A 57,671-nucleotide genomic window follows, 5' to 3' on the forward strand; every position below is an offset into this window, starting at 1 on the left:
TTCCAAATTAGCGGTATTAGTGGTGGTAAAACCAATGAGTTTTTTGGCCAAAGACGCGACTCTGAAGATGAAACTAGTCGTGAGGGTAACTAACAATCATTGGCGATGGATGAAAATAACTATGAAAAATGTTGATTTAAAATGAATGCGTGAAGCCACTGTCGACCTGGTCCTAGTTATAACGTCAGGATCGACAACCCGTTGCCAACGGCAAATCCCCCTTTTAAATCTGAAAACATTTTCACTGTATATTTCTTTGGTGTAAAACTATTTTGCCCTTTAGTGTACACCTTTTTTTCTGCATAATAAACACTATGTTTTTGTAACCTGGTTTAGTAAATAATTATCATGAAAAAAGTCGTTAAAAGACTGATAGAACAATAGGCAGCGCCTGATGTGTATCGAAAACTCATTTATGAAAATGGTCATAGTTGGGTGGGATGAAAGGGCTACCAATGAGTCAATGCTTTTCGGTTGTCTGACGGTGGGACGAGGTGAATTAGGACCGAACATTTACCCCATTTTTGGTCAATCGTGAAGGCGTGAACGACGGGACTTAACGGATTATTAAACGACTACCTAAAAATTAACACCTTTGAAACGTTGATACACCATGGAATCCCGCCCTAATCGGCTAAATTTCCCGCCAACGAGTTTCGCCAGATTTAGGTTTGCGATAAGTCCGCTTTGCCATAATCGATCACATGTTTAGAAATGGAGGCGACCCAAGTGAACTTTATCAAACGGGCCTGGTTAAACGTGTGGGCCAAGAAGGGCCGGTCAGTCTTACTGATTCTGGTCTCGTCGGCGATTCTCATGTTTGTCTTGGCAGGATTATTGATTCGCAGTGCCGCCGTTAAGGCGACCAATCAAGCAAAGGCTGATGTGGGGGCGACGGTGACCCTATCGGCTAATCGGCAGGCAGCGTTCAAAAAGATGCAGAGCAGTAGCTCTAGCAGCAAGAGCAGTCGGCCAAAATTGTCGTTAACGCCGGTTAAGTTGAGCGATGCCAGCAAGATTGCTAAGCTGAGCAACGTCAAGAGTACCAACGTGACGAGCAGTACTGCCGTCAACGCCAGCTCCTACGACGTGGTGTCGACCAGCAGTAGCCTGGGCGGCAACAGTGGTGGGCCGGGTGGCATGAAGTCCAGCACGAGTTCCGGCGACACTCAGATAGATGGGGTCACGGCGACGAGTCTGGCCACTGATTTCAGTAGTAAGCAGAGCAAGATCACTAAGGGTCGTGGGATCACCGCGGCAGATAAAAATACCAACCATGTGGTGATCGAGAAGGAATTGGCGAGTCAGAACGACTTGACGGTGGGCGATACGGTCACCGTCAAGGAGTCCAGCGGTGATAAGGCAAAGGTCAAGATGACCATCGTTGGGATCTACAAGGCCAGCTCGACCAGCTCCAGTAGCGCGGGGCCAATGAGTACCGATCCTTCAAATACGATGTACACGTCCTACACCTTGGCGAATACGTTCAAGGGGAGTAAGTATGCGGGAACCGCAGACTCCGTGACCTTTAATGTTAGGAATCCGGCCAAGGTCGGCAGCCTGAAGACCGCCGGTAAAAAGCTGATTAATACCAGCAAGTATTCCCTGAGCACGGACGATTCCAGTTACCAAACGGTGAAGGCCTCCATGAACAGTGTCGAGGGTTTTGCCAACAAGATCGTCTGGCTGGTGGCAATTGCCGGAACGATTATCCTAGCACTGATTGTCATCCTGATGATTCGCGAGCGCCGCTTTGAAATCGGCGTCCTGCTGTCATTAGGCGAGGCGCGGTGGAAGATTATCGCCCAATTCTTTACGGAAATGCTCATGGTGATTGTGGTGGCGGTTGCCATCGCGGGAGCCGGCGGTAAATTCGTTGGGGATCAACTGGGATCACAACTGGTTGCGCAAAGCACGACAACCCAGACCACCAGCACGAGTGCGAGTGGTCAACCAGGCGGCGGTGGCCAACCGGGTGGTAACGGTACTCGTGGTGGTGGGCCCGGTAATACCGGCTCAACTAGTAAGCAGGCTACTAAGAAGACCGATCTCGATATCAGTGTGAGCGCCGTCAACTTAGCCGAGCTCGGCGGATTTGGCCTGGCAATCACGTTCCTGTCGATCATGATTGCCTCGGGCGGCATCCTGCGTCTGGAACCGAAGAAGGTTTTGATTTCCTAAGGAGGACTTGCGAATGTTAAAGACAACGGACCTGGGTTATTGGTATCAGGACAAGCAACAACCCTTATTTGAAGGGATCAATCTCGAATTCGAGGCCGGTCAATCCTATGCCATCATTGGCCATAGCGGGACGGGTAAGACGACTTTTCTTTCATTAATTGCGGGACTGGATCGGCCCAAGGCCGGCGAGATTAGTTTGGACGGGAAGTCGTTGTCTAAGATCGGCTTAACAACCTATCGACGCCACGATGTTTCCATCGTCTTTCAGGCCTACAACCTGTTTACCTACATGTCGCCGCTGAACAATCTCATGACGGCGATGGCGATCACAGCGGCCGAGCATGCCGGCGACCGGGACTATGCACAGAAGATTCTAGAAGACTTGGGAATCGGCGCGGATCTCATCAATCGAAATGTTCAGCGCCTCTCGGGTGGGCAACAACAGCGAGTGGCCATTGCGAGAACGATGGCCTGCGATGCCAACCTGGTGGTGGCCGATGAGCCGACCGGGAACCTGGATGAAGACAACACCAAAGAGGTGATTGCTCAATTCCAACGGATTGCCCACGACCAGCATAAATGCGTGATCATTGTCACGCATGAACCCAATGTGGCCGACCAGTGTGACCATCAGTATCGTTTGGAAAATAAGCAGTTTACCGCCGTCAGTTAATGACAAGTGGCATTAAAGAAAGCCCCGCACAACTTAGGTTGTGCGGGACTTTTTGTGATTAGTTTAAATGGTGGTGACCGGTTGACAATTGGACCTAAAATGATGGGATCATGAGCGGTTTATTCATGGACAGCGGCTCCCTTTAATTTTGTTACCCACAGTTTACCCACAAATTAAGTTGAGAGGTTCAGACGTCCCATCGAAAGAAATAATCGTTAAAGGTAAAAACTAGTGGTAAGATGACCAATGACTTAAAAATAACTAACAAAAAGAAGGGTGTTAGGATGACAGTATTCAGTGCATATTCGGATGAAGAAATCTTGGCGGATTTAAAGAGTCAAGTTGTCGATGGAACGGTCGCAACCGATACCGCAACATTGCAGGAACAATCATTTAATTCTCGGGCAACCGGTGGCGACAACAGTGGCTTAGCGCGAGCGTTTGTTGAGGTTGCCAGCGTGACGGATATTCAAGGGGTACTGCACGTGGCCCGAAAGTATCACATTGCCATTATTCCGCAAACCACGGCAACCAGTACTGTGATTGGTTCCGATGGGATTGCCGGCGCCATCATTCTTTCCACTCGTAAAATGAATGAAATCCTAGAAATCAGTAAGGAAGACTCCGTGGCCGTCGTTCAACCCGGTGTGGTTAACGGCAATCTGGATAAGGCAGCCCGTAAGCAAGGCCTGTTCTATGCGCCAGATCCTGGCTCTAAGCCCATCTCGTCCATTGGAGGGAATGTCTCCACGAATGCCGGTGGGATGAGTACGGTGCGTTTCGGTGCGACCAAGGATAACGTCCTAGGCGTTAAGGCCGTCTTGGCCGATGGCCGGGTCGTTAAGTTAGGTGGTCGGACCTTGAAACAAGCCTTTGGTTATGACCTGACGCAACTCTTTGTGGGGTCTGAAGGAACCCTGGGCATTATCTATGAAATTACGGTTAAGTTGATGCCAATTCCGTTAGGCAAATCAGTCATGGGGGTGGCCTTCTTCGATGATATGGGCGCCTTAGCCAAGGCCGTCACCGCAGTGCGGATGTCAGGCGTCTACCCAAGTATGCTGGAAGCTTTGGATGGCAACACGGTGGTTGCGTTGGATCGGTTTGAAGATACGCACTATGCTGATAACAGCGGCTCCATGCTGATCTTCCGTCTGGACGGGAGTAGCGATGAAAGTGTTCAGGTCTTAAATGACCTGCTGGCCGAATATGGTGGTCAACACGTTCAGGTCACCACCGATCCCGAAGAACAAGCCGGACTGTCCAAGTTGCGGCAAGATATGCTACCAGCCGTCTTCGCCGGTCAGAATCATCTGATGGAAGATATGGCCATGCCACTCTCCCAATTAGCCCCAATGATGGATTACCTGCAAGACCTTGGCAAAGAGATGGGTATTAAGATTTATACCGCCGGTCATGCCGGGGATGGGAACGTTCATCCAACCTTTGTGTGGTCGAAGGACGAACCAGAAACGCCCGAGGTCATCATCGAAGCCCTCCGGAAGACCTTCTGGAAGACCCTCGAATTGGGTGGAACCATCTCTGGTGAACACGCTGTGGGGATGTTGAAAAACCAATGGAACAATCCTGAACTTGGTGAGACGGTTGACCTATTACAGCATCAAATCAAGGACCTGTTTGATCCAATGAATCTGTTGAACCCTAAGCGGAAGATCGATTAGGTCAACCGATTGGTTGGTTATTGAGATCGTTATAATCATGACAGGTGTTAGTTAATAATCCGGTTAGCCGGATTACCCTAAAAAGGTTCATTCGGTAATCAGTCGATAAAAGGCCCGTACATCGCGATTTCTCGCGAGTCCGGGCCTTTTCGATTCTAAAATTTTGCAAAAGAGCCGACAAAAGGAAATTTTATTGTTACAATTGAGCCATAAATATTAGGTAACCTTACAAACCGTTGTCAGGAAGTTTGGTACACAGACCAATCAAAACGATTTTATTCGTTCCGGTCTGACGCCCGTCTGTAAAGGGATTGTATCCCACATGTCCATTTTATATGGTAAACTTTTTCACATTTCGGCGAGTAATGCTTGCAATTTATGGAGTTCTTCTTTACTATTAAATGTATAGATATTTCTATGGGGTCAACCATTTTGCATATTGCTAATCATGTTAATTATATCGACGGTTAGTGAGTGAAGATAAGGATATGATGAATATTATGTCAAAGAGTAAGGTCGTTCATGCGGAAAGTTTCTTTGAATCTTACATGGGGTTGAAACGGGAGTTAGAAAAGTCTGCAACTCGGTTCCAGCGGACTATGGGGATCTCAGTGGATCAATATGCGATTTTACACCATATTTTAGAGAACCCGGGGAAACTGACGTCAGCCACAGTCGCGGATAGTCGGGGGATTTCGCGGGCGGAAGTTTCACGAGGGATTTCTCAGTTAATTCGCCGAGGATACGTCGTTCAGAGCTATCAAAGCACCGACCGGCGTGTTCGGCCATTGTCGTTGACGGCGGCGGGGGAACAATTAGAAATTGACTGTCATGATGCGTTAAAGAACGCTGCGAACACCATGAGTCGAGTCGATCTGGTCGACCAGGGTAGTGAATTTACAGTGGGTCAGTTGACACAAATGTTGGCGGCCATCACCACGAAAGATGATGCTGATTCAGTAGAGAAGTAAAAGGATTTATAGTCCGGTGAAGAATTGACGGGTAATCGTCAATTCTTTTTTTATGGCCTGATTTAGCCACACATTTAGCGATGTGGACAAATCGACCTAGCCGATAAAAGTTGTTTCACAGGGCGCCCAGCCTAAATGAAAACGGTTAAGTTACCCTGGTTTTCCATGAAACAAATCTGAATTTTACGGCCAATTCGCGTAAGTTCCATGCTATAATCAATCCTGTTGTTCAAAAACGACACCACAATATATTGTGCTCATAGCCAAATCTCACCGGTGAGTAACACTAGATATGACAATTATTTTATAAGGGAGCGCAAGCATATGACGCATTATTTTCAGTTTCTATCGCATCAATTAAAAGGGTGGCCCCAACAGAATTATTACTTATTCTTCTTTAGCTTGGGTTGTCAGGTCATGACTTTGGTTAGTTCACCAATCACTTGGCTGACGGTCTTAACCTTTATTGGGACCACGCTGGGTGTGCTCTGCGTCCTGGCGATCAACGCCGCCAAGTCGGTTAATGGTTTCCTAGGCGTTGTCTCGGCCTTTTGTTTCATCGTGACCGGGTACGCCGCTAAGAATTACCTGAGCATTTTTGAACAGGTGGCCTACGTGGCGACGTTAGATATCCCCGTCCTCTTGAGTGCGAGCTGGAACGTCAATATGGCCTCAAAGATTCGGCGCTTTACGGGTAAGTCATGGGCCATCGCCGTGGCTTCAACGGTCGTGGTCTACCTGGTTGCCGGTTGGGGCATTGGCACATTTACCGATGATCCACGGCCTTGGGTCGATGCGATTAGCTTTGCCATCAGCTTGTCGGCGGGCGTAATTTGCTTCCTGCGCTTCAATAATCAATACGTCTGGTGGATTGCCTCAGGGTTGGCACAAATGGTTCTTTGGTTTATTTCCTTCCGCCAAGGTTCGGCGACACTGGCCATGTTTATCAATAGCTCAATCTACCTGTTGAATGACGTCTTGGCCTTCACGATTTCACCGTGGTATAACCAGAAGGAACGGCAACGCGTGATGAAGCAAGAGGCCGCCTATGCCGCCAGCTTAGAGCAGGCGGACTAGCTCGTCATTTGTATTTAGAAGGCAAAATTTTGGCGGTCGTGGTACACTTAAACCAATGTTTTTTAGAGGAGTGAGCGGCCGTGATTGTCGAAAGAAAAATCGGAACGAGTGACCAAAACCTAGTCTGGGTGATGGCAATGATGGAAGACGATAGTGACCGTGAAGCCTTACAGGTCAAGTATGGCCTGACGGATGAAATCATTACTTATGTGACCGACGTTAACGAACGGTCGCACTATGACCGTGATGAATACTTGAATACACAACTGATCGTTTTTCACGTGCCCGTCGTCGTTGACCAGATCTCGCAGCGCTACATTACGCGACCGGTCACGTTTCTGTTGAAGGGTAATCAGATCTTTACCATTACCACGAAGCGTACGCAATGGGTTAACCAGACCCTGACGGAACGGTTGAAGCTCGAGACGATTGCCGATACTAATGAATTCATGTTAATTGGGCTGTTTATTCTGTTTGACCAATTTATCCCCCCAATTCGCAAGATTAATGCGGAACAAAACCGGCTGGATAAACAACTGAATCAGTCCCCAGATAATAAGGATCTAATTGCCCTATCTAACCTGCAACAGAGTCTGGCCTACTTCGTGAGTGCCACGCGTAACAACGCCATGATGGTATCAAACCTGAGTAGCACACCATTTGGCAAGCAGCTCTCTGACCGCAACAATGAGCATCTGGCGGATGCGGTCATCGAAGCCCGGCAAACCTCTGAAATGACGGCCATTGAAGCCGACGTTGTCGATCGGATATCGCGAACTTTCAATAACGTCTTAAATAATAACTTGAACGATACCATGAAATTCCTGACTATTTGGTCATTGGTCTTAACCATTCCAACGATTGTCACGGGATTCTATGGCATGAACGTTAAACTCCCCTTTGCTAACCAGGGACTCTCCTGGGTCATCACCGTCCTCATTATGGTAGGAATCATGATTTGGGTGGCCATCGCATTACGGCATCGCCACTTCTGGTAAGGGAACGATTAAGCTCACAGCTGAATGGCTGTGGGCTTTTTTTGCCGAAATTAATCCTTGTATTTTCGGCGACAGTGTTTTAACATTGTTAGCTGACTAACAAAAAGGAGGCGGTCGTATGACGACCCGACGATTAGGTGCTTGGCTTCGAGATGCCGAGCATCAGATGAATCTTGAAATGAATGAATTTGCTCGGCCCTTTGGCCTGACGGGCATGCAACTCTCCGTGATTGATTATCTCAATCACCAGGGTGACGCGGTGACCTATCAGGTCGATGTTGAACGGGAATTTCACGTTCAACGGTCGACCGCATCGCTCTTGATTAAACGAATGGTGGAACGCGACCTGGTGACCCGCGTCGTGGCCGCTAGTGATAGTCGGAAGCGGCAGTTGCAGCTGACGGCCAAGGGCCAACAGTTGGTGCCTGTGGTGACGCAACATTTGAGTCAACAGGATGCCAAGATGGTGGCGGCGTTGTCGCAGGAGGAAGCGGCAGCGTTCCGAACCGCGTTGCAGACCATTGCCCGCTGGGAATTTTCAACCGAACAGGAGGATGAGCATGGCAACAGAAAAGATTAGTCCACGAGTAGTCGGAGCGGTCCTAGCGACTGGGTTGATGTCACTAAGTGGCGTGATCGTGGAGACGGCCATGAACATTACCTTTCCAACCCTGATGCGACAGTTCCATGTGACCACGGGGACGGTGCAGTGGATGACGACCCTGTACCTGTTGATTGTGGCCTGCATCGTGCCGGTGTCATCTTACCTAAAGCGGCGGTTTCGTTTGCGGCAATTGTTTGTGGTCGCCAACCTGTTATTCATTGTGGGCCTGGCGGTAGATGCCTGTGCGACGAGCTTCCCTTGGTTACTTGCCGGGCGAGCCATCCAGGGATTTGGGACCGGGATTGCATTGCCTTTGATGTTTAATATTATTCTGGAACAGGTCCCACTGAGTCGGATTGGGATGATGACGGGAATTGGCACGCTAATCACCGCCGTGGGACCGGCAATCGGACCAACCTATGGCGGTATCCTGGTGACGCATCTGAACTGGCGCTATATCTTCTGGATCCTCTTGCCATTTCTGGTTATTTCCTTCTTCGTTGGGGTGCTGACCATTAAGCAGGTGGCGCCAACGACTAAGGAACGATTTGATTGGTTGAGTATGCTGGAAGTTGTCGTGACTTTTACCGGGCTCATCTTTGGATTTAGCTCGCTCAGTGACCAACCCTTGCTAAGTTGGTCGGTTGGTGGGTCGATTATCATTGGACTCTTAGGACTGCTGGCCTTTGTCCACCGTTCCCAGCATGAGAGTCAGCCGCTAATTCACTTGGCGGCCGTCAAGAATCGGCCATTCGCCTGGCATCTCAGTGCCTTCTTCCTCATGCAGATCACGGCGCTGGGACTCTCGTTTGTCCTGCCAAATTACCTGCAGTTGGTCAACCAACAGACGGCCTTCACCGCGGGATTAGTGGTGCTGCCGGGTGCCTTAATTGGCGCCGCGTTTTCACCAATTGGTGGGCAAATTCTTGACCGATTTGGCGCGAAGAAGCCGATTGCCTTGGGCCTTTCGCTGGTTGTCGTGATGTTACTGATCATGGCCACATTCGCCCGTAGTCTATCGGTCGTTGCCATCCTGGGCCTGTATCTTGGTTACATGGTGGGCGTGGGCTTAGCCTTTGGGAACATTATGACGGCGGGGTTGAAATACCTGAGTGCTGACTTGAAGGCGGATGGCAATGCCTTGATGAATGCAATGCAACAATTTGCCGGTGCGATGGGGACGGCCATTGTTTCCGCGATTGTCGCCACCAGTCAGGCTGGCCATGTCGGGAGCACCATGACGAAGACGGCTGTCGGCTCGCAGTGGGCCCTGGTGGTCTTGCTGATAGCCGGTACCTTCTCGCTGCTGGCCATGTTGTCGGCTTGGCACAGCGACCGGCGTTAATCAAAATTTAAATGACGCGATGTGACCGCGTTGGTAGCGCTACTATCCTAACTATGGGAGGTGGCGTTATTTTTATTTAAGGTTAAACATGGTAAACTTCAGCTCCAAATAAGGCGACAGGCCGATGAAAGCGAGGCGATTCGCATGAAATTTGACTGGCGGTATGCATTTCATTCATTTTGGCTTTTAATGGCGGCAACGGTACTCTTGAGTACGGTTGCCGTGACCGAACATCATGCGCTCCGAGTGGCACTCTGCATCGTGCTCGCTTTCGGCGTAATCGATCTGCTGTGGACCTGGGAATATCCTTACTTTAGTCGTTTTAGCCGGCAAGGGTCCTCGGCACTCATTAACCTAGCATTATTCGTTATGGTGGCCTTCGTGGCGGTTAAGATTGGTCGTGGTTGGACTCCTAAGGAATGGGGCTTATTGAGTTTCAGTTTGGCTAGCATTGCCGGCACCATTGATGGTTACCTGGCGCGACCAACGAAGATTCAACTGATGCAAACTCGGCAACAACTTCGTAAGAAGGCCGAAATTTTACGGAACTCATTACGATGAGGCTGATCACGGTGATCCAACGACCGTGAATTCAGGACTTATCGGGAAGCCAGGGATATGTCCCTGGCTTCTTTTTTGTGCAACCGACAAGGCTACTCGACCTGGAATCACAAGATCTCAATCTCTTAGAAATGCTGAATCAGCTGGTAAATTAAGTCGTAGAAGCAAGCCATTTGGCAACCGTGAGTCTGTTCACAGTTGCTGTTTTTTTTGTTGCCAGAGCCGTAGGGGGTCAGGGACAGAGCCTGTGAAGGTGGTCTTAGAAGGGTGGGTTGACCGTTCTTAGACCACGGGCCGAGCTTGGGGACTCGGGTTGTGAGGCGCCAAGTCGCCATCGCAGACCGCACTTTGGCTGGGATGGTTGCCCCACAGGCTCTGTCCCTGACCACCGTAGGCGGTCTTTCTCAAATAAAAAGGTACCGCGGCACGAGGCCAGCGGTACCGGATTAATGGTTTAGTTAAACGGCCGAGTAGGTCCAGTCATAGGAGAGTAGTTGGTGAAACTTCTCTCCTATGGGGATCCACAGCTTGGCCTTAGCAATGTTAGCGATGGATTCCCAGAACAGGGGGTCCTGACGTTCCTGGTCGCTCAGGTTAATGTTGACGTAACTCCCTGCTTCCGTTTTGGCGATTACGTAGGGATAGAACACCTTGGTAATTTGGGCGGGAGTGATACTTGTAATTTGCGGGTTGTCATCAATCAGCATACGAACGCTTCCTTTCAATTTATAAACCCAGTATACCGGGGAAAGGTCGCGTGCGTCCTTGATTTCAGTTAAGGATTTCCTGAGAATTTCTTATTTTTCCGTAGCGTCGGTCACGACCCGATTGAGGGTCAAGGTGAACTGACTCCCTTGGGGATCGTTACCGCTAACCGTCACTTGACCGTGGTTCAGGCGGGCCAGTTGCGACACGATGGCTAACCCGAGGCCACTGCCTTCGATCTGATTAGACCGTGAGGCATCGACCCGATAGAAGCGATCGAAGATGTGTGCCCGATCGGCTTCGGCGATGCCTTCACCCTGGTCGGCAACGGTGAGCGTCACCGTCTGTGGGGCCACGTGAACACGGACAATGATGGGCGCGGTTGTTGGCGAATACTTGTGGGCATTATCCAATAAGGCGGTTAGAATTTGGTGGATCATATCCTGATTGCCCTGGACCATGGCGACAGATGTGGGCGCCACGAACGTGATGGGTTGCTTAACCAGTGGTTGATAGTGTTCAACGACACCTTGAGCCAGGAGACCTAGGTCTAAGGGCTCCAGGGTGACCTCGGCCCGATCGGCACGCGACAGGTGGAGGAGATTCTCGATAAGGTGCTGCATCCGTAGGGACTCCTGGTCGATAAAACCAAGCGATTCGGGGATGATCTCTGGATGTTGGTCGCCCCGCCGTTCAATCAACTTGATATTGCCACGAATCGTGGCGATGGGCGTTCGTAACTCATGTGAGGCATCGGAAATAAATTGACGTTCCCGTTGTAACCGACCATTTTGGGCCGCCAAAAGTTGGTTAAAGTCCTTGGCCAACTGAGAAATTTCGACCGGCTCCGTGGGCTCGGGCAATTCCGTTTGGGTGCTTTCGGGATTCGCTGCCGCCTGCTGCGCTGCCCTGGCTAATTGTAGTGTGGGGTCGCTGAGCCGGCGGGCGAGTCGGCGAACGAAGAACAAGCCAATCAAGAGACTCAGGCCGATCGCAATAATGAGAACGGACACGAGGACGTGGAGATTGCCGACCAGGACCTTCATCCCAATGAAAAGAAAGTAGGTTCGCGACCCCGTATGAATCGTTTCGGAGAAGTAGAGGCCCCAGTGTTTGATGTAGACTAAGTGGGTGAAGGGCACGGACCAGGTGTTGGCGGCGGTGAATTTTCCCGCGTGAGGTAATAGGGAGGTGATGGTACCGTCGCTGTTCTTAATCATGGCGAAGGTGTTGTGTGAGTTCAGGCCACTACTCTGGTTCACCGTCAGCCATTCCTTGAAGTTACTGACCTGAGTCGTTTCCAGACTGGCGCTCAGGCGCTGGGCTTGATCCTGCGCCCGAAGGATCTGATCGACCGTCAGCGTTATCGTGACGGTTAAGACAATGATGAGGCCAATCGCGACCAGGAGACTGGTGAACGATTGGCGAATAATGGTCGCATAGGACCGTGGGGCTTTAGTGTTCATCCGCATCAGCTTCCTTTAGGCTATAGCCGACCCCCCGAATGGTGTGGAAGAGGTGGGGGGCATCGTCAGTGTCAATTTTGTTTCGTAAGTAACCAATATAGACGTCGACCACGTTTTGTTGGCCTAAGAAGTCGACGCCCCAGACGTTATCGAGCAATTCATCGCGGGTGAAGACCTGTCCGGGATGTTGCATTAAGAATAGAAGCAGATCGTATTCTCGTTGGGTGAGTTGGAGACTGCGTTCACCGCGGGTCACCTGACGCGTTTTGGTAATGAGGGTGAGATCACTAATCCGGTAGGTCTGGTCCAGCCCACTCTGATGGGCGGTCCGCCGTTGGATGACCCGGATACGGGCGAGCAGTTCCTCAATTTCGAAGGGCTTCGTGATGTAGTCATCGGCCCCGTTGTCGAGGCCGGTGACCTTGTCGCCCAGATAGTCGCGGGCGGTCATCATGATGACGGGCAGGTCGTCGTGCTTACGAATTCGCCGGAGAACCTCCATGCCATCCATCTTAGGCAACATCCAGTCTAAGAGAACCAATAGGAGGTCATCTTGATTGGCCTGATAGGTTTCCCAGGCCGTCTCACCATCGGCAGCGGTGAGAACGTTGAAATCTTCAAAGGTTAATTCCTTGGCAACGTAGCTAGCCAGACCAGTCTCATCTTCGACTAGTAATATGGTGTTTTTCATCGTTAATTATGGCTCCTTATCTATGCGTGACGGGGTTTATAGGCATCATACCATATCGCTTCTCTTCAAAACTAAGAAATTCACAGACGAAGTTTATTTTAGTTTCAAGATGGTTAAGGGTGGGGAATGGTATAACTAGACTATCGAAAGCGAAGAGCTAAAACAGATAAACGTTGAGGAGCGATTAAAATGATGAAAATTAAAAAAATGATGAGCAAATTGGTCTTAGGGGCCATGACGGTGACCACCTTATTAGCAACGTCCGCAGGGGCCTCCGCGGCAACGACGGCCACGGTGACGGCCACACCCGTCAACCCGGCGGTGACCGCAACAGTTAAGCTAAAGGCCCAGCCGGTTGGCGAACTTCAACCAACGAAGATTCACTTGAAGCGGGTCACGACCAAACAAATTTCTAGTGAAGTTCAAACCAACATTGACGCCAGCGCATTAAGCCTGGATCAGAAGCACCAGACGAGCCAACTCACCAGTCAACTGAAGTAATCTGCTTCAGGACAACCAACCAGAATAGAAGCTAACTGACCAGCAGCGGCGGGACCGTTGCTGATTTTTTAGTTGGCCGACTTTTTAATGAGCTATTGCCGATCGTTGGTCTATACTGGATGAGTAGTGTTACCAGAAATAGCCAAGCCTTGGCGAAAGGAGTTTGTTATGAAAGTAGGAATCGACCGTTTGAACGACCCCTTCTTAAATAAAGGGACGGCATTTACCACTGCCGAACGTGAGCAATTTAAATTGACGGGGCTTTTACCCCCGCGAATGCAGACGCTGACACAACAGATTCATCGGATGTATGACCAGGTAGAACGTCAGAGTGACGACCTGGCTAAACGCCAATTTCTCATGAATTTGTTTAACACCAATCGCGTTTTGTTTTTTGCCCTCTTTGCGGACCACGTTGAGGAGTTCATGCCCATCGTCTATGATCCCACGATTGCGGAGTCTATCGAACACTATAGTGACCTGTATCTGAATCCACAGAACGCGGCCTTCCTGTCGATTGACGATGATCCGAAGACCTTCCAGTCGACCCTGGAACGAGCCGCCGACGGTCGAGAGATTAAGTTGGTCGTGGTTACCGACGCCGAAGGAATCCTAGGCATCGGTGATTGGGGCACCAACGGGGTTGATATCGCCATTGGTAAATTGATGGTTTATACGGCCGCAGCGGGAATCGATCCACGCCAGGTGCTTCCCGTCATGTTAGATGCCGGGACCAACAATGCCGCCCTCCTGAAGGATGCCCATTACTTGGGCAATCAACACGCTCGGGTTGAGGGCGATCGGTATGCAAAGTTTGTAGATGACTTTGTGACGGCGGCCACAACGGCCTTTCCCGACTTGTATTTACACTGGGAAGACTTTGGTCGGGGCCACGCGGCTAAGATTCTCCAACGGTATCAGGGCCGTTTGGCAACGTTTAATGATGATATTCAAGGAACGGGGATTATTTCTTTGGCGGCCATCCTCGGGGCGCTGAACATATCTGGTCAAAAGCTGACCGAACAGACCTATCTGACCTTTGGTGCAGGGAGCGCTGGGGCCGGTATTGCTCATCAGATCTTTGCGGCAATGGTGACCGCCGGACTATCGCCGGATGAGGCGCGGCAACACTTTTACATGGTTGATAAGCAGGGGTTATTGTTCGATGACATGCCCGACCTGACGCCGGAACAGCGGCCATTTGCCCGGAGACGTGCCGAGTTTGCTAACGCAGCAGCCTTAACGTCATTGGCGGCAGTCGTGGCAACGATTCATCCGACCATTATGGTGGGAACCTCCACGCAACCCGGCACCTTTACGGAGGCCATCGTTCGGGACATGGCGGCGCATACCCCCCGGCCCATTATTTTACCGTTGTCGAATCCAACCAAGCTGGCGGAAGCGACGGCGGAGGACCTCTTGAAATGGACGGACGGTCGGGCATTGGTGGCAACCGGGGTGCCATCCGCACCGATCAAGGTGAATGGGGTGACCTACCAGATTGGTCAAGCTAACAATGCGTTGGTGTACCCAGGATTAGGTCTGGGCGTGCTGGCCGTGGCCGCCAATCGGCTAGATGAACCCATGATTTCCGCGGCCGCCCATTCCTTAGGTGGTTTAGTGGATGTTCATCAGGCGGGTGCGGCGGTGCTGCCTCCCGTTGACCAGTTGAGTCACTTCAGTCGGACGGTGGCAACTGCCGTGGCTCAGAGTGCCCTGGATCGCGGGCTGGCGACCAAAGCCGTTAGTGATGCCAAGGCGGCCGTGCGCGCTGCGCAGTGGCAACCGGTTTACGATGATTAAGATCAAAAAAGCCTCTGCTGACCAATGGTCGGCGGAGGCTTTTGTCATGATGGGCTTAGTTAAGGTCGACAGCCGTCTTAATTGGCGTGTCGCCGTTAACAATTGAGATAACCTTAGGTAACTTTGCGGCGGGGTCAAGAACGGCCACGACCGTGGCCGCAACATCGGCACGGGTAATTTCCTTGGATGAACTCTCGGATGGATCGAGGGTAATCTTGCCGGTGGCGTCGGCGTCGGTTAGAATGCCTGGCCGAACAATCGTGTAGTCCAAGTTGGTTCGGTGTTGTAACCATTGGTCGGCATAGTATTTAGCGACATAGTAAGGCCGAATACCAGATTTTTGCCAGAATGACCGATCGTCGGTGCCAATGGCACTCACCAGAACGAATCGCTTAATCCCAACCTTTTCGGCGGCAATCATGGTCTTGATGGCCCCGTCGAGGTCGATATTTAAGGTCATGTCATCACCAGTGTTGCCACCAGATCCGGCAGTGAAGATGATGCGGTCGATACCAGCCATGTCGGCCGCTAGTTCCTCGACAGAGCCCATGAGATCGACGGTGCGGGCTTCACCACCGAGTGACTTCATGGTGGCTGCTTGAGCGTCGTTACGAACACTCCCATAGACCGTTTCACCCGTTGCTGCCAAGTCCTTAACGATGAATTGACCCACACGACCGTGGGCGCCGATAACTAATGTCGTCATTAAAAATCCTCCTATTCATAACTCAATTTACTATCTCTTACCATAATCTTTTTAATAAGAAAAATCAGTGATCACGACTTGACGGTGACTGTCCGGATGAGCGTGAAAACCTGATTAAACTCCTGAGACGATCAGTTAAAAAAGCGGTTTCTTAAAACTGGCTTTTCGGGTGATAAGCTTTATAATGAAGATAAATCTTCCCTACGGTTAGTTCTTTAAGCGCTCGTTCCTTTGGGGGGAGTGGGAGTTAGTGGCTAAGCAGTGCGATTAGTCAGAATGACATGAAGATAACTACTCGGGGAGAACTTCAAGAGAAAAGGGGTCGTTAAATAATGGCAACGATTTTAGTTCTAGGTGGCGGTTACGCAGGGATGCGAGCTATCAAGTTCCTTCAACGCGAAGTTCCCAGCGAGGACCGGCTAATTTTAGTCGATAAGTCCGGGACCCATGCGGAAAAAACGAATTTACACGAAGTGGCGGCAGGGACGATTGCGCCCGGTCGGATTACCTACGAGATTAATGACGTGATCGGTCGTCGGGTTGAATTCATCCAAGACGCGGTGACTAATGTGGATGTGGACCAAAAGCAAGTCACGTTAGCTAACCATGACCCATTGACCTATGATTACCTGATTGTGGCGTTGGGTTTCCAATCCGAAACCTTTGGCTTAAAGGGTGCGACTGAAAATGCCCTACCAATGGATGACTTGGAAACCTCCGAAGCCGTGTACCGGCATATCGAAGACAAGATCAAGGGGTATGCGGACTCCAAGGATGATCGGGATCTGACGATTGCCGTGTGTGGTGCGGGCTTCACTGGGATCGAACTCCTGGGCGAATTGACCCAATCGATGCCGAAGCTTCAAGCCAAGTATAATACGCCCGCAATCAAGCTGGTTTGTTTGGAACGGGCAACCACCATTTTGCCAATGTTTCATGACAAGACCTTGGCGGACTACACGATGCGGTTCATGGCCAAGCACGATGTTGAAATGAAGTTAGGGTCCAACATTGCTGAAATCAAGCCGGGTGCCGTGGTCTACACCGACAGTGATGACGCTGAACACGAAGTAGCGGCGAACACCATCGTTTGGACGGTTGGGGTCAGCGGATCCCAAGTTATGGCGGATTCTGGGTTTGATCAACGCCGTAACCGGGTGGTTGTGAAGGATGATTTATCCCTGGAAGGCCACCCAGAGGTCTATATCATTGGGGATGTCTCCGCGGTGATGGATCCCGACAGCGGTCGGCCATACCCAACGACGGCCCAAATTGCTTTAGCCAGTGGAACCACCGCGGCTAAGAACATTGGCCTGGCCATTCGGGGTCGAGACACGAAGCCATTTGTTTACAAGGCTTTGGGAACCGTGGCATCGTTGAGTGATCGTGATGGGGTTGGGGAAGTCTTTAGCACCAACCGTCCGGTCCGGGGGTACATGGCCTCGGCCTTGAAGAAGGTTATTACCGACCGATCCTTACTTGAAAGTGCCAAGGTTAGCACGTTGTTAGCCAAAGGACGCTTCGACTTGTATCACTAAAATCGTTGCGACAATGGCCCGATCCACCTCACGGCCGGCGTCGTTTCTGGTGAACAGGGGAATCACAATAACTAAACCTTTGAAAACCAGCGAATAAAATAGGTGAAATCCATGAAAACGCGGGAGCGACAAGTGATCCCGTGTTTTTTTTATGGTAGAATAACTGATAAAAGGGATGAGCGCAGATGTTAAAGAAGGATCTCTCGACACCGTTGGGCCCTGTCACGGTCATGACAGATGGCCGAGCCATCACGGGCTTGTGGTTTACCGATCAACAGCACTATGGGAGTACCTTGCCACGCCTGACGTTGGTCGGGGACAGTCCACTGTTTAAGGAAACGCAAACCTGGTTGAATCAGTATTTCGCAGGCGACCAACCGGCAATGACCCTACCCGTGCGGCCGGAAGGGACCACCTTTCGCCAAACAGTCTGGCAGGTGTTACAGAGTATCCCATACGGACAGGTTAGGACCTATGGCGAAGTTGCCCAAGTGGTTAGTGATCAGGTTGGTCACGACGTCGGTGCTCGGTCGATTGGTGGGGCAGTTGGCAACAATCCCATTAGCTTGTTGATTCCGTGTCACCGGGTTGTGGCCGGCACCGGCGATTTAACTGGCTATGCTGGCGGGCTGGACCGAAAGCGATCGTTGCTGGAACTGGAGGGGCAGCTCAAATCTGGTCAGGTACGGGTTGAACGAGTAACGGACTAGACCCTTTTGAAAAAATTTTCATTTTCTGTCCTATTGTGCACAAAAGTATCGTACAATAGGACAGAGGTTATGCTATAATCAATGAAGTTGAAATACATAGTCCCATGATTGTTGATAGGCATAATAAGTATGAGTTAGTTGAAATTATTTGCCCTGGGGGGTTCCTTCTCACCAGAAGACGCGTATAATTTTAGCTAGCTTAGGCGATTTGTTAGGATTACTGACTTCCGGGGGGGACGTCAGCCAACGACAAATATTAATTTTTAATGGTGTGTGAATGATTGGAGGTATCACGATGGCTGCATCAGAAACTAAGGAGCGAATTGCGGAGGCCTTGGCTTCGTTGTTGAACCACAATACATTTGATAAGATCACGGTTCGGGAGATTGCGGATGAGGCGGAAGTCCACCGCAAAACGTTCTATTACTATTTCGCGGACAAGTACGAGCTGTTAGCGTTTGTGTATGAGCACTTCATCGTTGAAGCGCCCCGACATGAACAGCCGTTAACGCTGACCTTAGAGAATTGGCGGCCGGCAGTAATTCAGGTGCTTGAACGAATTGCCGATCACTCAAAAATATTCTTGAATGCTTACCCCTATGATGATGGGGTATGGCGTCGGACTATGAATGAATTTGTGGCTTCACGACTGTCAATCTTGTTGCATGCAATGCCGGAATACCGGTATTTAAAAGAAGATGTGATTGACACCTCAGCGGAGTTTATTGCTGCGGGTTCTCTGGGTATCATTAACAAGTGGGCGGACGGTAGTTTCACGGCCAGCCCACGAACGGTCTTAGACCAAATCACAACCGCTAACCGGTTGATGAATGGGATCCTTGATCGTTGGAAACTTAGTTAATTAAGAAATCTATCTGTGGTCATCGACGTTATTTGTCGGTGATTTTTTTGTGTCTAAACGAGCAAGACCAATTGGGACAAGGATCGCCAGCAACTTTCCCGGGAGTCGATCGGAAAGTATAAAATTCACAAACTTATTGAACTTTTTATCACAATCAAATTGCTGGCATTCCAGTTTTAGGACGGGTATAGTTGCGCTTGTAAGGGGTTACATTGTGAAATGGCAATGGCCCTAAAAGGAGGAAAATAGAAATGGCTTATCAAACAACCAATCCCTATACCAATGAAGTTGTCAAGACTTATGAAAATGCCACGCCTGAATATGTTGAAGCAAGTTTAGCAAAGGCGCAAAAACTCTATAAAGACTGGCGTAACGATCCAGTATCAACCCGGATTCCAGTCCTCCACAAGCTTGCACAAATTTTCCGTGATGAAACCGACAGTCTGGCAAAGGTTCTGACCACCGAAATGGGGAAGCTGTATGTCGAAGCCCAAGGCGAAGTCGTCCTGTGTGCCATGATTGCGGATTACTATGCTGACCATGCCGAAGAATTTCTGAAACCACGTCACATTGATTCCATTGCCGGCGATGCGCAACTCGAAAATCACCCACTGGGTGTGTTGATGGCCGTTGAACCTTGGAACTTCCCATACTACCAAATGATGCGGATCTTCGCGCCAAACTTTGCCGTTGGTGACCCAATCGTCTTCAAGCATGCGGCAATTACCCCAGGTTCTGCTGTGGCCTTTGAAGATGCCGTTAAGCGGGCCGGTGCGCCGGATGGTGCTTTGACCAATCTATTCTTATCTTACGACCAAGTGTCTGAAGTTGTGGCCGACAAGCGGGTTCAAGGAGTTGCCTTGACCGGTTCCGAACGCGGCGGTACCGCCGTTGCCGAAGTTGCCGGTAAATACTTGAAGAAGAGCACCATGGAACTTGGTGGGGTCGATGCCTTCATCGTCGCCCATGATGCCAACATGGCCGATGTGAATGCCATTGCCCCACGGGCCCGGCTGTACAATGCCGGCCAAGTCTGCACGTCATCGAAGCGGTTCATCGTGACGGCCAATCATTATGATGAATTCTTGGCTTCCCTGAAGGATGCCTTTGCCTCGGTTAAGCTGGGTGACCCAATGGATCCAAGCACGACGTTAGCCCCAATGAATTCCAAGAAGGCTAAGGACAAGTTGCAAGCTCAAGTTGATGAAGCGATTGCTGGCGGTGCCACGGCTTACTTTGTTCATGACGCCGTTGATAGCGATGGTCAATTCTTCCTGCCAACGATTCTGACCAATATCACCAAGGACAACCCGGCTTACGGGAAAGAAATGTTTGGCCCCGTTGCCCAAGTTTACAAGGTTGCTGACGATGACGAAGCCATTGAATTGGCTAACGATGCCGATTATGGCTTAGGTGGGATTGTCTTTGCCGGTAGCGCAGAATACGGTGCCGAATTGGCTTCCCGGATTGAAACGGGCATGGTTTACGTGAATACCTTCTTCAGTTCCTTACCTGAACTAGAATTTGGTGGGGTGAAGAAGTCTGGCTTTGGTCGTGAACTCGGTCAAAACGGGATTAGTAGCTTCGTGAACCAAGAATTGGTGGTAAAGCGTGACCATCCAAACGATGATGAAACGGGTGGCCTAATCCTGCCCCACAAATTTTCCTAAATCGTTAAAGAGTTAACCACAGAGAGTTCGGACAACCGTCCGGACTCTTTTTTGGTTTGAAGATTTTGGGGTTTAAATAAATTATTGTGGTTCACAAAGAAGGTGTGATATTCTGAACAAGAAGCAAAAGAAGAAAGGATGATTATAAAATGAGTGATCGTTTAAAGGGAAAAGTTGCCATCATTACCGGCGGGGTTGCCGGAATCGGTTTGGGGGTTGCTGAATGCTACGTGCGTGAAGGGGCCAAGGTGGTTTTGACCGCCAACCATAACGTGGATGGCGGCCATGCCGCCGTTGCCAAGTTCGGTGATGACGTCAGCCTGTTCGTTCAACAAGACGTTGCCAACGAAGACGATTGGAAGAAAGTTATTGATGCCACGATTGCCAAGTTTGGCAAGCTCGACATCTTGGTTAACAATGCCGGGATCGGTGGCGTTAACGGTGCCCTTGAAGATCTATCGTTAGAAGACTGGCAAAAGGTTATCGACATTAACCTGACCGCTAACTTCTTGGGTGAAAAGGCCGCGATCAACGCGATGAAGAAGACGAATGATGCTAAGGGTTCCATTGTCAACGTTTCCTCCGTTGCCGGCTTGGTTGGGTTGCCTATGGCCCCAGCTTACTCTGCCAGCAAGGGTGGGAGTCGCATGCTGACGCACGCCACGGCCTTGAGTCTGGCTTCACGTGGGATTGATATTCGGGTTAACTCCGTTCATCCAGGGTGGATTGACACGGCCATCATTCCCGAAGCGGCTCGCGAACAAATCGTGAAGACCATTCCAGTTGGCCACATGGGCGAACCTCATGATATCGGTGAAATCTGTGTCTACTTAGGTAGCGACGAATCCAAGTTCGCTAACGGGGCAGAATTCACGGTTGACGGTGGTCAACGCGCCTAGTAAGAGTGTCAGACAGGGCGGTTAGCCGGCGAATATTAACATCACTAGGAATTAATCCCGGGTTTGGATTAGTTTCCTAGTGGGGTTAAACGGAGCTGATTGCACGTTTCGACAGCGTTAAATCAAAAAGCTAAAGAGATTAAAATAGGCGGTGTGATCCCAAACAAGGGGAGCGCACCGCCTTTAATTAGCTCTTAAAAAAGTCAATCTGAGGCCATTGCCGCAAACAATACCGCCTCCCGATAACCCCCATGGGTATCCGGTATCTGCTGATGCAATCGACCTTCCATCTGAATATGCCGGTGACCAGATCGCCAGACTAACCGACAGCAAAATAAAAAGCCCGACCAAGCCGGCCGGGCCACTCATCATGTTTAGGTGAGATGCAACGTATTTAAGATTAGGTAGACGTTTAAGATAATTAGGATGATCGCAATAATCCAACCGAGGATTCGGGTCCAAGTCTTGTTAACGAACTCGCCCATGAGGTCCTTGCTACTGGTGAAGATCACCAGCGGAATCATCGCAAATGGTAACGCGATACTCAGGAAGACTTGCGAGAGGGTTAACAGGTTTTCAATCTTAGCTTCGTTACCATGGTAGATAACGGCGAAGATGATGACCGGGGTCACGGAAAGCAGACGTGTCAACAGCCGTTGTGCCCACAGGGGCATCTTCAGGTTGATGAAACCTTCCATGATGATTTGGCCAGCCAAGGTTCCCGTAATTGTTGAACTTTGACCGGATGCCAGCAGGGCAAGGGCAAAGAGCATACTGAGAATTGGACTGGCGATGGCGCCAACAATTTGGCTGTTACTTAAGGCGTTGAACAGGTCCACGAAGCGACCGAGGTCACTGTTCGTCCCAAAGAAGAGGGCGGCCCCTAAGATTAACAGCAAACTGTTAACGACGAAGGCTAGAGTTAATTGAATGTTTGAGTCGATCGTTGTGAAGCGAATCGCTTGAGAAACACTCTTGCGGTCCTTGCGGTCAAAGTTCCGTGTTTGAGAAATTGATGAACCCAGGTATAAGTCATGGGGCATAACCGTTGCCCCGACAATCCCAAGGGACAGGTAGAGCATCCCATGATTGGTCACCACGTGGCTTGAAGGCAAGTACCCCTTAAGGACTTCACCCATGTGTGGTTGCGCCAAGATAACTTCGTATAGGAAGACGAAGAGGATGACTGCGACCAACGTGGCCACGATAGCTTCAATTTTACGGAAGCCTAACTTCATGAGGACTAACAGAACCAGCACGTCGGCCGCCGTGATGAGAATCCCAACAATGAGTGGGAAACCGAATAATAGCTTCAACGCAATCCCGGAACCAATGATTTCGGCGATATCGGTGGCCATAATGGCGAGTTCGGTAATAATCCAGAGGACGATCCCGGTCTTCTTACCGGTTCGTTCCCGTGTCAATTGAGCCAGGTCCTTACCAGTCACAATCCCTAAGCGGGCGGACATGGCTTGTAGCAACATGGCAATCAGGCTTGAAATCAAGACGATGGTCAGCAGCGCGTACTTGTATTGAGCACCACCGGCGATAGACGTAATCCAATTACCAGGGTCCATATACCCGACGGCGATCAGGGCACCTGGCCCCGTGTATGCCATCAATGTTCGCCAGAAGCCGGCGCCTTGGGGAACTTCAACCGTTCCGTTGACTTCATTCAGGCTCTTTTGGTCGTTTCCGGTGGATTCTAACATATGGTGTTTGGACTTGTCGTTGGTTTCATGATTCTTCATAAAATCCCTCTTTTCTATTGGCTTAGAAATTCAGGTAGTCAGGTGACTTTCTGTCTTTCTGGTTCCAATCCCGTTAAACTAAAATGTTGCGAATAAGTGCAAAATTGAGAATGATTAACGGGATTAGAGACTACGATTCCAACCGTAAGTATAGGCCTCTGAGCCCCGATGTCAACCATCGGAGCCAATTGTTTCGGGCAGCCAAAACTATTTTTATATCTGCTTTTATTTCTAAATTAATCACCGGAAAGTGTCCCTGGATAAAGGCACTTTTAAGTGTTTCCGGTTTCATGGTTGATATAGGACTGTGTGTGAAAAAGTCAGCAAGGTAATCCGTTTTACTAGACGTTAGTGGCTGGTTATTTAAAAATAAGTTATCGTTAATATTTCAACGATAGAAAAAATTATTTTAAACCGGGTCGTCTCCTCGCCAATAATCGGTTAACGTCTTGGTTGGAATGCAAATCAGCCGCTCGGTTTGGCCTGTTACGGAACTGACCACAGAAGACCTAGTTTTCAAAACTAGGTAACTGAGTTATAATAACCTTTAAAGCGAAAGAACTCAGTAGAAATCGAGGTAATTCCTGTGCCAAGAGAAAAAATCGCAATTCTGGTGGACTCCTGCTCCGACGTTCCTGCCGAAGTGGTTGAAGCTGCCGATATGGCGTTAATGCCAATGAACGTTATTTTTAGGGATCGGGTCTATGAGGATCGGATTACCATTACACCAACGGAATTCTATGAACGCCAGGCCAAGGAATCGGCCACAACGGCCAGCCCAACGGGAAAAAGGATTGTCGATGCCTTAGATCAAATTGAACAATCGGGGTATACCCACGTGATTGCCATCTGCATTTCCGCCAAGCTGTCGGGAACCTATCAAGAGGCCCGACTTTTGGCGGAGGATTCGCCGTTAACGGTGCACGTGATTGACACGTGTAGTGTGGGAATTGGCAGTGGCTTTGCCGCCATTTATGCCGCACAGCTTAGGGCCGAGGGCAAGTCCTTCGACGATATTATCAAGGAGGTTGAACGGGTAACCGCGCAGACCAAAGTGTTCTTCTACGTCCCCTCATTGAAGTACTTGCAGGCTGGAGGACGGATTGGCAAGGTCGCGGGCATGGCGGGAACGCTACTGAACGTTAAGCCAATTATTTCTTGTGATCCTGAAGGGGTGTACTATCCGATTGCCAAGGTTCGGGGGGAAAAGCGGACACTAGCGAAGCTCTTACAATTGGTGGATGAGGCCATTGGGTCCGCCAAGCGGGTCAACGTGGCCGTTTGTGATGGTGTGAATCCAGACCTGCGGGCCGATGTCCTCAAACGACTGCAGGAGGCTCATCCGGGCGTCTTGCAGTGGTACTCCGGGGATGTTTCGCCTGCCTTGGGTGTGCATACCGGTCCTGGTTTGATTGGGGTCGGTGTCCAGGTCTTGGACTAGCTTCTTAGGGCAAAAAAAAGCCACGATGGCAAGGCTATCGCGGCTTGAGGGGGGATACGAGCAGGAATAGAAACTTTGGGGGAGTGCTAATGGCTGCTCGTAAATAGTAGAGTAATAAGAACTTGGTGTAGATGCGCTAGCAACACTCGTTGTTACTAACTTGACTGTAGTGTAACGCCTGTCTTCATGAGGTGCAATCGATTGGTTTCACAAATTTAATAATAACGAATTCGGTTGATTGACGACTCTTCGTGGCCCCTTGTATGGGTTATGAATGGACCAATCAATCGATTTTTTTATAACGGGAAAGTGTTCACAAACCGATACTAAAGCGCCGGCCTGCTTGATTCATAGCCAATTGAAATTGTGAAAAATACTAGCCAACTTAAAATTTAATCGGCAGTCCCCTGGAATCCACGTATAATGGAAGCTAATCAACAGAATTGATGGTCACCGGCGACACTTTTTTAAATCTGAGAGATCGAGTCCAACGAATGATTAGGGGGATTCATGATCACTTTATAAATCAGTTAAAGCGAGCAATGATCGCAAATTCAGTCAATTAACACTTAAAAAATGAGAATTTCACCTGTTTATCGTTTATACTAGACGCAATTGGAAAAGCGCCGTTAATCACCAGTTTAGGCCCGTTACGGGTTGACGTAAATGGGGTGAGGGTGGCCTAAATAATATGAATAAGCAATGGTTAATGGTCACACATACTTTAACCAGAAAAGGGGGCGACCAACTTGGGACTCGTAACATTTTTTAGTAATGTGATTTGGCATCCGCTGGATTTGTTAGTCAGCTTAACCAATCAACTCGGCGCAGGCACGTACTGGGTCCTGTTTTTCCTAGTTTTCTTGGAGTCTGGAATGTTGATTTTTTCCTTTATACCTGGGCAATCCTTACTATTTATGGGGGGATCGATTGCGGCCAGTCCGCACTCTGTTCTGAATATCTGGGGCCTGATTCTAATGTTTACCGTGGCAGCAACAGCAGGGTCTGCGGTGAAGTATTGGACCTCAGTGCGATGGCAGAGTGTGCAAGACCGGTTGATCCGGCGTCTGCCCGATCAGAAGGTCGCGGAGGCCAATGCTGTCTTCAAAAAAAATCAGAAAGAAACGCTGATATTCGGTCGTTTTATCCCGTTTGTTGGGTTATTTCTACCTGTTTTGGCGGGCTCTACCGATATGGGATGGCGCCAGTTTCGCCTAGAGAATCTGTTGGGGAGCCTGGTCTGGGTTGTGAGTTGTTGTGCTGTGGGGTTCTTTTTTGGCAATTCCCCATTTATTCGGGCTAACTTCACCTGGTTGTTCCTGGCCATTCTGGTGTTACCGGTGGCGGCGCGACAGATTTGGACCGTTATTCGAAAAAAAGGGTAAAGAAAGGCCCTGAGCAACATGCGGATTGCTCAGGACCATTATTAGGAATCTGTTAATAAATCACTTGTTTTGGGGGGGAGTGCATCTATAGACAGTGATTCCTATCATCTATCACAGTGCTTTAAGGTCAGAACGTATCACGAACTAACTGAGGATAATAATAGTCAGAACCTCGCTAGCCTGCAAGCGAAATGTGACGGAATCGAAGAAGTGGCTAAAGAATATTCGTGGGCACTGTGGCGAGCTGGTTTAAGTCAAAAACCTATGATGACGGGTTTTATTGGCATGCAAACTGATCGCGTCAGTTTTGGAGTAACCATTTGAGTGAACGAATGAATAAGTTAACCACTTGAATAAATTGGATATAATATTTACTATATTTGAAATTTTTCTCGTTATTTTGCGGTTGTCGATCGTGATTATGATAGGTTGTCGCGTGAATTCGAAAAGCTTGAGAAAGCGAACGACTTGGAAATAGTTAGGGCGTAACGGGCCCTAAATTATAGTGCGTTTTGCACTTGTTTTAACCACTTTCTGTGAAGTGTGAGGAATTACCGTTTGTGGCCAGGCTTTTTGAGAGCAAGTCATTTATCTTTTGCTAACTTTCTAGTATGCTAACTTTAGAATCGTTTTTCGTGTAGGAGGGTAAACATGAAAGTCATCATTGTTGGTAGTACACACGCTGGCACAAATGCCGCGCTTCAAATCTTGCGTGATCATCCAGACACAGATGTAACTATTTATGAACGTCATACGAACGTCTCATTTCTTTCTTGTGGAATCTCTTTGTTCTTAGACGGCCAAGTTAAGCATCTAGAAGATATGTTCTATTCTTCACCAAAACAGCTGGAAGAGGCTGGCGCCAAAGTTAAGACTCGGCGGAATGTCATCAAGATTGATTCCGAAGCCAAGACGGTTGACGTTGTGGACATGGACTCTGGTGACTTGACGACGGACACCTACGACAAACTAATCATGGCCACTGGGTCTACGGTGACTGTTCCACCAATCTTTGGGATTGATGAAGAAAAGGTTATGTTGTGTAAGAATTATGAACAAGCGGTGGCGATCGATGCCGCAGCCAAGGACAACAAGCGGATTGCGATTATCGGTGCTGGTTATATTGGGACCGAGCTGGCAGAAAGCTATGCCCGGACTGGCCATGATGTTCAATTGTTCCAATCTCGAGATATCATTTTGAATCATTATGTGGATAAGGGATTATCCGACCACATTGTTGGCTTACTAGAAGACAAGGGTGTTGCCGTTAACCTTAACCGGCGGGTAACGGCCTTTACTGGTAATGACAATGGGGAATTGGTTATCGAGACGACTAATGGCGAGTTCACGGCGGACCTTGCCGTGGTCTGCACGGGCTTTGTGCCTAACACCGAGTTGCTGCGGGGGCAAGTTGACATGGACCGGCACGGGGCCATTATCATTAATGACTATGTGCAAACGTCAAACCCAGACATCTTCGCCTGTGGTGATGCCAGTGTCGTAAACTTTAACCCAACCGGCAAGCCAGCCTACACGCCATTGGCGACTAACGCCGTTCGGCAAGGGATGCTAGCCGGGATTAACGTCTTCGGTAACATTCAACAATACATGGGGACTCAAGCAACGTCCGCCATGAAGATCTTTGGCCACACGTTAGCTTCAACCGGATTGACCATCGACCATGCCTTGAGTGCTGGGATGGATGCCGACATGGTTACCTTTGAGGGAACCTGGCGGCCAGCTTATATGCCAAGCACGGATGACCTGACGATCAACCTGGTTTATAACCGGCAGAACCGTCGCATCTTAGGGGCACAATTCTTCAGTAAACATGAAGTGGCCCAATCGGCCAACGCCATCTCGATTGCGATTCAAAACCGTAATACGATCGATGACCTGGCCTTCGTGGATATGTTGTTTAACCCGAACTTCGATGACCCATTCAACTACTTGAACCTTGTGGCTCAACAAGCGGTCGAGAAGGAAACCAAGCGTGGGAATAATCATCCCCGCTTAACGGCTGGAGTTGACCCAGATCCAGAATTAACCGACTAAACATAACTGATTTTTTCCAGGGCATCGGAGCTAATCCGATGCCCTTTTTAACGGAAGCAAGCTAAATGCTGGTCAAAGCATACCCCTTGGGGTATACTAGGCAACATTAAATCAGAGAGAACGGGGTATTGATGATGCAAGCCATTACAACAAAGGATTTTGAACACATTGGTGACGACACGGCGGTAACGGTTGTGGACTTTTGGGCCGACTGGTGTGGTCCATGTAAGATGCAGACGCCAGTCCTCGAGTCTTTAGATGAAGAATATGGGGACAAGGTCAAGTTTGCCTCGCTCGATGTCGATAAGAATCAAGAATTGGCTCAGAGCTTGGGTATCATGAGCATTCCTTCCATGGTGATCTTTAAGAACGGGATGCCAACGGAAAAGGTCGTTGGTTTCCATCCCAAGGCAGCCCTCAAGAAGTACCTGGATGGCAAGCTAACTGAAGTGGCCGGCTAATGGTACAGACAACGTCGACGCAACTCAAGAATCGTCTTCGACGCGCAGATGGCCAACTTCAAGGGATTTTAAAGATGGTTGAGGATGGTCGCGAATGCAGTGACATTCTGACACAACTCGCCGCGGTTCGTTCCGGCGTTGAACGGATGATGGGAGTCGTCGTTGCAGAGAATGTGAAACAGTGTGTAACCGAGGACCAGTTGTCAGCCGAACAGCAGGCAAAGCTACAGGCCGCCCTGGATCTGGTGGTCAAGACCCACTAAATTTAACGGGAAGTCGCCGTTTTGGCGGCTTTTTTGGTATAATGAAGAGATTATTTTCTGGAGGCGAGACGTATGACAACGTGGTTTTCGATCGCCGGCTGGGCCTTCATTGGTGGCGTTCTGCGCTACTGGTTGGGCCTGCAATTGCCGACGAGTCCCAACTTTCCCTGGGCGACGATCATCGTTAATCTCCTCGGTAGTGGGTTCTTGGCCTGGTTATCCCATGCGAAAAAGCTGACTGCCGGCTGGCCGAGTGCATTAACGGTGGGCCTTGGCGTGGGCGGCGTCGGGGCATTCACAACCTTCTCGACCTTTAGTGTCGACAGTCTAAAGATGCTGATGACCCAGCAATGGGGGCTGGCCGCGATGTATATGGGCCTGACCGTTGTGGGCGGTTTTATCATGAGTGGGTTGGGCGTTTGGGTTGCTCGGCGCTGGTTCACGTTTCCGGTGGTTGAACGATGATGGCGGTCGGCGTTGGCCTAGGGGCGGCAGTTGGGGCCCTGGGTCGGTATACCATAACGCGATACTTACAGCCACATGTTTCGAATGGCTGGCCGTTGGCGACCCTCTTGATTAATTGGTTCGGCAGCCTGCTGTTGGGCGGCTTAACCGCCGTTGGCTGGGGGCATTGGCTAGTCGTTACTGTCGGAACCGGGGTGTTGGGTGGTTTTACCACGTATTCCACGTTTAGCCATGAAATGGTTATGCTGGCCGATCAACGGCGGTATGGTGCACTTATAAGTTATTTGATATTAAGCGTTGGCGGTGGCTTAGCCTTGGCGGCCTTGGGCTTCTGGGGAATGTTGCCTCGCTGATTGAAGGGAGATCCAGTCGTGGCAAAGCAAACGAAGTCCCGGTGGAACTGGGATCTATTAGTACCATTACTCATCTTTACGTTGGGAACGATCTTGCCGACGGTGATTCTGCCGGCAATTCCCTTACAACTAGGATTGGTGGCCGTCCAATACGGTCTGTTCATTATTGCCATGTTACTAGGCTGGTGGCTGCATCGACGAGTCTCATCAACACAGGGGCAACTGATTGGCTGGTTGGTCGTCATTTTGGGGTTGTTGGTCGCCATGTGGGTCGCCGCGCGAGTCATTCCGGCGGTTGGCCTGATCTTCTTGAATCGGGAAGTGGGGACCTTCGTCTGGCTCGGCTTTGCCATTCTGGTGTCGCTATTCACTTGGTGGCATCGTCGTCAGCAGCCATTGTCCTGGTTCCCGGCGATCTTAGGCAGTCTTTGGATTACCACATTTCTGGCGGTGTTGGCTCGCGTGCCCGCGACGGCCGGACTCATGGTCACCTCGACGGGGAATGTTCTGATTGCCTTTGGGACCATTTTAGGTGACGTCAGTATTCTGATTATCGGGTGGCGAATTTGGCAAGATCGGCAAGCTAACCATGATGATCAGTCTAAATAATTTTAGAGATGTCAAAGGCACTTCATCGTGAAGTGCCTTTTTTGAATGACCAATTTTAGTTGCCGGCCGGGCCCAATGGGTAGAGAGCGTCCGTTTGAAAGGCGCTGGCGGGCAGATCGAGGGCCCGTCGGAGATTGCGGCTGACCTGATTAATCGTGGTGGGTGAGGCCACCTGATAGTCGATACCGTTGATGGTTGCCGGTTGACCTTGTAGGGTTTGCGATTCAATGTGTCGGCTCGTGTGGCCATCCTTTGCTCGCAGCCACATGAGGTCGTCGAAGGTGAGATTAGTCTCAAGGTTGTGGTCGAGCGAATCCAGGACGGTTTGGTAGCGGGCCAGTGAACCGATGCTGGCCTCCTTCAAAACGAGGGCCTTGATGATTTGTCGTTGGCGGGCCTGTCGACCGTAGTCGCCAAGGGGATCGGCGTCACGCATGCGTGAATAGGCCAGGGCACTCGCGCCGTTTAAGTGGATCTTGACGCCCTTGGTGACATTAGCCTGTTGATAGTGAAAGGTTAGTGGCGGCGTGACGGTCACGCCGTTGACGGCGTCGATCATTTTCTCCAGGCCGCCCATGTTCAGTAAGACGTAGTAATTGATGGGAATGTTCAAGAGATGTTCTACGGTTTTGATCGTTGTGTTCGCACCGTATAACGGGTAGGCGGCGTTGATCTTTTCTTGGTCCTGTTGGCTTCCCCAGATGGTGACCAGGGTGTCGCGGGGGATGCTGGTTAATTTGGCTGTCTGCTTTTGTGGATTAATGGTGGCCACAATCATGGTGTCGGTCCGACCGACGGTATGACGGCCCAGGGCGCCGGTGTCGGTTCCCAATAACAGAATGGCGAACGGCTTGCCACTGGTTAAGGCGGTGTCATTGGGCTTGCCCACCGCCTTGTAGGTCGCCGAGAAACTCTGTTGGGCGGTGTGCCAGGCATGCCAACCATAAAGTCCCAGGCCCAACACGATGCCCAAGGCGACGATCCCCCAACGCCGCCAGTGGTGCTTCTTAGGTAATAGGTGTTCGTAGTGTTTAGCTTCTCGATGCATGATTATTCCTCCCCAGTATCTCTAATGCCATGACCTAGTATAGAGACTCGGTAAAAGTGCGTCGGGGATGATGGCTTGGTTTTAACGTTTTCTTTGTAGACTGTCAGTGATTCCTAAAGATTTCCAGAAAGGCATTGACGATCTGCTTGCCTTGAGGTGTATGGTAGAGAGGGTCTCATGACTATATTAAAGAAGGAGCTGGCGAATTATGGCAAAAGTCGAAAGTTTTACTTTGGATCACACGGCGGTAAAGGCACCTTACGTTCGATTAATCACTCGTGAAACGGGTGCCAAGGGTGACGTTATCTCTAATTTTGATTTACGGTTGGTACAACCCAACGAAAATGCTATTCCTACCGCGGGGTTACATACGATTGAGCACCTGTTGGCAGGGTATCTGCGGGATGAAATGTCCGGCGTGATTGACTGTTCGCCATTTGGCTGTCGAACCGGCTTCCATCTGATCACCTGGGGTGAACAATCTACGGAAGAAGTTGCCAAGGCCCTGAAGGCATCGCTTCACAAGATTGCCTTCGACACCGAATGGAAAGACGTTCAAGGCACTGACAAGTACAGTTGTGGCAATTACCGCGACCATAGCTTGTTCTCCGCCAAGGAATGGTGCAAGGCCATTCTCGACCAAGGCATTTCGAAGGATCCCTTCAAACGCGACCTTATTTAACCATTAAAATAGATTCGTAACGACTGATACAGCGGGTGCCCCTTATGGGGTTACCCGCTGTATTGTTTATTTCACAAGTATGGGATACAATGTATAGATACTTAATCATTTTAAGCAAAATTAAATAAGAAGTGATACATATGTTTCGAAAATTTACAGGTTGGCTAGTGGTTGTTGGTGTGGTCTTGGGGATGCTCCCCGATGTCTCGGCGCATGCGTTAACCACCTATCATCAAAAGGCATGGGGACTTAGCATTGGACGGACCCGCACGCTGAACGATTATCACGTCCACTTTGTGAAGAGCCCTAAGCGGTATAACCATGCGACGCGGTTGCATGGCAATAATACGATTAGAAGTGTTCAGGGCGCCCACGTCAATTTTGCCACGAAGATTTTATTCCCATACCCGGGGTACCATAATCAGGCGTGGGGTAATCCGCAAAGTACGACCACGAATGGTCGATACTTGTATGTGCTTTACACGCCAACGGCTTGGCACAATCGTGGGCGGATTGTCCGCTATGACCTGAAAAAGCTGGATCAATTAGGAGCTAGTCCTCGTGAGATTCAGACGGCCTATACGGAATCGGGAACTATCCAGAAGGCTGTCCGCAAGGCGGTTAAGGTTGGTCCGGCGTTCACCACTGGTCACGGACAGTCACTTGCCTATAATTGGCATGATCACCAGCTTTATATGTGGTGTGACCGGGAAAAGTCTGCGGCGGTTCCAACTAGCATATATGGCTATATCCAACAGATTAGCTCAAGCAAGTTGGTGCCGCATTATCGGACCCGCTTCCGGTTACGGAGCAACAAGGGTGACGTCAATGGTGGTCACGTCTTGGCCTTCGATAAGTATGGCAATGCCTACTTCTGGTCACGACCAGGTGGCCAATCCGTCCGTATCTATAAGGGTCGGATCTCACGGCATCACATGCATTTCCGTTTAACCCATCAAATCTTGCGGCGTGGGCCAGGAACCCATGTCCAAAGTATGGGGTACAATCCGCATAATGGCCGGCTTTATCTGGTGGCCGATGATTCGATTGCCAGTCTGCCTGCTAAGAAGCTCAATGGTAATGGTCGTTTGACTAAGAACGATGTTAAATGGACCCAGTTCTCGCCGCGGCGGGAATTTGAGGGCCTGGCCTTTTTGCCTAATGGTCACGCACTATTATTGAGTAACCATAACCCAGAGGTCTTGATTAGCGATCGGACCAGTTGGTAAGTTGACAACGCGATAAAAGCTTTGTCCGCCCTCCTCTCGATTTAAACGTCTTATACTGGCGCAAAAGATTGAGGGGTGATGGATTATGAAGAGAATTGGAAGAGAATTGGTTTAATCGGTATCGTAATCCTAGGTCTGGGGGCTGGCTTGTTTGGTGGTCCAACGGCTCAGGCGATGACGACAGTTGATCAATCGAGCGCGGCATTGGTAAATCCGGGGACCTTACGGACTTTGGACGATGCCCAAGTGCATTTCACTCCGGTACCCAGGACGTATGCTACGGCGGCCAACTTAAATGGCATCAATAAAATTGTCAGTGATCGGGGGAACCCGGTCACCTTCGCTACGACCTATTTGTTGCCAATTCCTGGTTATGACCATCAAGCTTGGGGTGACCCACAGAGTGAAATGGTGGTTGGCCGGTATCTCTACGTGATTTATTGCCCGACTGCCTGGCATAATCGTGGTCGGATCGTTCGTTTTGATATGGCCAAATTGGAAAATTTACAGGCCACACCGGTTGATATTCAACGGGTCTACAGCGCGGCGGCTGACAGCTCCGCTCATGAACGGGCCATTCGAACAGCCATCAAGGTGGGGCCGGCGTTTGTCACGGGGCATGGCCAATCGCTGGCCTTCGATTGGCGAACGCATAGCCTTTACATGTGGTGTGATCGGGAATCGGCTCCACGGGTTCCCGTGAACCAATTCGGTTATCTTCAACAGATTAGTCCAAAGAGTTTGCGACCAGTTCATAGGATTCGATTCCGCCTTAGGGCAGGTGAATTCGCGGTGCCTGGTGGCCATGTCTTAGCCTTCGATCGTAGCGGCCGAGCCTACTTTTGGACCCGACCAAACAATCACGAGGTCCGGCTGTACCAAGGCCGAGTGGGTCGGCGGCATGTGATCTTTCGTCTGACGAAGCAAGTTCTGGCACACGGGCCAGGCACGCGGGTTCAAAGCCTGGCGTTCAATCCGCATAACGGTCGGCTATATTTGGTTGCCGACGACTCGATTGCCAGCCTTCCGGTGGCCAAGTTAGCTGGGGATGGTCACCTGACGAGCGCCGATGTTCACTGGACGCATTTTGCCTCCAAACGTGAGTTTGAAGGACTGAGCTTTGCTGCCAACGGGCGGGCGTACCTAATGAGCAATCACCAACCAGAAGTGTTGACGAGTGATTCGCTCAGCTGGTAATTCATTTATTTATAATTAGTTTGAGGGTGTGACGATGGTCACACCCTTTTTTATATAGGGTGGCAGCCATAATAAAACTTATGAGACGTTTAAGGCCCGTCCGCTTTCGAAGCTCGTATAATGAAATTATAATATGGCTTGAACTGGGACTTGGACTGGGTCGCCTACGGTGGCCAGACGCCGCCCCATGAGGCAGACCTGAGGCCTGAAAGGCGGTCCTCAGGGCAACTTTGACCCTCACCAAAACCGTGAGTCCCAAAGATTGGCCAGTCCTCTAAACCGGGGAACCCACCCGGTTAAGACGACATCCACGGGGCTCTGTCTGGCCACCTTCGGCTGAGAACTTTCGAGTCATTTGTTCTTGGCTGTGGGATGAGATTTGGTCGCCTACGGTGGCCAAACGCCGCCCCATGAGGCAGACCTGAGGCCTGAAGAGCGGTCCTCAGGGCACCTTTGACCCTCACCAGAACCGTGAGTCCCAAAGGTTGGCCAGTCCTCTAAACCGGGGAACCCACCCAGCTAAGAGGACATCCACGGGGCTCTGTCTGGCCACCTTCGGCTGAGAACTTTCGAGTCATTTGTTCTTGATCCTGGGATGAGATTGGGTCACTTACGATGGCTGGATTTTTTGGTTGGAAGTATCTGGCGGTTTTAAAGGGATTTATCAACTGAAACATTCAATGGCCAGATGCTGATTATTTAACTTGAAATAACGGTCTGATTTCGGAAAGATATAAGGTTTCATGGAGACCAATGTCTCCTCTGGTCAGGAGCGTGCCAAGTGATTGGAAACGTAGGGAGCTGTTTTTGATTTTGGTTTTCCATGGGATCTTAGCCAAAGGTGGTTAGGGGCGGAGTCCTGTGACAGTGGTGTTGGTCGGGGCCTTGCCGACCTACAGCACGGGCCGTCCTTCGAGCCACACGGTCTTGGTATGGCTTGAAGGCGAGCTTTCAGACCGCCTCTCAGGCTGGAAGCGGGCCCCATAGGACGGAGCCCCTAACCGCCGACGGCGGTCCAATATCAAGAAAAAAGTCAGAGACCGCCTTCGACGGTCAACATAAAAGAGACTAACTAGAGAAAAAGAGTAGGGGTGGTTTGATGGGATTACAACGAGGATTGAAGGGACTGTGGCGTCTCAATCAACGGACGAGTCAGTGGCGGGCAGTATGGGCCATTAAGGAAGCTTTGCGGGTCGCTTATCCATTTATCTTGGTCATGACGATCATTGATTTTGTCGGGCAAAGTTTTTTGGCCGGAAGCGGGTTCTTTTTCCAGATTTATCATGTTGGGACTTGGCTGCCGGGCCTGGAAACCTGGCGGGAACTGTTTCAGGCGGTTAGCACGGTGGTGAATGGGGTCGTCGCCGTAATGATTGCCTTCATCACGGGTCATTATTTAGCGCGGACGTATCGGAGTGATGCGATCGCCGTCGGGGTGATGAGTGCCCTGGCCTTTTTGACACTGAATGTGAATTATCAGGCGCTCGGTCAAACCGACCGTGGGGGTGACCAATTAACCCAATTCGTCGAGGGCAACCTAGGCCCACAGGGGATTTTCCTGGCCATCGTTGTCGGGCTAACCGTTGGTTGGGCCGGTAGTCGACTGATGCAGGCCTTGCGTAAGCTTCAATTGCGGCACCCTAAGTGGCAGCTGTCGTGGACCGGTCGCGTGGCCTGGCCACTGGCGTTGGTCTTATTGATCACGACGGGTCTGGGCTACGGTTTAAGCTGGGTTTCGGCCGGTGGACTGAACGGCCTGGTTTATCAGGGATTGAGTGCCTTGGTCACCAATCCCGGTCACCGTGGCCTGATGATCCTGGGGGTCACCGCCTTGAATAACATTCTATGGTGGCTTGGCCTGATTGGGCCAGTCTCTCTAGCTGGCAATAGTTCGGTGACTAGCCTGCAAAATCTGGCCTATGCCGTCCAACACGGTTCTGGATGGGGTGCACCCAATCCAATTACCTTACATACTTTGGGCGACGCCTACGCTAACTTTGGGGGTGCCGGGATGACGCTGGCCCTGATCATTGCGATTTGGATCGGTTCACGTCAAACCAGTTACCGCCGCGTGGCTAATCAGACATTTTTGCCTAATCTGGTCAATTTAAACGAACCGACACTCTTGGGATTACCACTCTTATTCAACCCTATTTTACTAATTCCATTCGTCTTAGCACCGGCCGTGAACATTGTCGTAGCCTGGTTTGCCTTAACCTGGAAATTAGTGCCACCGATCGTATATCCCGTGCCCCGCACGACGCCGGGCCCCTTGATTGCTTATCTGGGGACCGGTGGGGATTGGCGGGCCCTGGTTCTAAGCGTGATTTGCTTGATATTATCCGTCTTAATTTATTTGCCATTCGTGCGGTTACTGAATGACCAAGGGGGTGACCGCGATGCGGCGTAATTGGTGGCGTTGGCTATTACTCATGGTGATGATTGCCGTGATCTTCGTGCCCAGTGTGGCCTGGATGCATCGGCGGGTTGCCAAATACAAGACGGTCTATCGAACTCCGTTGAATCCAACTATTTTAATTCCCGGGTCTAGTGCCAGTCAAAATCGGTTTGACGAGTTAATTACGGAGCTACGCAAGGAAACCAAAGTGGTGCACAGTGTCTTGAAGGTTAAGGTTGCCGAGAACGGGCAGCTTTCCTATACCGGTTCCATTCGCAAAGGGGACAATCAGCCCTTTATTGTGATCGCCTTTGATAATAATCATGATGGGTACAGCAATATTAATAAGCAGGCTGCCTGGTTGAACATTGCCTTTAAGGACCTGGTGAAGACGTATCATTTTAATCATTTCTCCGCGTTGGGTCACTCGAATGGTGGACTCATTTGGACCCTGTTCCTGGAGAAATACTTTGCGCAAACGTCGCGGGTCGATATCGACCGATTAATGACGATTGCGACCCCGTATAACATGGAGTCCGCCAGCACCACTAAGCGAACGGATATGTTAAATGAGCTGGTTAAGTATCGTGAAAAGTTGCCGGCAAAACTGACGGTATACTCCGTGGCCGGAACGGAAAATTATTCCAGTGATGGTACGGTGCCTGCCAACAGTGTTAACCAAGGAAAATATGTCTTTCAAAACCACGTTGCCCACTATACCCAAATCACGGTTACCGGCGATCAGACGACGCATTCGGACTTGCCGCAAAACAAACAGATTGTGCTCTTAATTCGGCAGTATCTGTTACAGGAAAGTATTCCGGCTAAGGATCGGGCGAAGCAGACCGTCAATCGCCGCGCGTTGAATGGCGATCCAGATTTGCCGTAAGCATTTGGTATAATGATTTTGAGGAGGTGACCGTCATGAATTTTCGTCAATTAGACTATTTTTTAGCGGTTGCGAACGCGGGCCAAATTACGGCGGCTGCCCAACAGTTACACATGGCACAACCGCCGTTGAGTCATCAGCTGAAACAATTGGAGGATGAACTGGGCGTTCAACTCCTGCGTCGCTCACCAAAGGGCGTGACGTTAACGCCGGCAGGAAAATTGCTCCGTGACTATGCCCAACAGTTGGTGGACTTACGAGAACGGGCGAACAGTCAGGTTCGGTCGTTGGGGCAGGGCTTAGCAGGTGTCCTGTCGGTGGGGGTGGCGTCTTCTTCGCTGGGCGCCACCCCCAACAGCAAGCTACAAACCCTAACTCGTCATTATCCTAAGGTACAAATTCGATTATTTGAGGACAATACCTATGGCCTGATTGACCGATTGGATAAACACCTGATCGACATCGCCATCGTGCGGACACCATTTACCGCGCCAGGATTAACGGCCAAGGCCTTGACGACGGAGTCCATGGCGGCGGTGGTTCCGAAGAAGTATGACCATTTTTCCGGGGCAACCATTCGGGTTGAGGATCTGGCAGATGTTCCCCTAATCATCTATCGGCGCTTTACCCAACTCTTCCAAACGACCTTCGACCAGAAGGGCATCGACCCGTTCATTGCCTGTACCTGTGACGATGCACGGACGGCGGTCCAGTGGGCCGAGGACCACATGGGGGTGGCGATTGTGCCCCAGTCGGTGGCCGAGGCCGGTAGTGGGTTAGCCACCAATATTCGGCCGATTCGCTATCAACCCTGGCGAACGACCCTGCAGTTGGTTTGGCCAGCTGCCGTAACGCCGAGTCCGTTGATGCAGCGGTTCATCGATAGTTATTGACCAATTTTAAATATATGCTGAATACAAATTAAAGCCGCCATCCATATTTTTTAGATATGGATGGCGGCTTTGTTATGCGATCGATTCCAAGCCCGTTAAACGGGGATTGTGAGGCGGCTCTGGCGTAAGTGACGCCAGGAAAGTGACAAAGGGCCTTTCGTTCATCTATGAACATATAGGCTGTTGCAAAATGATCATCCCTGTTATAACAGCACCTTAGATTGTGATTAACGTTCAATCAGATGGTGCGACAACGTTTGACTAGCTTGCACGGTGATCGGTAAAGACTCATAATTACCCGTAGAATGAATTGAGAGGAAGTTGCCTTATGATGCAAACAGCTTTACTCATGCTGGGAGTTGGGATCTTCGCTGGGATTGCGGGATCGATCCTGGGAATTGGTGGGGGTATGATCATCACGCCAATTCTAACTCTGGGGATGGGATTAAATATTAAATACGCGATTGGTGCCAGTATCATTGCGGTTATCGCAACGAGTTCCGGCGCCACGATCGCCTACCTACGCGACAATGTTTTAAATCTACGCGTCGCCATGTTCTTGGAAATTGCCACCACGATTGGGGCCATTGTTGGGGCGCTCTTAACGGGTATCCTGGATCCAAAGTATCTCTATTTATTGTTCGGCTGCCTGCTGGTCTTCTCGGGCTGGAACATGGTTCGGAAGCTTCGGCGGGGTCAAGAGGTCCTACAACGAGTGGAACCGGATAAGATTGCGGCCAAGCTGAAATTAAACGGAAGTTATTATGACAAGGCCGAAATGAAGGACATTGACTACCAAGTCGAGAATATTCCGGCCGGCTTCTCCGTGATGTTTGGTGCCGGCGTGGCCAGTGGTCTCTTGGGTATCGGTTCGGGGGCCTTCAAGGTGATGGCCATGGATACCTTCATGAAGATGCCTCTGAAGCCATCGAGCTCGACCTCGAACCTGATGATGGGGGTTACGGCCGCGGCCAGTGCGACGGTCTACTTCTTTAACGGAGCCATTTTGCCTGGTATTGCAGTTCCCATGGCCTTGGGAATCCTAGGCGGTGCCGTGGTTGGGTCCCGGATCATGCAGGTCTTACCGGCTAAATGGATTCGAATTGTCTTCATTCCGGTGATTCTGTATATTGGTCTCCAGATGTTATTCAAAGGTTTGGGGGTGCACTTCTAATGGCAGATAAGCAAACGGCAACTTCAAAGGAAATGCTACAGGTAGAATCGGTTATCGGTCGGATTCTCCAAGTAGGGGTGATCTTCTCTGCGATTGTGATGGCCATTGGGTTGGGACTCTTTCTGATTACGGGCAAGTCCGGCTATCCCGGCACGATGGTTCCCCGGCAAATGGGGTTAATCCTGCAGGGAACGTGGCAGTTAAAACCCTATGCCATTATGATGCTGGGCGTCTACTGCCTGATCTTGACCCCCGTCTTACGGGTCGTTGTTTCCATCTACGCCTTCTATAAGGAACGGGATCACCTGTACGTAGCGATTACGACACTGGTTTTGTTCATCCTCATGGTGGCCCTGTTCATTGGGGTTCATGGGTAACTTTCAAAGATCATTAATTGGTCCAAAGACTGGTCTATTCAGTCTCTGGGCCTTTTTGCGTTCTATGAGATTATCATGAGAAAATATGCTAAACTAACTGTAATTAGGTTGACGGAATAAGTCCGCCTACGGCGGCCGAACGCCGCCCCATGAGGCAGACCTGAAGCCTGAAAGGCGGTCTTCAGGGCAACTTTGGCTCTCACAAGAGACGTGAGTCCCAAAGATTGGCCAGTCATCTAAACCGGGAGAACCCCCCAGCTAAGATGACAACCACGGGGCTCTGTTCGGCCGCCTCCGGCTCGAGATTTTCGACGACATTTTCGTTAGCGGGTATTCAACAAAAATAATGGTTAATTTAATTAACAGGAATACTCCTGTTCGGTGGTTACTTTGGAGATACCTGGCGACGGAAACCGTGGCAGTTAGTGGGTTCTTGACTGGTCTTTTCCTGGGATCTTAGCCAAAGGTGGTTAGGGGCGGAGTCCTGTGATAGTGGTGTTAGTCGGTGGGCTGCCGACTTACACCACGGGCCGACCTGCGAGCCGCACGGTTTTGGTGGGGCTTGCAGGCGAGCTTGCAGACCGTTTTTCAGGCTGGAAGCGGGCCCCATAGGACGGAGCCCCTAACCGCCGACGGCGGTCCAATAGCCAGGATCAAATCTTGGCGAACAATCATGAAAATTAACCGACATAAAACTTGAGAAAGGCGATGACGTCGTGGGGACACGAAAGACAGAACAATGGCAACGGAATTTGGCAGTACTGTGGCTGGGAACCTTCATTGCGGGGATGGGCTTCAGTGAAATCATGCCGTTCTTGTCGCTGTACGTGGATGACCTAGGGACCTTTACTAAGGGACAGCTGACCATCTACAGTGGGATGACCTATGCCGTGACTTTCCTGGTGATCGCCTTAGTCTCACCACTCTGGGGGAAGCTGGCAGATCGCAAAGGGCGTAAATTAATGCTGTTGCGGTCTTCCATGGGTATGGCGATTGTCATTGGCCTGATGGGGTTTGTGACGAACATTTGGCAATTGATCGGCCTGCGGTTTTTGCAAGGCTTCTTCGCTGGTTATATCCCGAATGCCAGCGCGTTAATTGCCTCCGAAACACCGAAGAATAAGAGCGGCAATGCTTTAGGAATTTTAACCACGGGTTATGTCAGTGGGAACCTGATTGGCCCAGTGCTGGGTGGGATTCTAGCGCAGGTTTTCTCAATTCGCTGGACCTTTATTCTCACGGCTATTTTTCTGGGAATTGTCTTCGTGTTAAGTGCGACGTTAGTTCATGAACACTTCACGCCGGTTAGCGCCGCGAAACAGGCGCAGGCAGGGAGCTGGCTATCACAGCTTAAAAATCCCAAGTTGATTATTATTTTGTTGGTTTCAACGATGATTATTCAAATGGGAAATAACTCGATTACGCCAATTATTAGTCTATATGTTCGACAACTGATGCATGGGAGTGGGCCAATCACCCTGGTCGCCGGGATCATTGCGGCCTTGCCCGGGCTGTCAACGCTATTGGCGGCGCCTAAATTGGGGGAATATGGCGATCGTCACGGGACGCGCCGGGTATTGGTTTTTGGCTACGTCTTTGCGGTACTCATGTACTTTCCTCAGGGCTTCGTTAGCAGCGTTTGGTTGCTGGGAATTTTGCGCTTTATGATTGGCGTTTCCGATGGGGCATTGTTCCCCGCGGTCCAAACCTTGTTGACGAAGAACTCGCCGCAGTCGCTGACGGGAACCGTCTTTAGCTGGAACCAATCATTTCAAGCGTTAGGGAGTATGTTGGGGGCGATGCTAGGTGGTTATATTGCCAATTGGTTCAACTACAGTGGCGTCTTTACTTTTACTGCGTTGTCGTTACTGGTAAACTTAGTCTTACTATGGTGGCTGGTGCCGACGGTCCGTCAATGGCACGTGAAAGCAGCCTAGTAAGGAGGCCAATATGGCGAACGAAAATTTACCCGTTCAAATTCCCACTGATCCCGCGGCATTACAGGCGGTTGATCAGTTTCGACAGTTGATGCTGATGTATAACAGTGCCGTCGAGGTCGTGCAGACCAAGATTAAGTATCTGGATGAGGAATATCAGATTGAGCACGGCCATAGTCTGGTGGATAGTCAGCAGTCGCGAATTAAGTCGCCCGAGAGTATCTTGGAAAAGGCGCAGCGGAAACACCTAGATGTTAATCTGACCACGTTACCGGCAGCCATGCATGACATTGCCGGAATTCGAATCATCGTCCGCTTTGAGGATGATATCGTCACGATGGAGCGCCGGTTGGCGCAACAGCCGGATATAAAAATTATCAAGCGTAAGGATTATGTCAATCATCCGAAGGACAACGGCTATCGGAGTCTGCACTTAATTTTGGCGGTGCCTGTGTATCTTGCCGCAGGGATGCAGCCGGTGACGGTTGAGGTGCAGATCCGCACGATTGCCATGAACTTTTGGGCCTCACTGGAGCATGAATTAAACTATAAAAAGCATATTCAGCATCAGGCCGAACTGCAAAATGAATTACGAGAAAAGGCCAAGTTGGTTAATCAACTCGATCGCGAAATGAACGAGATTAAAAATCAGATTCGGGCAGAAGAAAATTAAAAAAACAAGCCTAAACCGTGGCGGTTTAGGCTTGTTTTTTATGTAGTGCGACCAAAAAAGTGACTCGATCAGCGCCTTTTCGTAAGCGCTGCCATCTAGTCGCTAAAAGAAACGTTTGTGTGAGTTATTGGTTGAATAGAACAGTCTAGCGGGTGCCTATTTATCGCTGGCGACCGGCTGAGCTTGTTGCTTACTCTTGTCCCCAAGTAACTCGAAACCATTGATGGCAATAAAGCCGGCAACGGCAGAAACGATACCAACTGTTACCCAGTTGTAGTTCATCTGTGAAAGTGTCGAGGTAATGAAGCCAAGGACTTCACCGAAGATGAAGGCCCACACAACGACCACGATATTTCTTGCTAACCATTTCATTTGTGTCACCTCACAATCGATACTAGTTTAACACGATTAATAGGTTAGGAGTAGTTTTGATTTGCTGAATTTTCAAATTTTCAGGTGGCAGGGCGTAGCCATTGCGCTTTTGAAGGCGCTACCGTATAATACTAGTTAAATAGTCGAACGTTGGTTGAAGCGATAGCTTTCAAGAATGGCGTCTTCCTTGGGTTGGGAGGGCCAATTTGGAGCGGTCGCTTTTTTTCTGCGTAAGGAGGACACTTGTGGAATTATTAAAGGATTTAACTTTAATCTTGTTGGTGACGACGATTGTTGGCCACTACTGTACCCGGATCGGGATTCCTGCCGTAATTGGTCAGTTATTGGTCGGGGTCATTATGGGACCAGCCATCTTAGGTTGGCTGCATTTAACGCATGAGCTGGATAGCTTTGCGGAGATCGGCGTGATTATTCTGATGTTTATTGCCGGACTTGAGAGTGACTTACAATTATTGAAACGTTACCTGAAACCGAGTGTCCTGGTTGCGGCGCTGGGGGTCCTGGTACCGGTCGCCGGTAGTTACATCGTTGCCCGGGCCTATCAGCTACCCTTTGTCGAAAGTCTCTTCATCAGTGTGATTTTTGCGGCGACCTCCGTTTCAATTTCCGTCGAAGTCTTAAAGGAAATGAACGCCTTAAGCAGTCGTGAGGGAACGACCATCTTGGGTGCCGCGGTGGTTGATGACGTGTTGGCCGTGGTCATTTTGAGCGTGCTGGTCAGCACGACGGGGACGGCCGTTGGTGACACGGGGTCGTCGAACCTCTTGATCACCACGATTGAACAGATCATTTACTTCGCAGCGATTTACTTCGTGGTTCGCTGGGTGGCACCGTACATGGCCAAGATTGGTGAGAAGCTGATGATTCCGATGGGGTCAACTTTGATGGCTATTATCCTGTGTTTTGGGATGGCTTATGTGGCCGAACTGGTTGGCCTGAGCAACGTGGTTGGGGCGTTCTTTGCTGGAATTGCGATTTCGCAAACCTCTGCTAGGGAGACCGTTGACCATCACATCGAGCCGATCGGGTATGCCTTATTCATTCCCGTGTTCTTTGTCAGCATTGGGCTCAATATGAGCTTCAAGGGTCTTGGTCATCAGGTGTGGTTCATCGTTATCTTGACGGTGGTTGCGGTCTTGACTAAGCAATTCGGGGCCGGAATAGGTGCCAAGATGGCGGGCTTCTCCTGGTCGAGCTCAATGGCCGTTGGCGCCGGGATGGTCTCACGAGGAGAAATGGCGTTAATCATTGCACAAATTGGTTTTCAGGCCAAGTTGATGTCCTCAATGCGTTACTCGGCCATTGTGGCGGCAATTATTCTGGCCACGTTGTTGGCCCCATTCCTCTTGCGGTGGACGATGAATCGCGTCGAGAAGGAATCGCAACGCGAAAAGGATGAAATGAAGAGCGCCTAGTAAATGGCGATCGATATCGCAACGTGGACTATCTTCCAGTTAAGCAAATTTAAATAGAGTAAAAGCGACGTGCCGATCTGAAAAAATCAGATTGGCACGTCGCCTTTTGTTGGTTAGGTTATCGTATATTTTTAAATTAGAACCTGTGTAACCGCAGGCGGACAGGGATGGTGGCCGCTGTGTCGGCGGTGTTGGCTGGGGGGTCTTACCAGCCTACACCGCGGGGATTATAGTCGAACTGGAAGCCGATTAATCGGCTGAAAGTGACCCCATAGCGGGTGCCATCCCTGGCCACCGGAAGTGACCAAACAAAGCCAAACCTAGTATTTTCGTTCAGTCTTCACCAAGCTCTTGCGGGGGTGCCGCCATTCGGTAGCCAACCAGAGACCGGCGAAGATCAGGGCACTAACCACGCTGATCAAGGCCCCAGTCTTCAGGCCGGGAGCTTGGTAACTGAACGTCACATGATTCTTACCGGGACGTAGCCGCACGCCCATCATCCCCGGATAATTCTTTTGCAGGGGATAGGTGGTTTCGGCATGCATCATGCTGCGAATCTTGGCGGGCTGACCGTTAACGGTTGCGGTCCATCCTGGTGTATCGGGAATGGACAGGTAGAGCCATGGCCGTTCCTTAGAGCCAATGACGTTACCGCTAAGCCAACTGACGCCACTCTTTTTGGTGAAGTGCAATCGTTGCTGCTTAATCTTGTCCACGAGCTTAAGGTATTGGGCCTCATTCATCGAGACAAACTGATTACTGTAGCCGGCCGCCGGTTCCAATGTGATGTAGCTGACCTTAATGGTGTCGCCCGCTTGATGTTGACCAAGCTTAACCATGTAACGACTGCCGTCGACATTGACAAAAGGTTTGGCAGAATGGCCATTTAAGTGAAGGCTAGAATAGATCATGGTATTGGAAGGGGAGTAGGCATGCAACATTCCGGTGGCGGTTGCCTTGAGGGTAAAGGTTTGAACGTAGCGTGGACCGGGCATCTGGGTATGGCTGGGAATGCCATCAAGGTCTTCGACCGTTGCCCGTCGCGTCTTGACGCCGACGACCTTGGCCGGTGATAGTGTCTGGGCGTTGCCACCAAGGGCACTCAGAATGTGTTGCTGATTGATGATTGGATTGCCGTCCGTCAGTTGGAGGTTGGCGAAGTCGTCGCCGACCGCAAAGCCAAGACCAGCGTACGTGTCGAGCTTGTTAACCGATTCCGGATGCGTTGCATACAGCCGGTATTTTAGGCCCAGTAAGGTATCACTCAAATGGGTGTAGCCTTGGGCACTGATCCGCCGAACGTTAGGACTCAGGTAGCCGAGATCCGCCTGGAACACCCGGGCCTGCTCGACTAACGTGGAACTATAAGAGCTGGTACCGGCATAATTGAAGAGTACCGGATCGTTGTAGTGGGCATAGGCGCCCTGATAAGCCTGACCAATATCCGAATGGAGGAAGTCGACACGCGCTAGATTAGGCGTGGCCTTGGTGGCACCAATCTTGGCTAAGATCGTCGTCTCGCGGTTGAAGTCACTTTCAAACTTCGTCTGCGATCCGGTTTCCATCCCGTGGGTGGCAATCGCAAAGTTGGCCCCAAGTTCGCCGGCAATCACCAGTCCCATGAGGGCAATTCTGATGGGCCGCCATTCACTAATGAACAGTAGCATTGTGTTAAGGAGCAATAGCCCCAAGGACACCCAGAATAGATGAAAGGCGGGTTGGCTGTGCAGGTATAGCTCACTGTTTAAGCTGGGTTGGGCATAGTGCCAAATCCGGGGAATGATCTGAGCAGAAAGGTAGCCAATGGCATATAGACCGGCACCCCACACGAGGGCCAGGACCTTCTGGGGATCGTTCATGGTCTGGGCGGGGTGGGTCTGCCAGGCGCGGTAGGCCGTCACCAGCGCCAAGAACGTGAAGAAATAGACGTTTCGGAACGGGAATCCGGCAGGTTGTTGGAACATGTGCCAGATCGTATTGAACAGCATGATTAATAATCCTAAACCCATGATGGCGAGGACCCACATGGCTCGGCGCTTCTCAATCGCGGCGACCTTTGGTGAGACAAAGAACACGATCAGTAAGAGAAACATCAGGGTGCCCATGAAGAGGCTTGGGGCATGGTAGAGGTGGGTGGCGTAAGTGCCACCACCTAGGCCCAATTGCGCCAAGACCTCAGTCCCAAAGGTGGGCGTTGGTAAGTAGTTGTTAATGAAAAAGTTGCTTTTACCCGTGAGTAGCATGCCCTGTGCCGTCGGAATTAAGATGACCATGCTCATCCCACCAGCCAATATCGAGCCAATTAGGAATTGGCGGACGGCGGGCCAGTGAATCTTGCAGACGGTTTTGAAAGGCGTCTCATTGGGTTGTTGTTCGATAATTAAGTAAATAAAGTAGATGACCGAGAAGATGCAGGTCATATAACCCATGTAATAGTTTGAAAGAATGGTGGCCGTTAGGGTCACTGTATACAGGCCGTAATGGTGACGACTGACAATCCGGTGCATGCCCAAAACCACTAATGGCAACCAGATTAAGGCATCGAGCCACATCAGGTCGTAGAAGTACATGGCCACGAAGCCGCAGATGCTGAAGGCCGTTGAGAACAAGAGGAGTGACCAGCCACTCCGCGTGAAGGCATTACGTAGGAAGATGGCCATGGTTAGGCCGATCGTGCTGATCTTTAAGATGAGGATCCAGGTCACCGCCATTGGCAATTTAGCCGCGGAGAAGAGGAGCACGATCAGGTTAAAGGGACTGATCATGTAGTAGGCCATGAGCGGGATGAGTCCACTCCCGGTGCCTAATGAATATGAAAATAAGTGAAATTGGCCACTCGTCAGGGTCGTCCGCAGATTTTCCAGGATTGGAATGTACTGGGCCCCCATGTCACTGAAGAGTGGACTGTTTTTGCCAAACGGCGTAATTTTTAAGTGGAAAAAGACGGCACACATGATGATTAGCGGGATTAGGAATGCCCCCAAGTACACCCAACGACTCACCCGCGTGGGCCGCTGCTTTGGTTGATGCTGCTTCATAAAACCCCTCCGTTGTTGACGAACAAGATGTCTGACCTTAATAGGATAACATGCAGACGACTTTGATCAAAGTTTACCCCAATAATGGTGAAAACTTGGGGAGAAGCCTTCAATCTTCAAAAAAAGTTAGCGAATCGGTCATTAAATGACTTAAGGTTGCGTTATCGTTAATGATTTAGACTATAATTTTAGTTAACCATTATAAAGGAGGAATGCCCGTTGAGTGCCACAGCCAAAGTATTAGTCGTGGAGGATGAACGCGAATTATCCGCGGACATTGTCGAATTAATCAAGCCAATCAGTGAACCTACAACCGCCTTCGATGGCGAGCAGGGAGAATTTCTAGCGAGCCAGGGCGTCTTTGATGCCATCATTTTAGACTTAATGCTGCCCGGGGAGAGTGGGTTAGACCTGCTGCTTCACATCCGCAACAAGGGGATTAAGACGCCCGTTTTAATCCTGACCGCTAAGGACACCATCGCCGACAAGTTGCGGGGGTTCAACGATGGGGCCGATGACTATGTCACGAAGCCCTTTCACCGTGAGGAATTACTTGCCCGGATGAAGGCCTTATTGAAGCGGACAGGCCATTTGAATAGCGCCGATGTCATCACACTCGGTCAATTGGAGATTAACACCAGCAAGCATTTAGCCAGCTTTGACGGCGAAGCATTGACCCTTAAGGGTCGTGAGTTCGACTTGTTAGCCTATCTCGTCGCCAATCCCGGGACGATTATCACGAAGGAACAGATCTTCAATCGTCTATGGGGATTTGATTCAGAGACTAGTCTATCCGTGGTCGAGGTTTATATGAGTAACCTACGAAAGGAGCTCAAGCACGTCGGTAGTGACCTTTCTCTGCGGACGATCCGCAACGCGGGATACATTGTGGAGGCCCCAAATGAGCAATAAAGTTAATCGGGCCCAGCAGTGGCGCCTGTTTTTCAATAATCTTATCGGGTTCTCGGTGATCTTCATGGTGCTAGGGGTCATCGTGTTTGTGTTGTTCCGGCGGGCCATGCTGACCAGTACCGATCAGGCGCTACGAGTGGAGCGAGACGCCCGCTTGGCGGGACCGCCCCGCCAAGTTAAGCCGATGGTCGGCGGCCACGCCCTTCAGACGAGGGGCAAGTCGATTCATCCATTTATGACCACCACCCTGATTTATAATACTGACGGTAAGGTCATGAATCGAGATCAGTTAGGGTCACGCTATGATACCTTAAAGAATATTGTGTTAGACAAGAGTGAGACGGGCCACCTCCACACGATTCAGGTTGGTGGCAAGTATAACTTCCGGACGCTCTTGGTAAAGGTGCCGAAGAGCAACGCGGACAAGTCGGTGGCCGGTCGGTATCTGTTAATCATGGAGAACATTGATCCGCAAAAGTCGGCAATGAAGAGTTTTAAGCGGGTTATTCTGATTACGATGGGGGTCTTCTGGCTGCTATCGATCTTGATGAGTGTCTGGATGTCACGGCTGACGATGCGCCCAATCTTGAAATCCTGGGGTCGCCAAACGGAATTCGTTGGGAACGCCGCCCATGAGTTACGGACGCCATTAACCATTATTCAAAATAAATTGGAGCTACTGTTAACCAAGCCCAACGATCGGATTATCGATCAGGCCGAGAATATCGCGATTGCCAACAGTGAGAGCCAGCGGCTACAGACGCTGACACGCGACCTATTGGCGTTGGCGCGCTCAGATTCTAATACGGTGCAAACCAACTTTGAGAATACCGATGTGCCAGCCTTTCTGGAACGAACCATCGAGCCATATACGGAGATTGCGGCCAGCCAAGGCAAGACCTTGAAGGTGGAGCAGGTAACATCGTTTAAGGCCACATTGGACCAAGACCTCATCCATCAATTGATGAATATCTTGATTGATAATGCGCTCAAGTACTCACCAACGGGGAGTACGATTACCGTGAGTGCCAACAACCTAGGCCGTAAATGGCAGTTGTCGGTGGCCGATCAGGGTATTGGTATCAACGCAGCCGATCGGGAAAGAATCTTCGATCGCTTCTACCGGGTTGATTCATCGCGTAGTCGGCAAACTGGTGGCAATGGGTTGGGCCTGTCCATTGCCAGTTGGATTGTGACGTTGCATCACGGAACGATTGCGGTCCATGCCAATCAGCCAACGGGGAGTCAGTTTGTGACGACCTTGCCCGTTAATCCGGCGAGCGGCTTGAGCACGTATCACGAGAAGTAATCTAACAGGATGATCATGGATCTGTGACCGTTGTCGCAGGTCCATTTTTTGGTGGTTGGTTAACCAATAAAGCGTTTTCTATAAAAATTTTCAAAGCAACCGTTTGTATGGTAAGATTTGTGTCAATAACGCCGTTTCAGTGCAGAAGGAGCCATTTAAGATGTTAACAATCCGTGATATTGCGGCCAAGGCTGGTGTATCAGTCTCCACGGCCTCACGGGCTTTAAATAATAATCCCCGTATCAGTCAGGCAACTCGAGACCGAATTCAAAAGTTGGCTGCCGCCGAGGGCTATTTGCCCAATTATAATGCAAAAAATTTAACGGCCGGCGAAGCCAATGCGGTCGGGGTTGTCTTTCCGAATGCTGAGTTAAGCCTGCCGGAAAATCCCTTCTTCATTGACCTCTTACGCGGTATTAATACCGAGTTGGTCCAACGCCACTACGTCTTGTCGGTGGCCATCAGCAAGACCGCTGAGGACCTGTTAACGAATGTGAAATCCATGGTGGCTCAGGGGAAAATCAAGCGCTTTGTGTTGTTTTATGCCCATCAGGACGACCCCATTGCGGCCTTTCTGCGGGAGAATCATTTGCGATTTGTCACGATTGGCCAGCCTGTCGATAATCCCCAGGACATGTTTGTTGATAACGACAACCTGGAGGCGGGGATTGGTGGGGCCAGCTACCTGCTGGACCAATTGGCGGTCAAGCATCCCGTTTTTGTTGAATCGGCACACGAGTGGGCCTATGAGCGACAACGTCGTCAGGGGTATGAACGGGTGGCGGCCAATTTTAATGCGGCGCCGTTAACCTGTCGGCTCGGCGACCTGGATCGGGTTCGCCGGTTTATTCGGCAACATTCGGAGATCGATGGGATTATGGCCACCGATGACTTTAATGGGATCGAATTTTACCGGTTATTCCGGGAAGAATATGCGGTCAGTCATTTTCCAATCGTTAGCTTTAACCAATCCTTGCCGGCAGGATTATCCGATGCCGATCTGCATTCGGTTAATTTATTTCCAGAAAAAATGGGGGCAGCCACCGTTAAATTGCTCTTCGCCGATCGGGAGCCGCTGAAGAGCGCCACGCCGGGACAGATTAGCATTCCCTATGAAATTAAATAAATAGTCTTCATTGACGCCCGGTAGCCCTTTGGTACCGGGCGTTTTACGTCGAAAGGGCGGGCCAATCAGGGAGCCTAATTACGCCGACCGCAGAATTAAAAAAGTTTACGCAAACGGTTGCATTAAAATGTAAGCGGTGTCATAATGACTTCAGGTCATCACGTGATTGCAATTATGATTAAATAGGATTGAGGAGGTTTTCGTTATGGCAGAAGAGTCTTCTGCTGCAGCGGCCAAGGCCCATAATCGGTTACCGAAGCTACCTGCTAGCACAATTTGGATGATTAATTTTGGTTTCTTAGGGGTGCAAACCGCGTTCACCCTGCAAAGTTCACAAATGAGTCGGATCTTCCAAACCTTAGGGGCTGACCCGAATAGTTTGGGATGGTTCTTCATCTTGCCACCATTGGCCGGACTCGTGGTTCAACCAATTGTGGGGTATTATTCCGACCGGACCTGGGCACCGAAGCTTGGTGGTCGCCGGTTGCCATACCTCTTACTTGGAACGATTATTGCCGTTATTGTCATGTTTCTCTTGCCAAACTCTGGGAGCTTTGGCTTCGGTTACGCCTCAGTGGCGGCGCTGTTGTTCGGGGCCATTACCGTGGCGTTTCTGGACCTGTCCTCAAATGTTGCCATGCAACCCTTTAAGATGATGGTGGGGGACATGGTCAACGATGACCAAAAGAGTTATGCCTACGGGATTCAAAGCTTCCTGTCTAACACGGGGGCCGTTGTGGCCGCCGTATTGCCATTCCTCTTCGCCTTAATGAGTATTCACAACACCGCCGCTCGAGGCGTGGTGCCCGATACCGTCAAGGTCGCCTTCTATGTTGGGGCCGCCTTACTGATTGTTACCAGTTTATTTACGATTTTCCGCGTTAAAGAATACGATCCCGATACCTATGCGCTCTATCATGGCATTGAAAAGGAAGATAACACGTCCGGTGGAAACTGGTGGACACTGTTGAAGTCTGCGCCTAAGGTCTTCTGGACGGTGACCCTGGTTCAATTCTTCTGCTGGGTGGCCTTTCAATACCTGTGGACTTACTCCGTCGGGGCCATTGGTTTAAACGTTTGGCACACCACCGACCCAGCTTCGCATGCCTACCAAACGGCCGCCAACTGGTACGGGGTCTTAGCCGCCGTGCAATCAATTGCCGCCGTGGTCTGGTCCTACGCGTTAGCTAAGTTGCCTAACCGATTACATAAGCTTGGTTATGCCGGCAGCCTGGGTTTAGGGGCCCTTGGATTCATTTCGGTCTTCTTCATCCACGACAAGAACCTGTTGATTCTGTCCTTTATCCTGGTTGGGATTGCCTGGGCAGCGATGAACACTTACCCATTAACGATGGTTACGAACGCCCTATCCGGGGCCCACATGGGGACTTACCTGGGCTTGTTCAACGGGTCCATCTGCTTGCCACAAATCGTGGCTTCATTGGCCAGCTTCTCGCTGTATCCACTATTGGGTGGGAAGCAAGTCAACATGTTCCTCTTGGCCGGGCTCATCATGGTCATCGGGGCAATCTCGGTGGGGTCGATTAAGGAAACGTATAAGGCCTAACCGGTTAATTTAAAAATCAAATCACTAATGGAACGGAATTAGGACGGGGCGGTGGTTTCAGCGACCACTGCCAATCGTCTAGCAAGCGAAGGAGACTTACGACCATGAAAAGAATTTTTGATGTTCAGCCTTGGAATGTCGTCACCCATACCTTTGACCCGAAGGATAAGCGGCTTCAAGAGTCAATGACCAGCCTCGGTAACGAATATATGGGGATGCGGGGCAACTTTGAGGAAGGTTATAGTGGCGACTCACTGCAAGGCATCTATTTAGGCGGGGTCTGGTATCCCGACAAGACCCGAGTGGGCTGGTGGAAGAACGGCTATCCGAAGTATTTCGGGAAAGTGGTCAACGCCGTTAACTTCATCAAGGAACCCATCGATGTTAATGGGACGCCCCTCGACCTAGCCAAGGATGACATTAGTGACTTTACCCTTGACCTCGATATGAAACGAGGGGTGTTAACCCGGTCCTTTACGTTAGAACGGGGTGCTGTACGGGTCGCATTCAACTTTGAACGGTTCTTGAGCGTTAGCCAACGCCAATTGGCTGTCCAACGAGTCAGCGTGAAGAATCTGGGTGCCGAAGCGGTCGATGTGACCGTTAAGCCTAGCATCGATGCCGACGTGAAGAACGAGGAAGCCAACTACGATGAACGCTTCTGGGACGTGTTAGATACGGAACAAGGCCGAGATCACGGCAGTGTGGTTGCCAAGACAACGCCAAATCCTTTCGGCACGCCGCAATTTACCTCCGGCATGGAGATGCGGGTCGTCACGGACTTGACCAACGTGGCCGTCACGCAGCCTAACGCGAAGGAAGTCATGACGGCCTACACCGGTCATTTGGCGCCAGACGCTAGCGCAACACTGGAAAAACGTGTGATCGTGGTGACCTCCAGGGACTATGCCGACCAGGCCAAATTGACGGATGCCATGCATGACCTGAGTGATCAGGTGGCCAAGGTGAGTTACGCCGATCTGTTGGCGGCCCACACAGCGATTTGGGCCCAACGGTGGGAAAAGTCCGATGTGATTATTGAGGGTGATGATGAGTCGCAACAAGGGATTCGGTTCAACCTCTTCCAGTTATTCTCCACTTATTATGGTGAGGATTCACGACTGAACATTGGGCCTAAAGGGTTTACCGGTGAAAAGTACGGTGGCGCGACCTACTGGGATACCGAGGCCTTCGCCGTTCCCGTTTACCTGGGTATTACGAACCCCGAGGTCACCCGTAACCTGTTGATGTATCGCTACAAGCAATTGGATGGGGCCTACGTCAACGCCCAACAACAAGGTCTGAACGGGGCCCTCTTCCCGATGGTGACGTTCGACGGGATCGAATGTCACAATGAATGGGAAATTACCTTTGAAGAGATTCACCGTAATGGTGACATTGCCTTTGCCATTTACAATTACACCCGCTACACCGGCGATACCAGCTATGTCCTGCATGAAGGGGCCAAGGTGCTGACCGAAATTTCGCGGTTCTGGGCCGACCGGGTTCACTTCAGCAAACGGAACCAGGCCTACATGATTCACGGGGTTACCGGTGCCGATGAGTACGAAAACAACGTGGATAACAACTGGGACACCAACATGCTGGCCCAATGGACATTGAAATACACACTGTCCATTCTAGACCAAGTTGATTCGGCAACGGCCAAGACCTTAGCCGTCTCCGCCGATGAGCGCGCCCAATGGCGTGACATTGTTAAGCGGATGTATCTGCCATATGACAAGGATCTCAACATCTTCGTGCAACACGATGGCTTCCTGGATAAGGACATTGAACCGGTCAGCTCAATTCCAGCAGACCAACGGCCAATCAATCAGCATTGGTCTTGGGACAAGATTCTCCGGTCACCTTACATCAAGCAAGGGGATGTTCTGCAAGGCATCTGGGACTTCATCGATGATTACACACCAGAACAGAAGAAGGCGAACTTCGACTTCTATGAACCATTGACGGTTCATGAATCCAGCCTGTCACCCGCCATTCATGCGGTATTGGCTGCCGATCTGCACTATGAAGATAAGGCCGTGGAACTTTACTCACGGACGGCGCGGTTGGATCTCGACAACTACAACAATGACACGACGGATGGCCTGCATGTCACGGCCATGACCGGTGGTTGGATTGCGGTTGTCCAAGGATTTGCCGGGATGCGGGTTCGCAATGGCCAATTACATTACGCGCCATTCTTACCCAAGACCTGGACGAGCTACACGTTCCGCCAGGTCTTCCGTGGGCGACTGATTGAGGTCAGTGTTCACGCGGATGGTCCGCACTTCAAGCTCATCAGTGGTGCTCCATTGACCATTGATGTTGCCGGTGAGGCTTTAGAACTCAAGTAAAGCAAAAGGCCACCACGAGAAATTTCTCGTGGTGACCTTTTTTGCTGGAAACGGTCTTAGAACATTTGTGACCGTTGTTGTTCATTCTTAAGTTGAACTAGCTTGGAGTCATTCCGCCAGTAGGTTACCCATTCACCGGTGGTGGTCAAGCTTGAAAGGTCCAAGTTATCGGAAGTCGTGATTTCCTTTTCGATCCGGTCACGGAAAGTCGTGATGAGATCGCCAAAGGTCTTGAGGTTTTCTTCCAAGTCGGCGCCGCCTAATTTGATGAGGCGTTCGCGGAATTCTTCCCGAACTTCTTTTTCAATGTTGCGCAACTTGCGTTCGTTGTTGCGGGCCAGCTTAGGCTGGTTATCAATGTCGAATGACATTTCTGGGGTGTAACCAACGAATTGGGCGTTTAACTTGGGGGTGTTGGCTCCTGCATAAGGGGAGTTAGCACTCTGACCGAAAACGTCAAAGACATTGATTGCGGTTAAAACTTCTGCCAATTTAAGCACTCCTTTTAAGTGTGATAAATTCAGTGTAAGCCACAAAAAAACCCACGTCAAACGCAAATGATAACGTTTCCGTGGGATTTGTTTTAGGGCTACCAGCTGGCCTTAGTCACACCAGGGATTTGGCCCGCGTGGGCGAGTTCCCGGAAGTTTAGCCGGGAGAGCCCGAACTTCCGCATGTAGGCGTGTGGCCGACCATCTAGATGGTCACGGCGGTGAATTCGAGTCGGTGAAGCATCCCGTGGTAACAGGGCAAGGGCGGCATAGTCACCGGCAGCCTTTAGTGCAGCTCGTTGATCAGCGTACTTCGCAACAGTGGCCTCAATCTTTCGGGCCTTAGCAATTTTTGATTTCTTAGCCATCTTGACGCTCCTTTTTAAATGATAATGATTACGTTTTACCAATGTATCATAGGGCAATTGGCACGTCAACGACAATGACTCGACCAGCTAAATCGTTTGAAGATGGATCAAAAAACCCATCACCTGATGTGATGGGTCAGCGGATCGAGGGTTAATAGGTTAACTCGTAGCTGATTTGGTAGCAACGTGTTTCGCCAGCCGGCAGGCTAACGTCGCCGAATTCCGGATGGTTAGGCGAATCCGGTAAGCTTTGCGCTTCAAGCGCAATCCCCATGTAGGGTTGGCCAGGGCCCCCGGCGAGCTTCATGGTGGAATTGAAGGAATTCCCCGTGAAGACGACCAAGGCGTTTCGGTCGGACTTAATCGTGATGCTGCGATGAGTCAGGGGGTCACTGAGCTTAGCGATGGCGAGATCGTCGGCCGGCGTGACGTGATAGACATCGTCGAGGCCTTGCTCGGGGATGCCTTGCAGTGCCCGCAACGACTCGCCTAGGTTTTGACCGTTGGCAAAGTCGTAGGCCGTGCCAGCATTGGGCAACATATTCCCGGTCGGCAACTTTTCATCGTCCAGTTCTAGTCGTTCCGTACTATTAACCTGGAGTGTTTGCCCAGCAATCAGGTCATCGTCGCTCAGGTTAAAGTAGAGGTGGGCGGTTGGGTTGAACAGGGTCAAGGCCGTGCTATTTCCAACAAATTCTAAGTGAACGTGATCCTCGTTATCGAGGGAGTAAATCATCTGCGCGGTTAGGTCGCCAGGATAGGAGTCGTCGGTGGACTTGAAGGTGTGGGTGAGAATAATCCGAGGCTCGTTGGGATTGGTTGTATCAATTTGACCGACCCAGTTAACGGTATTAAAGCCGTTGGGTCCCCCATGTAACGTGTTTTGCCCTTCATTTGTGGCAACGTGATAGGTTTGATCACCTAGCGAAAAGGTTCCGCGACTAATTCGTCCGCCGGTTCGACCAATTCCCATGCAAACATAGAACGGATTATCTAGGTAGTGGGCCATCTTGTGGTAAGATAGCACCAAATTCCGGTCGCCCTTGTCGGTTGGGACGGATAGCGTGTGTAGCGTGGCGCCCCAGCTCAGGACAGCTAACTTGACCCCATGGTCGTTTTCGATTGAATATTCAGTGACGGCCTCATCTTCATAGGTATCCCAGTGCTTCGTAGCAGTTTGCATAGCAGCTCCTCGATTCCGAATATTTTAAAGCGTTTTCATTACATTTCATTATATTTTTTCTGATAGGCCAATGTCAAATGGAGAATGTTGTTCTGGTCAGAAAGTTTCTGAGGCAGCGGGTTTGCCGGATAGTTGCGACTTGAAAACCAATTTATTTCGTAACCAGAACTTAACTTGTGCACAACTTAAAAAGCTGGCATAATGGTTTAATTATGAGGGGGAACATCTATGAACCGCAAGCAATATTGGCGGGTAGGATTGTTTGCCGGAAGCTGGTTGATCGGGATGGGTCACCGTCATCGGGGCAGTCGCCCGGTGGCCTTGGGTGAACGTCGTTCCGATTGCCACTATGCGGCTCGACCCACCTTATTAATCCCTGGTTGGGGCGGTCAAGCGGGCACCTACCGGGGATTCATTCGCTGGTCGACACACCAACGGTTGGCCCATCCGGCGTTAGTGGTTCACGTGGACCATTTTGGTCGCCGGCACTGGCGTGGTGAGTGGGACGGTCAGGCGACCAATCCCTTAGTTCAGGTCCTGTTTGACCATGCCTGGACGCGAACCTATGAGCCACAGATTCGTTGGT

At 50.4% G+C, this 57,671-nt stretch carries 52 protein-coding genes (1 of these 52 cut by a window edge); 41 read left to right on the plus strand and 11 right to left on the minus strand.

Annotated features, from left to right (window positions below):
* Positions 1-729 precede the first annotated feature (729 nt).
* The 9 genes from EKM96_RS01015 (at position 730) to EKM96_RS01055 (ending at position 10,092) form a co-directional block, all read left to right on the plus strand.
* The gene (locus EKM96_RS01015; protein WP_125638496.1) at positions 730-2,181 is read left to right on the plus strand and encodes an ABC transporter permease; all 1,452 of its coding nucleotides are present in this window, start codon (positions 730-732) and stop codon (positions 2,179-2,181) included.
* Between the two features lie 13 nt (positions 2,182-2,194).
* Positions 2,195-2,854, plus strand: a complete 660-nt coding sequence (locus EKM96_RS01020) for an ABC transporter ATP-binding protein (protein ID WP_125638499.1) — start codon at positions 2,195-2,197, stop codon at positions 2,852-2,854.
* Positions 2,855-3,138: 284 nt separating this feature from the next.
* Positions 3,139-4,536, plus strand: coding sequence for an FAD-binding oxidoreductase (locus EKM96_RS01025; RefSeq protein WP_125638502.1), 1,398 nt, complete (start codon positions 3,139-3,141; stop codon positions 4,534-4,536).
* Between the two features lie 500 nt (positions 4,537-5,036).
* Positions 5,037-5,507 carry a MarR family winged helix-turn-helix transcriptional regulator gene (locus EKM96_RS01030; RefSeq protein WP_225417539.1) on the plus strand — a complete coding sequence of 157 codons (471 nt, stop codon included), beginning with the start codon at positions 5,037-5,039 and terminating at the stop codon, positions 5,505-5,507.
* Between the two features lie 324 nt (positions 5,508-5,831).
* Entirely contained in the window at positions 5,832-6,584 is a 753-nt protein-coding gene (gene pnuC / locus EKM96_RS01035; protein ID WP_125638505.1) for a nicotinamide riboside transporter PnuC, read from the plus strand.
* An 80-nt stretch (positions 6,585-6,664) separates the two neighbouring features.
* Positions 6,665-7,582, plus strand: coding sequence for a magnesium transporter CorA family protein (locus tag EKM96_RS01040; RefSeq protein WP_125638508.1), 918 nt, complete (start codon positions 6,665-6,667; stop codon positions 7,580-7,582).
* A 118-nt stretch (positions 7,583-7,700) separates the two neighbouring features.
* The gene (locus EKM96_RS01045) at positions 7,701-8,162 is read left to right on the plus strand and encodes a MarR family winged helix-turn-helix transcriptional regulator (protein WP_125638511.1); all 462 of its coding nucleotides are present in this window, start codon (positions 7,701-7,703) and stop codon (positions 8,160-8,162) included.
* Positions 8,143-9,531 (plus strand): DHA2 family efflux MFS transporter permease subunit, encoded by a 1,389-nt coding sequence (locus tag EKM96_RS01050; protein ID WP_125638514.1) that lies wholly within the window; start codon positions 8,143-8,145, stop codon positions 9,529-9,531. Before EKM96_RS01045 ends, EKM96_RS01050 begins: the two co-directional genes overlap by 20 nt.
* Positions 9,532-9,675: 144 nt before the next feature.
* On the plus strand, positions 9,676-10,092 hold the full coding sequence (locus tag EKM96_RS01055) for a hypothetical protein (protein ID WP_125638517.1): 417 nt from the start codon (positions 9,676-9,678) through the stop codon (positions 10,090-10,092).
* A gap of 458 nt (positions 10,093-10,550) precedes the next feature.
* Here the strand turns inward: EKM96_RS01055 and EKM96_RS01060 are convergent, their stop codons facing one another.
* The 3 genes from EKM96_RS01060 to EKM96_RS01070 all read right to left on the minus strand — a co-directional run bounded on the left by EKM96_RS01060 (position 10,551) and on the right by EKM96_RS01070 (position 12,954).
* Entirely contained in the window at positions 10,551-10,799 is a 249-nt protein-coding gene (locus EKM96_RS01060; RefSeq protein WP_125638520.1) for a hypothetical protein, read from the minus strand.
* 90 nt (positions 10,800-10,889) lie between these two features.
* The gene (locus EKM96_RS01065) at positions 10,890-12,263 is read right to left on the minus strand and encodes a sensor histidine kinase (protein ID WP_125638523.1); all 1,374 of its coding nucleotides are present in this window, start codon (positions 12,261-12,263) and stop codon (positions 10,890-10,892) included.
* Positions 12,253-12,954 carry a response regulator transcription factor gene (locus tag EKM96_RS01070; protein WP_125638525.1) on the minus strand — a complete coding sequence of 234 codons (702 nt, stop codon included), beginning with the start codon at positions 12,952-12,954 and terminating at the stop codon, positions 12,253-12,255. The genes EKM96_RS01065 and EKM96_RS01070 overlap by 11 nt, the downstream gene beginning before the upstream one ends.
* Positions 12,955-13,143: 189 nt before the next feature.
* On the opposite strand from EKM96_RS01070, the gene EKM96_RS01075 reads away from it, so the two are divergent.
* Entirely contained in the window at positions 13,144-13,455 is a 312-nt protein-coding gene (locus EKM96_RS01075; RefSeq protein ID WP_125638528.1) for a hypothetical protein, read from the plus strand.
* Between the two features lie 168 nt (positions 13,456-13,623).
* Positions 13,624-15,258: a malolactic enzyme gene (locus EKM96_RS01080; RefSeq protein WP_125638531.1), complete on the plus strand. Its 1,635-nt coding sequence runs from the start codon at positions 13,624-13,626 to the stop codon at positions 15,256-15,258.
* Between the two features lie 55 nt (positions 15,259-15,313).
* On the opposite strand, the gene EKM96_RS01085 is transcribed toward EKM96_RS01080, so the two are convergent.
* On the minus strand, positions 15,314-15,964 hold the full coding sequence (locus tag EKM96_RS01085; RefSeq protein WP_125638534.1) for an SDR family oxidoreductase: 651 nt from the start codon (positions 15,962-15,964) through the stop codon (positions 15,314-15,316).
* Positions 15,965-16,296: 332 nt separating this feature from the next.
* Here EKM96_RS01085 and EKM96_RS01090 point away from each other — a divergent pair, with 332 nt between their 5' ends.
* From EKM96_RS01090 to EKM96_RS01110, 5 genes are all read left to right on the plus strand, one after another.
* Positions 16,297-17,502 (plus strand): NAD(P)/FAD-dependent oxidoreductase, encoded by a 1,206-nt coding sequence (locus tag EKM96_RS01090; protein WP_125638537.1) that lies wholly within the window; start codon positions 16,297-16,299, stop codon positions 17,500-17,502.
* Between the two features lie 185 nt (positions 17,503-17,687).
* Positions 17,688-18,212 carry a methylated-DNA--[protein]-cysteine S-methyltransferase gene (locus EKM96_RS01095; protein ID WP_125638540.1) on the plus strand — a complete coding sequence of 175 codons (525 nt, stop codon included), beginning with the start codon at positions 17,688-17,690 and terminating at the stop codon, positions 18,210-18,212.
* Positions 18,213-18,507: 295 nt separating this feature from the next.
* A complete protein-coding gene (locus EKM96_RS01100; RefSeq protein WP_125638543.1) occupies positions 18,508-19,074 on the plus strand; it encodes a TetR/AcrR family transcriptional regulator in 567 nt (188 codons plus the stop codon).
* A 251-nt stretch (positions 19,075-19,325) separates the two neighbouring features.
* Positions 19,326-20,744 carry an NAD-dependent succinate-semialdehyde dehydrogenase gene (locus EKM96_RS01105; RefSeq protein WP_125638546.1) on the plus strand — a complete coding sequence of 473 codons (1,419 nt, stop codon included), beginning with the start codon at positions 19,326-19,328 and terminating at the stop codon, positions 20,742-20,744.
* A gap of 149 nt (positions 20,745-20,893) precedes the next feature.
* Complete coding sequence (locus EKM96_RS01110) at positions 20,894-21,643, plus strand: glucose 1-dehydrogenase (RefSeq protein WP_125638549.1); 750 nt, start codon at positions 20,894-20,896, stop codon at positions 21,641-21,643.
* 374 nt (positions 21,644-22,017) lie between these two features.
* Here the strand turns inward: EKM96_RS01110 and EKM96_RS01115 are convergent, their stop codons facing one another.
* A complete protein-coding gene (locus EKM96_RS01115) occupies positions 22,018-23,394 on the minus strand; it encodes an Nramp family divalent metal transporter (protein ID WP_125638552.1) in 1,377 nt (458 codons plus the stop codon).
* A gap of 586 nt (positions 23,395-23,980) precedes the next feature.
* Here EKM96_RS01115 and EKM96_RS01120 point away from each other — a divergent pair.
* From EKM96_RS01120 to EKM96_RS01155, 8 genes are all read left to right on the plus strand, one after another.
* A complete protein-coding gene (locus EKM96_RS01120) occupies positions 23,981-24,835 on the plus strand; it encodes a DegV family protein (protein WP_125638554.1) in 855 nt (284 codons plus the stop codon).
* A gap of 749 nt (positions 24,836-25,584) precedes the next feature.
* The gene (locus EKM96_RS01125; RefSeq protein WP_164510949.1) at positions 25,585-26,220 is read left to right on the plus strand and encodes a VTT domain-containing protein; all 636 of its coding nucleotides are present in this window, start codon (positions 25,585-25,587) and stop codon (positions 26,218-26,220) included.
* 651 nt (positions 26,221-26,871) lie between these two features.
* Positions 26,872-28,275 (plus strand): FAD-dependent oxidoreductase, encoded by a 1,404-nt coding sequence (locus EKM96_RS01130; protein ID WP_125638560.1) that lies wholly within the window; start codon positions 26,872-26,874, stop codon positions 28,273-28,275.
* A 134-nt stretch (positions 28,276-28,409) separates the two neighbouring features.
* A complete protein-coding gene (gene trxA, locus EKM96_RS01135) occupies positions 28,410-28,736 on the plus strand; it encodes a thioredoxin (RefSeq protein WP_082622355.1) in 327 nt (108 codons plus the stop codon).
* Positions 28,736-28,999: a metal-sensitive transcriptional regulator gene (locus tag EKM96_RS01140; RefSeq protein ID WP_125638563.1), complete on the plus strand. Its 264-nt coding sequence runs from the start codon at positions 28,736-28,738 to the stop codon at positions 28,997-28,999. The genes trxA and EKM96_RS01140 overlap by 1 nt, the downstream gene beginning before the upstream one ends.
* A gap of 72 nt (positions 29,000-29,071) precedes the next feature.
* The gene (locus EKM96_RS01145; protein WP_125638565.1) at positions 29,072-29,464 is read left to right on the plus strand and encodes a fluoride efflux transporter FluC; all 393 of its coding nucleotides are present in this window, start codon (positions 29,072-29,074) and stop codon (positions 29,462-29,464) included.
* Complete coding sequence (locus tag EKM96_RS01150; RefSeq protein ID WP_225417541.1) at positions 29,461-29,817, plus strand: fluoride efflux transporter FluC; 357 nt, start codon at positions 29,461-29,463, stop codon at positions 29,815-29,817. Before EKM96_RS01145 ends, EKM96_RS01150 begins: the two co-directional genes overlap by 4 nt.
* Positions 29,818-29,835: 18 nt before the next feature.
* A complete protein-coding gene (locus EKM96_RS01155) occupies positions 29,836-30,426 on the plus strand; it encodes a hypothetical protein (RefSeq protein ID WP_125638568.1) in 591 nt (196 codons plus the stop codon).
* 55 nt (positions 30,427-30,481) lie between these two features.
* Here the strand turns inward: EKM96_RS01155 and EKM96_RS01160 are convergent, their stop codons facing one another.
* Positions 30,482-31,474: an LCP family glycopolymer transferase gene (locus tag EKM96_RS01160; protein WP_125638571.1), complete on the minus strand. Its 993-nt coding sequence runs from the start codon at positions 31,472-31,474 to the stop codon at positions 30,482-30,484.
* A 208-nt stretch (positions 31,475-31,682) separates the two neighbouring features.
* On the opposite strand from EKM96_RS01160, the gene EKM96_RS01165 reads away from it, so the two are divergent.
* The 10 genes from EKM96_RS01165 to EKM96_RS01210 all read left to right on the plus strand — a co-directional run bounded on the left by EKM96_RS01165 (position 31,683) and on the right by EKM96_RS01210 (position 42,923).
* Complete coding sequence (locus EKM96_RS01165; protein ID WP_125638574.1) at positions 31,683-32,156, plus strand: S-ribosylhomocysteine lyase; 474 nt, start codon at positions 31,683-31,685, stop codon at positions 32,154-32,156.
* 140 nt (positions 32,157-32,296) lie between these two features.
* A complete protein-coding gene (locus tag EKM96_RS01170) occupies positions 32,297-33,385 on the plus strand; it encodes a hypothetical protein (RefSeq protein ID WP_125638577.1) in 1,089 nt (362 codons plus the stop codon).
* 78 nt (positions 33,386-33,463) lie between these two features.
* The gene (locus EKM96_RS01175; RefSeq protein WP_125638580.1) at positions 33,464-34,582 is read left to right on the plus strand and encodes a hypothetical protein; all 1,119 of its coding nucleotides are present in this window, start codon (positions 33,464-33,466) and stop codon (positions 34,580-34,582) included.
* Between the two features lie 1,099 nt (positions 34,583-35,681).
* A complete protein-coding gene (locus EKM96_RS01180) occupies positions 35,682-36,992 on the plus strand; it encodes a PTS transporter subunit EIIC (protein ID WP_125638583.1) in 1,311 nt (436 codons plus the stop codon).
* Entirely contained in the window at positions 36,982-37,869 is an 888-nt protein-coding gene (locus EKM96_RS01185) for an alpha/beta hydrolase (RefSeq protein WP_125638586.1), read from the plus strand. Before EKM96_RS01180 ends, EKM96_RS01185 begins: the two co-directional genes overlap by 11 nt.
* 35 nt (positions 37,870-37,904) lie before the next feature.
* The gene (locus tag EKM96_RS01190) at positions 37,905-38,762 is read left to right on the plus strand and encodes a LysR family transcriptional regulator (RefSeq protein ID WP_125638589.1); all 858 of its coding nucleotides are present in this window, start codon (positions 37,905-37,907) and stop codon (positions 38,760-38,762) included.
* 328 nt (positions 38,763-39,090) lie between these two features.
* The gene (locus tag EKM96_RS01195) at positions 39,091-39,936 is read left to right on the plus strand and encodes a sulfite exporter TauE/SafE family protein (protein WP_125638591.1); all 846 of its coding nucleotides are present in this window, start codon (positions 39,091-39,093) and stop codon (positions 39,934-39,936) included.
* Positions 39,936-40,313 (plus strand): DUF1634 domain-containing protein, encoded by a 378-nt coding sequence (locus tag EKM96_RS01200; protein ID WP_125638594.1) that lies wholly within the window; start codon positions 39,936-39,938, stop codon positions 40,311-40,313. Before EKM96_RS01195 ends, EKM96_RS01200 begins: the two co-directional genes overlap by 1 nt.
* 716 nt (positions 40,314-41,029) lie before the next feature.
* Positions 41,030-42,250 carry an MFS transporter gene (locus EKM96_RS01205; RefSeq protein WP_125638597.1) on the plus strand — a complete coding sequence of 407 codons (1,221 nt, stop codon included), beginning with the start codon at positions 41,030-41,032 and terminating at the stop codon, positions 42,248-42,250.
* A 13-nt stretch (positions 42,251-42,263) separates the two neighbouring features.
* Entirely contained in the window at positions 42,264-42,923 is a 660-nt protein-coding gene (locus EKM96_RS01210) for a GTP pyrophosphokinase (protein ID WP_125638600.1), read from the plus strand.
* A gap of 156 nt (positions 42,924-43,079) precedes the next feature.
* Here the strand turns inward: EKM96_RS01210 and EKM96_RS01215 are convergent, their stop codons facing one another.
* Positions 43,080-43,295 (minus strand): YjzD family protein, encoded by a 216-nt coding sequence (locus EKM96_RS01215; protein WP_125638603.1) that lies wholly within the window; start codon positions 43,293-43,295, stop codon positions 43,080-43,082.
* Positions 43,296-43,540: 245 nt separating this feature from the next.
* Between EKM96_RS01215 and EKM96_RS01220 the strand changes: the two genes are divergently transcribed.
* Complete coding sequence (locus EKM96_RS01220) at positions 43,541-44,731, plus strand: cation:proton antiporter (protein ID WP_125638606.1); 1,191 nt, start codon at positions 43,541-43,543, stop codon at positions 44,729-44,731.
* Between the two features lie 320 nt (positions 44,732-45,051).
* Here the strand turns inward: EKM96_RS01220 and EKM96_RS01225 are convergent, their stop codons facing one another.
* A complete protein-coding gene (locus EKM96_RS01225) occupies positions 45,052-47,769 on the minus strand; it encodes a YfhO family protein (protein ID WP_125638609.1) in 2,718 nt (905 codons plus the stop codon).
* Between the two features lie 219 nt (positions 47,770-47,988).
* Here EKM96_RS01225 and EKM96_RS01230 point away from each other — a divergent pair, with 219 nt between their 5' ends.
* The 5 genes from EKM96_RS01230 to EKM96_RS01250 all read left to right on the plus strand — a co-directional run bounded on the left by EKM96_RS01230 (position 47,989) and on the right by EKM96_RS01250 (position 55,043).
* Positions 47,989-48,681, plus strand: a complete 693-nt coding sequence (locus EKM96_RS01230) for a response regulator transcription factor (protein ID WP_125638612.1) — start codon at positions 47,989-47,991, stop codon at positions 48,679-48,681.
* On the plus strand, positions 48,671-49,990 hold the full coding sequence (locus EKM96_RS01235; protein ID WP_125638615.1) for a HAMP domain-containing sensor histidine kinase: 1,320 nt from the start codon (positions 48,671-48,673) through the stop codon (positions 49,988-49,990). Before EKM96_RS01230 ends, EKM96_RS01235 begins: the two co-directional genes overlap by 11 nt.
* Positions 49,991-50,150: 160 nt before the next feature.
* Positions 50,151-51,116, plus strand: a complete 966-nt coding sequence (locus tag EKM96_RS01240) for a LacI family DNA-binding transcriptional regulator (RefSeq protein ID WP_125638618.1) — start codon at positions 50,151-50,153, stop codon at positions 51,114-51,116.
* A gap of 205 nt (positions 51,117-51,321) precedes the next feature.
* Positions 51,322-52,683 (plus strand): SLC45 family MFS transporter, encoded by a 1,362-nt coding sequence (locus EKM96_RS01245; protein WP_125638621.1) that lies wholly within the window; start codon positions 51,322-51,324, stop codon positions 52,681-52,683.
* 104 nt (positions 52,684-52,787) lie between these two features.
* Positions 52,788-55,043, plus strand: a complete 2,256-nt coding sequence (locus EKM96_RS01250; RefSeq protein WP_125638624.1) for a glycoside hydrolase family 65 protein — start codon at positions 52,788-52,790, stop codon at positions 55,041-55,043.
* Between the two features lie 56 nt (positions 55,044-55,099).
* Here the strand turns inward: EKM96_RS01250 and EKM96_RS01255 are convergent, their stop codons facing one another.
* The 3 genes from EKM96_RS01255 to EKM96_RS01265 all read right to left on the minus strand — a co-directional run bounded on the left by EKM96_RS01255 (position 55,100) and on the right by EKM96_RS01265 (position 57,085).
* A complete protein-coding gene (locus EKM96_RS01255; RefSeq protein WP_125638627.1) occupies positions 55,100-55,534 on the minus strand; it encodes a hypothetical protein in 435 nt (144 codons plus the stop codon).
* A gap of 98 nt (positions 55,535-55,632) precedes the next feature.
* Positions 55,633-55,902 carry a 30S ribosomal protein S14 gene (rpsN, locus tag EKM96_RS01260; RefSeq protein ID WP_125638630.1) on the minus strand — a complete coding sequence of 90 codons (270 nt, stop codon included), beginning with the start codon at positions 55,900-55,902 and terminating at the stop codon, positions 55,633-55,635.
* Between the two features lie 151 nt (positions 55,903-56,053).
* Positions 56,054-57,085, minus strand: a complete 1,032-nt coding sequence (locus tag EKM96_RS01265; protein WP_125638633.1) for an aldose epimerase family protein — start codon at positions 57,083-57,085, stop codon at positions 56,054-56,056.
* Positions 57,086-57,313: 228 nt separating this feature from the next.
* Between EKM96_RS01265 and EKM96_RS01270 the strand changes: the two genes are divergently transcribed.
* Positions 57,314-57,671 carry the beginning of an alpha/beta hydrolase gene (locus tag EKM96_RS01270; protein ID WP_125638636.1) on the plus strand. 464 nt of this gene lie beyond the right edge of the window, so only the first 358 of its 822 coding nucleotides appear in the window; the start codon lies at positions 57,314-57,316; the stop codon falls past the right edge of the window.

Source organism: Levilactobacillus tangyuanensis, from assembly GCF_003946545.1.
Lineage (GTDB): Bacteria > Bacillota > Bacilli > Lactobacillales > Lactobacillaceae > Levilactobacillus > Levilactobacillus tangyuanensis.

What these genes read in the sequence shown, in the direction of transcription:
- EKM96_RS01020 (WP_125638499.1), top strand. Translation starts at nt 2,195, where the DNA reads ATGTTAAAGACAACGGACCTGGGTTATTGGTATCAGGACAAGCAACAA.
- EKM96_RS01025 (WP_125638502.1), top strand. Translation starts at nt 3,139, where the DNA reads ATGACAGTATTCAGTGCATATTCGGATGAAGAAATCTTGGCGGATTTA.
- EKM96_RS01030 (WP_225417539.1), top strand. Translation starts at nt 5,037, where the DNA reads ATGTCAAAGAGTAAGGTCGTTCATGCGGAAAGTTTCTTTGAATCTTAC.
- pnuC (WP_125638505.1), top strand. Translation starts at nt 5,832, where the DNA reads ATGACGCATTATTTTCAGTTTCTATCGCATCAATTAAAAGGGTGGCCC.
- EKM96_RS01045 (WP_125638511.1), top strand. Translation starts at nt 7,701, where the DNA reads ATGACGACCCGACGATTAGGTGCTTGGCTTCGAGATGCCGAGCATCAG.
- EKM96_RS01050 (WP_125638514.1), top strand. Translation starts at nt 8,143, where the DNA reads ATGGCAACAGAAAAGATTAGTCCACGAGTAGTCGGAGCGGTCCTAGCG.
- EKM96_RS01055 (WP_125638517.1), top strand. Translation starts at nt 9,676, where the DNA reads ATGAAATTTGACTGGCGGTATGCATTTCATTCATTTTGGCTTTTAATG.
- EKM96_RS01060 (WP_125638520.1), bottom strand. Translation starts at nt 10,799, where the DNA reads ATGCTGATTGATGACAACCCGCAAATTACAAGTATCACTCCCGCCCAA.
- EKM96_RS01065 (WP_125638523.1), bottom strand. Translation starts at nt 12,263, where the DNA reads ATGAACACTAAAGCCCCACGGTCCTATGCGACCATTATTCGCCAATCG.
- EKM96_RS01070 (WP_125638525.1), bottom strand. Translation starts at nt 12,954, where the DNA reads ATGAAAAACACCATATTACTAGTCGAAGATGAGACTGGTCTGGCTAGC.
- EKM96_RS01075 (WP_125638528.1), top strand. Translation starts at nt 13,144, where the DNA reads ATGATGAAAATTAAAAAAATGATGAGCAAATTGGTCTTAGGGGCCATG.
- EKM96_RS01080 (WP_125638531.1), top strand. Translation starts at nt 13,624, where the DNA reads ATGAAAGTAGGAATCGACCGTTTGAACGACCCCTTCTTAAATAAAGGG.
- EKM96_RS01085 (WP_125638534.1), bottom strand. Translation starts at nt 15,964, where the DNA reads ATGACGACATTAGTTATCGGCGCCCACGGTCGTGTGGGTCAATTCATC.
- EKM96_RS01090 (WP_125638537.1), top strand. Translation starts at nt 16,297, where the DNA reads ATGGCAACGATTTTAGTTCTAGGTGGCGGTTACGCAGGGATGCGAGCT.
- EKM96_RS01095 (WP_125638540.1), top strand. Translation starts at nt 17,688, where the DNA reads ATGTTAAAGAAGGATCTCTCGACACCGTTGGGCCCTGTCACGGTCATG.
- EKM96_RS01100 (WP_125638543.1), top strand. Translation starts at nt 18,508, where the DNA reads ATGGCTGCATCAGAAACTAAGGAGCGAATTGCGGAGGCCTTGGCTTCG.
- EKM96_RS01105 (WP_125638546.1), top strand. Translation starts at nt 19,326, where the DNA reads ATGGCTTATCAAACAACCAATCCCTATACCAATGAAGTTGTCAAGACT.
- EKM96_RS01110 (WP_125638549.1), top strand. Translation starts at nt 20,894, where the DNA reads ATGAGTGATCGTTTAAAGGGAAAAGTTGCCATCATTACCGGCGGGGTT.
- EKM96_RS01115 (WP_125638552.1), bottom strand. Translation starts at nt 23,394, where the DNA reads ATGAAGAATCATGAAACCAACGACAAGTCCAAACACCATATGTTAGAA.
- EKM96_RS01130 (WP_125638560.1), top strand. Translation starts at nt 26,872, where the DNA reads ATGAAAGTCATCATTGTTGGTAGTACACACGCTGGCACAAATGCCGCG.
- trxA (WP_082622355.1), top strand. Translation starts at nt 28,410, where the DNA reads ATGCAAGCCATTACAACAAAGGATTTTGAACACATTGGTGACGACACG.
- EKM96_RS01140 (WP_125638563.1), top strand. Translation starts at nt 28,736, where the DNA reads ATGGTACAGACAACGTCGACGCAACTCAAGAATCGTCTTCGACGCGCA.
- EKM96_RS01145 (WP_125638565.1), top strand. Translation starts at nt 29,072, where the DNA reads ATGACAACGTGGTTTTCGATCGCCGGCTGGGCCTTCATTGGTGGCGTT.
- EKM96_RS01150 (WP_225417541.1), top strand. Translation starts at nt 29,461, where the DNA reads ATGATGGCGGTCGGCGTTGGCCTAGGGGCGGCAGTTGGGGCCCTGGGT.
- EKM96_RS01160 (WP_125638571.1), bottom strand. Translation starts at nt 31,474, where the DNA reads ATGCATCGAGAAGCTAAACACTACGAACACCTATTACCTAAGAAGCAC.
- EKM96_RS01165 (WP_125638574.1), top strand. Translation starts at nt 31,683, where the DNA reads ATGGCAAAAGTCGAAAGTTTTACTTTGGATCACACGGCGGTAAAGGCA.
- EKM96_RS01170 (WP_125638577.1), top strand. Translation starts at nt 32,297, where the DNA reads ATGTTTCGAAAATTTACAGGTTGGCTAGTGGTTGTTGGTGTGGTCTTG.
- EKM96_RS01175 (WP_125638580.1), top strand. Translation starts at nt 33,464, where the DNA reads ATGGATTATGAAGAGAATTGGAAGAGAATTGGTTTAATCGGTATCGTA.
- EKM96_RS01180 (WP_125638583.1), top strand. Translation starts at nt 35,682, where the DNA reads ATGGGATTACAACGAGGATTGAAGGGACTGTGGCGTCTCAATCAACGG.
- EKM96_RS01185 (WP_125638586.1), top strand. Translation starts at nt 36,982, where the DNA reads ATGCGGCGTAATTGGTGGCGTTGGCTATTACTCATGGTGATGATTGCC.
- EKM96_RS01190 (WP_125638589.1), top strand. Translation starts at nt 37,905, where the DNA reads ATGAATTTTCGTCAATTAGACTATTTTTTAGCGGTTGCGAACGCGGGC.
- EKM96_RS01195 (WP_125638591.1), top strand. Translation starts at nt 39,091, where the DNA reads ATGATGCAAACAGCTTTACTCATGCTGGGAGTTGGGATCTTCGCTGGG.
- EKM96_RS01200 (WP_125638594.1), top strand. Translation starts at nt 39,936, where the DNA reads ATGGCAGATAAGCAAACGGCAACTTCAAAGGAAATGCTACAGGTAGAA.
- EKM96_RS01210 (WP_125638600.1), top strand. Translation starts at nt 42,264, where the DNA reads ATGGCGAACGAAAATTTACCCGTTCAAATTCCCACTGATCCCGCGGCA.
- EKM96_RS01215 (WP_125638603.1), bottom strand. Translation starts at nt 43,295, where the DNA reads ATGAAATGGTTAGCAAGAAATATCGTGGTCGTTGTGTGGGCCTTCATC.
- EKM96_RS01225 (WP_125638609.1), bottom strand. Translation starts at nt 47,769, where the DNA reads ATGAAGCAGCATCAACCAAAGCAGCGGCCCACGCGGGTGAGTCGTTGG.
- EKM96_RS01235 (WP_125638615.1), top strand. Translation starts at nt 48,671, where the DNA reads ATGAGCAATAAAGTTAATCGGGCCCAGCAGTGGCGCCTGTTTTTCAAT.
- EKM96_RS01240 (WP_125638618.1), top strand. Translation starts at nt 50,151, where the DNA reads ATGTTAACAATCCGTGATATTGCGGCCAAGGCTGGTGTATCAGTCTCC.
- EKM96_RS01245 (WP_125638621.1), top strand. Translation starts at nt 51,322, where the DNA reads ATGGCAGAAGAGTCTTCTGCTGCAGCGGCCAAGGCCCATAATCGGTTA.
- EKM96_RS01250 (WP_125638624.1), top strand. Translation starts at nt 52,788, where the DNA reads ATGAAAAGAATTTTTGATGTTCAGCCTTGGAATGTCGTCACCCATACC.
- rpsN (WP_125638630.1), bottom strand. Translation starts at nt 55,902, where the DNA reads ATGGCTAAGAAATCAAAAATTGCTAAGGCCCGAAAGATTGAGGCCACT.
- EKM96_RS01265 (WP_125638633.1), bottom strand. Translation starts at nt 57,085, where the DNA reads ATGCAAACTGCTACGAAGCACTGGGATACCTATGAAGATGAGGCCGTC.